Source organism: Streptomyces spinosus (assembly GCF_020400655.1).
GTDB lineage: Bacteria > Actinomycetota > Actinomycetes > Streptomycetales > Streptomycetaceae > Streptomyces > Streptomyces argyrophylli.
This window is the reverse complement of sequence record NZ_JAINRC010000014.1, coordinates 56,830-113,377: the sequence shown is the minus strand read 5'-3', so window position 1 is coordinate 113,377 and position 56,548 is coordinate 56,830. Positions and strand designations below refer to the sequence as shown.

General features: G+C 71.6%; 52 protein-coding genes and 1 riboswitch (2 of these 53 running past the window's edge). Of the genes, 20 read left to right on the top strand and 32 right to left on the bottom strand.

What is annotated here, in order from left to right:
- On the top strand, window positions 1–939 hold the end of the coding sequence (locus LG395_RS26340; RefSeq protein ID WP_225811472.1) for a 2-oxoacid:acceptor oxidoreductase subunit alpha. 990 nt of this gene lie to the left of the window's left edge; only the last 939 of its 1,929 coding nucleotides appear in the window; its start codon lies off the left edge, out of view; it ends in the stop codon at window positions 937–939.
- The gene (locus LG395_RS26335; protein ID WP_171153761.1) at window positions 932–1,993 is read left to right on the top strand and encodes a 2-oxoacid:ferredoxin oxidoreductase subunit beta; all 1,062 of its coding nucleotides are present in this window, start codon (window positions 932–934) and stop codon (window positions 1,991–1,993) included. Before LG395_RS26340 ends, LG395_RS26335 begins: the two co-directional genes overlap by 8 nt.
- A gap of 13 nt (window positions 1,994–2,006) precedes the next feature.
- Here LG395_RS26335 and LG395_RS26330 read toward each other — a convergent pair whose 3' ends face one another.
- Window positions 2,007–2,474 carry a winged helix-turn-helix transcriptional regulator gene (locus tag LG395_RS26330; protein WP_225811471.1) on the bottom strand — a complete coding sequence of 156 codons (468 nt, stop codon included), beginning with the start codon at window positions 2,472–2,474 and terminating at the stop codon, window positions 2,007–2,009.
- 91 nt (window positions 2,475–2,565) lie between these two features.
- Between LG395_RS26330 and LG395_RS26325 the strand changes: the two genes are divergently transcribed.
- The 3 genes from LG395_RS26325 (at window position 2,566) to LG395_RS26315 (ending at window position 5,101) form a co-directional block, all read left to right on the top strand.
- Window positions 2,566–3,420 (top strand): SDR family oxidoreductase, encoded by an 855-nt coding sequence (locus LG395_RS26325; RefSeq protein ID WP_225811470.1) that lies wholly within the window; start codon window positions 2,566–2,568, stop codon window positions 3,418–3,420.
- Window positions 3,421–3,543: 123 nt separating this feature from the next.
- Entirely contained in the window at window positions 3,544–4,560 is a 1,017-nt protein-coding gene (gene rarD / locus LG395_RS26320) for an EamA family transporter RarD (RefSeq protein WP_225811469.1), read from the top strand.
- Between the two features lie 73 nt (window positions 4,561–4,633).
- Window positions 4,634–5,101: a VOC family protein gene (locus LG395_RS26315; protein ID WP_171153768.1), complete on the top strand. Its 468-nt coding sequence runs from the start codon at window positions 4,634–4,636 to the stop codon at window positions 5,099–5,101.
- A 31-nt stretch (window positions 5,102–5,132) separates the two neighbouring features.
- On the opposite strand, the gene LG395_RS26310 is transcribed toward LG395_RS26315, so the two are convergent.
- On the bottom strand, window positions 5,133–6,191 hold the full coding sequence (locus tag LG395_RS26310; protein WP_225811545.1) for a tetratricopeptide repeat protein: 1,059 nt from the start codon (window positions 6,189–6,191) through the stop codon (window positions 5,133–5,135).
- Between the two features lie 195 nt (window positions 6,192–6,386).
- Between LG395_RS26310 and LG395_RS26305 the strand changes: the two genes are divergently transcribed.
- Entirely contained in the window at window positions 6,387–6,989 is a 603-nt protein-coding gene (locus LG395_RS26305) for a flavodoxin family protein (RefSeq protein ID WP_171153770.1), read from the top strand.
- A gap of 7 nt (window positions 6,990–6,996) precedes the next feature.
- On the opposite strand, the gene LG395_RS26300 is transcribed toward LG395_RS26305, so the two are convergent.
- From LG395_RS26300 to LG395_RS26285, 4 genes are all read right to left on the bottom strand, one after another.
- Entirely contained in the window at window positions 6,997–7,878 is an 882-nt protein-coding gene (locus LG395_RS26300) for an ABC transporter permease (RefSeq protein WP_171153771.1), read from the bottom strand.
- Window positions 7,865–8,839: an ABC transporter ATP-binding protein gene (locus tag LG395_RS26295; RefSeq protein WP_171153773.1), complete on the bottom strand. Its 975-nt coding sequence runs from the start codon at window positions 8,837–8,839 to the stop codon at window positions 7,865–7,867. Before LG395_RS26295 ends, LG395_RS26300 begins: the two co-directional genes overlap by 14 nt.
- A 54-nt stretch (window positions 8,840–8,893) precedes the next feature.
- Entirely contained in the window at window positions 8,894–10,105 is a 1,212-nt protein-coding gene (locus tag LG395_RS26290) for a LolA family protein (protein ID WP_225811468.1), read from the bottom strand.
- A gap of 264 nt (window positions 10,106–10,369) precedes the next feature.
- A complete protein-coding gene (locus tag LG395_RS26285; protein ID WP_171153778.1) occupies window positions 10,370–11,380 on the bottom strand; it encodes a polyprenyl synthetase family protein in 1,011 nt (336 codons plus the stop codon).
- A 543-nt stretch (window positions 11,381–11,923) separates the two neighbouring features.
- Window positions 11,924–12,105, top strand: a riboswitch (cyclic di-AMP (ydaO/yuaA leader).
- Window positions 12,106–12,110: 5 nt separating this feature from the next.
- Here LG395_RS26285 and LG395_RS26280 point away from each other — a divergent pair.
- Window positions 12,111–12,608, top strand: coding sequence for a transglycosylase SLT domain-containing protein (locus LG395_RS26280; RefSeq protein WP_171153780.1), 498 nt, complete (start codon window positions 12,111–12,113; stop codon window positions 12,606–12,608).
- A gap of 60 nt (window positions 12,609–12,668) precedes the next feature.
- Here LG395_RS26280 and LG395_RS26275 read toward each other — a convergent pair whose 3' ends face one another.
- Entirely contained in the window at window positions 12,669–13,481 is an 813-nt protein-coding gene (locus LG395_RS26275; RefSeq protein ID WP_225811467.1) for an HAD family hydrolase, read from the bottom strand.
- A gap of 232 nt (window positions 13,482–13,713) precedes the next feature.
- Between LG395_RS26275 and fahA the strand changes: the two genes are divergently transcribed.
- Both fahA and LG395_RS26265 read left to right on the top strand, forming a co-directional pair.
- Window positions 13,714–14,931 (top strand): fumarylacetoacetase, encoded by a 1,218-nt coding sequence (fahA, locus tag LG395_RS26270; protein ID WP_225811466.1) that lies wholly within the window; start codon window positions 13,714–13,716, stop codon window positions 14,929–14,931.
- Window positions 14,932–15,157: 226 nt separating this feature from the next.
- A complete protein-coding gene (locus LG395_RS26265) occupies window positions 15,158–16,096 on the top strand; it encodes a M56 family metallopeptidase (RefSeq protein ID WP_171153785.1) in 939 nt (312 codons plus the stop codon).
- Between the two features lie 51 nt (window positions 16,097–16,147).
- Here LG395_RS26265 and recQ read toward each other — a convergent pair whose 3' ends face one another.
- Complete coding sequence (gene recQ, locus LG395_RS26260) at window positions 16,148–18,193, bottom strand: DNA helicase RecQ (protein ID WP_225811465.1); 2,046 nt, start codon at window positions 18,191–18,193, stop codon at window positions 16,148–16,150.
- 209 nt (window positions 18,194–18,402) lie between these two features.
- On the opposite strand from recQ, the gene LG395_RS26255 reads away from it, so the two are divergent.
- Entirely contained in the window at window positions 18,403–19,005 is a 603-nt protein-coding gene (locus LG395_RS26255) for a Uma2 family endonuclease (protein ID WP_171153788.1), read from the top strand.
- Between the two features lie 69 nt (window positions 19,006–19,074).
- Here LG395_RS26255 and nuoN read toward each other — a convergent pair whose 3' ends face one another.
- Genes nuoN through LG395_RS26185 form a run of 14 tightly spaced genes read right to left on the bottom strand, consistent with a single transcriptional unit; the run spans window position 19,075 to window position 35,196 of the window.
- Window positions 19,075–20,724 carry an NADH-quinone oxidoreductase subunit NuoN gene (gene nuoN, locus LG395_RS26250; RefSeq protein WP_171153790.1) on the bottom strand — a complete coding sequence of 550 codons (1,650 nt, stop codon included), beginning with the start codon at window positions 20,722–20,724 and terminating at the stop codon, window positions 19,075–19,077.
- Window positions 20,721–22,292 (bottom strand): NADH-quinone oxidoreductase subunit M, encoded by a 1,572-nt coding sequence (locus tag LG395_RS26245; RefSeq protein WP_225811464.1) that lies wholly within the window; start codon window positions 22,290–22,292, stop codon window positions 20,721–20,723. The genes nuoN and LG395_RS26245 overlap by 4 nt, the downstream gene beginning before the upstream one ends.
- Before the next feature lie 5 nt (window positions 22,293–22,297).
- Window positions 22,298–24,244: an NADH-quinone oxidoreductase subunit L gene (nuoL, locus tag LG395_RS26240; protein ID WP_171153794.1), complete on the bottom strand. Its 1,947-nt coding sequence runs from the start codon at window positions 24,242–24,244 to the stop codon at window positions 22,298–22,300.
- A 15-nt stretch (window positions 24,245–24,259) separates the two neighbouring features.
- Window positions 24,260–24,559 carry an NADH-quinone oxidoreductase subunit NuoK gene (nuoK, locus tag LG395_RS26235; protein ID WP_030641022.1) on the bottom strand — a complete coding sequence of 100 codons (300 nt, stop codon included), beginning with the start codon at window positions 24,557–24,559 and terminating at the stop codon, window positions 24,260–24,262.
- Complete coding sequence (locus LG395_RS26230) at window positions 24,556–25,401, bottom strand: NADH-quinone oxidoreductase subunit J (protein ID WP_225811463.1); 846 nt, start codon at window positions 25,399–25,401, stop codon at window positions 24,556–24,558. Before LG395_RS26230 ends, nuoK begins: the two co-directional genes overlap by 4 nt.
- Window positions 25,398–26,048 carry an NADH-quinone oxidoreductase subunit NuoI gene (gene nuoI, locus LG395_RS26225; protein WP_171153798.1) on the bottom strand — a complete coding sequence of 217 codons (651 nt, stop codon included), beginning with the start codon at window positions 26,046–26,048 and terminating at the stop codon, window positions 25,398–25,400. The genes LG395_RS26230 and nuoI overlap by 4 nt, the downstream gene beginning before the upstream one ends.
- Entirely contained in the window at window positions 26,041–27,408 is a 1,368-nt protein-coding gene (gene nuoH / locus LG395_RS26220) for an NADH-quinone oxidoreductase subunit NuoH (RefSeq protein ID WP_225811462.1), read from the bottom strand. Before nuoH ends, nuoI begins: the two co-directional genes overlap by 8 nt.
- Window positions 27,405–29,933, bottom strand: coding sequence for an NADH-quinone oxidoreductase subunit G (locus LG395_RS26215; RefSeq protein ID WP_225811461.1), 2,529 nt, complete (start codon window positions 29,931–29,933; stop codon window positions 27,405–27,407). Before LG395_RS26215 ends, nuoH begins: the two co-directional genes overlap by 4 nt.
- On the bottom strand, window positions 29,930–31,276 hold the full coding sequence (gene nuoF / locus LG395_RS26210) for an NADH-quinone oxidoreductase subunit NuoF (RefSeq protein WP_263983026.1): 1,347 nt from the start codon (window positions 31,274–31,276) through the stop codon (window positions 29,930–29,932). The genes LG395_RS26215 and nuoF overlap by 4 nt, the downstream gene beginning before the upstream one ends.
- The gene (gene nuoE / locus LG395_RS26205; RefSeq protein WP_171153805.1) at window positions 31,276–32,142 is read right to left on the bottom strand and encodes an NADH-quinone oxidoreductase subunit NuoE; all 867 of its coding nucleotides are present in this window, start codon (window positions 32,140–32,142) and stop codon (window positions 31,276–31,278) included. The genes nuoF and nuoE overlap by 1 nt, the downstream gene beginning before the upstream one ends.
- Entirely contained in the window at window positions 32,139–33,479 is a 1,341-nt protein-coding gene (locus LG395_RS26200; protein WP_171153807.1) for an NADH-quinone oxidoreductase subunit D, read from the bottom strand. Before LG395_RS26200 ends, nuoE begins: the two co-directional genes overlap by 4 nt.
- The gene (locus LG395_RS26195; protein WP_372463469.1) at window positions 33,476–34,270 is read right to left on the bottom strand and encodes an NADH-quinone oxidoreductase subunit C; all 795 of its coding nucleotides are present in this window, start codon (window positions 34,268–34,270) and stop codon (window positions 33,476–33,478) included. Before LG395_RS26195 ends, LG395_RS26200 begins: the two co-directional genes overlap by 4 nt.
- A complete protein-coding gene (locus tag LG395_RS26190) occupies window positions 34,267–34,821 on the bottom strand; it encodes a NuoB/complex I 20 kDa subunit family protein (protein ID WP_007383964.1) in 555 nt (184 codons plus the stop codon). Before LG395_RS26190 ends, LG395_RS26195 begins: the two co-directional genes overlap by 4 nt.
- 15 nt (window positions 34,822–34,836) lie before the next feature.
- A complete protein-coding gene (locus LG395_RS26185) occupies window positions 34,837–35,196 on the bottom strand; it encodes an NADH-quinone oxidoreductase subunit A (RefSeq protein ID WP_003992243.1) in 360 nt (119 codons plus the stop codon).
- A gap of 742 nt (window positions 35,197–35,938) precedes the next feature.
- On the opposite strand from LG395_RS26185, the gene LG395_RS26180 reads away from it, so the two are divergent.
- Entirely contained in the window at window positions 35,939–36,775 is an 837-nt protein-coding gene (locus LG395_RS26180; RefSeq protein ID WP_225811459.1) for a C40 family peptidase, read from the top strand.
- 169 nt (window positions 36,776–36,944) lie between these two features.
- Complete coding sequence (gene def / locus LG395_RS26175; protein ID WP_225811458.1) at window positions 36,945–37,601, top strand: peptide deformylase; 657 nt, start codon at window positions 36,945–36,947, stop codon at window positions 37,599–37,601.
- Here def and LG395_RS26170 read toward each other — a convergent pair.
- The gene (locus LG395_RS26170) at window positions 37,567–38,850 is read right to left on the bottom strand and encodes a geranylgeranyl reductase family protein (protein ID WP_171153812.1); all 1,284 of its coding nucleotides are present in this window, start codon (window positions 38,848–38,850) and stop codon (window positions 37,567–37,569) included. The two genes, def and LG395_RS26170, sit on opposite strands and share 35 nt — an antisense overlap.
- A 99-nt stretch (window positions 38,851–38,949) precedes the next feature.
- Here LG395_RS26170 and LG395_RS26165 point away from each other — a divergent pair, with 99 nt between their 5' ends.
- Together LG395_RS26165 and LG395_RS26160 are read left to right on the top strand one after the other, a co-directional pair.
- A complete protein-coding gene (locus tag LG395_RS26165) occupies window positions 38,950–39,468 on the top strand; it encodes a GNAT family N-acetyltransferase (protein WP_225811457.1) in 519 nt (172 codons plus the stop codon).
- A gap of 83 nt (window positions 39,469–39,551) precedes the next feature.
- Window positions 39,552–39,896 (top strand): PASTA domain-containing protein, encoded by a 345-nt coding sequence (locus LG395_RS26160; protein WP_171153817.1) that lies wholly within the window; start codon window positions 39,552–39,554, stop codon window positions 39,894–39,896.
- Window positions 39,897–39,921: 25 nt separating this feature from the next.
- Here LG395_RS26160 and LG395_RS26155 read toward each other — a convergent pair whose 3' ends face one another.
- Genes LG395_RS26155 through LG395_RS26140 form a run of 4 tightly spaced genes read right to left on the bottom strand, consistent with a single transcriptional unit; the run spans window position 39,922 to window position 44,284 of the window.
- The gene (locus tag LG395_RS26155) at window positions 39,922–40,614 is read right to left on the bottom strand and encodes a demethylmenaquinone methyltransferase (RefSeq protein ID WP_171153819.1); all 693 of its coding nucleotides are present in this window, start codon (window positions 40,612–40,614) and stop codon (window positions 39,922–39,924) included.
- Window positions 40,611–41,729, bottom strand: coding sequence for an acyltransferase family protein (locus LG395_RS26150; protein ID WP_225811456.1), 1,119 nt, complete (start codon window positions 41,727–41,729; stop codon window positions 40,611–40,613). The genes LG395_RS26155 and LG395_RS26150 overlap by 4 nt, the downstream gene beginning before the upstream one ends.
- Window position 41,730: 1 nt before the next feature.
- Complete coding sequence (locus LG395_RS26145; protein WP_225811455.1) at window positions 41,731–43,953, bottom strand: bifunctional polysaccharide deacetylase/glycosyltransferase family 2 protein; 2,223 nt, start codon at window positions 43,951–43,953, stop codon at window positions 41,731–41,733.
- A 19-nt stretch (window positions 43,954–43,972) separates the two neighbouring features.
- Window positions 43,973–44,284 carry a hypothetical protein gene (locus LG395_RS26140; RefSeq protein ID WP_308071338.1) on the bottom strand — a complete coding sequence of 104 codons (312 nt, stop codon included), beginning with the start codon at window positions 44,282–44,284 and terminating at the stop codon, window positions 43,973–43,975.
- A gap of 230 nt (window positions 44,285–44,514) precedes the next feature.
- On the opposite strand from LG395_RS26140, the gene LG395_RS26135 reads away from it, so the two are divergent.
- A complete protein-coding gene (locus LG395_RS26135; protein ID WP_225811453.1) occupies window positions 44,515–45,516 on the top strand; it encodes a chitinase in 1,002 nt (333 codons plus the stop codon).
- Window positions 45,517–45,555: 39 nt separating this feature from the next.
- Here the strand turns inward: LG395_RS26135 and LG395_RS26130 are convergent, their stop codons facing one another.
- The 4 genes from LG395_RS26130 to LG395_RS26115 form a co-directional block, all read right to left on the bottom strand.
- Entirely contained in the window at window positions 45,556–46,161 is a 606-nt protein-coding gene (locus LG395_RS26130; protein ID WP_225811452.1) for a hypothetical protein, read from the bottom strand.
- Between the two features lie 7 nt (window positions 46,162–46,168).
- Window positions 46,169–47,368: a cyclic dehypoxanthinyl futalosine synthase gene (gene mqnC, locus LG395_RS26125; RefSeq protein ID WP_171153829.1), complete on the bottom strand. Its 1,200-nt coding sequence runs from the start codon at window positions 47,366–47,368 to the stop codon at window positions 46,169–46,171.
- Between the two features lie 72 nt (window positions 47,369–47,440).
- Window positions 47,441–48,220 carry a prepilin peptidase gene (locus tag LG395_RS26120; protein ID WP_225811539.1) on the bottom strand — a complete coding sequence of 260 codons (780 nt, stop codon included), beginning with the start codon at window positions 48,218–48,220 and terminating at the stop codon, window positions 47,441–47,443.
- A gap of 49 nt (window positions 48,221–48,269) precedes the next feature.
- Window positions 48,270–49,118 (bottom strand): menaquinone biosynthetic enzyme MqnA/MqnD family protein, encoded by an 849-nt coding sequence (locus LG395_RS26115; protein WP_171153830.1) that lies wholly within the window; start codon window positions 49,116–49,118, stop codon window positions 48,270–48,272.
- 287 nt (window positions 49,119–49,405) lie between these two features.
- On the opposite strand from LG395_RS26115, the gene LG395_RS26110 reads away from it, so the two are divergent.
- Window positions 49,406–49,609 (top strand): cold-shock protein, encoded by a 204-nt coding sequence (locus tag LG395_RS26110; protein ID WP_004984723.1) that lies wholly within the window; start codon window positions 49,406–49,408, stop codon window positions 49,607–49,609.
- Window positions 49,610–49,710: 101 nt separating this feature from the next.
- Here the strand turns inward: LG395_RS26110 and LG395_RS26105 are convergent, their stop codons facing one another.
- The gene (locus tag LG395_RS26105) at window positions 49,711–50,274 is read right to left on the bottom strand and encodes a helix-turn-helix domain-containing protein (RefSeq protein WP_225811538.1); all 564 of its coding nucleotides are present in this window, start codon (window positions 50,272–50,274) and stop codon (window positions 49,711–49,713) included.
- 69 nt (window positions 50,275–50,343) lie between these two features.
- Between LG395_RS26105 and LG395_RS26100 the strand changes: the two genes are divergently transcribed.
- From LG395_RS26100 to LG395_RS26085, 4 genes are all read left to right on the top strand, one after another.
- The gene (locus tag LG395_RS26100) at window positions 50,344–51,060 is read left to right on the top strand and encodes an AzlC family ABC transporter permease (RefSeq protein WP_225811451.1); all 717 of its coding nucleotides are present in this window, start codon (window positions 50,344–50,346) and stop codon (window positions 51,058–51,060) included.
- The gene (locus LG395_RS26095) at window positions 51,057–51,371 is read left to right on the top strand and encodes an AzlD domain-containing protein (RefSeq protein WP_225811450.1); all 315 of its coding nucleotides are present in this window, start codon (window positions 51,057–51,059) and stop codon (window positions 51,369–51,371) included. Before LG395_RS26100 ends, LG395_RS26095 begins: the two co-directional genes overlap by 4 nt.
- A gap of 135 nt (window positions 51,372–51,506) precedes the next feature.
- Window positions 51,507–51,818: a trypco2 family protein gene (locus tag LG395_RS26090; RefSeq protein ID WP_225811449.1), complete on the top strand. Its 312-nt coding sequence runs from the start codon at window positions 51,507–51,509 to the stop codon at window positions 51,816–51,818.
- Window positions 51,819–51,825: 7 nt separating this feature from the next.
- Window positions 51,826–56,548 carry the 5' portion of a trypsin-like peptidase domain-containing protein gene (locus LG395_RS26085; protein WP_225811448.1) on the top strand. The gene runs 161 nt beyond the window's last position, so the window shows 4,723 of its 4,884 coding nt (coding positions 1–4,723); it begins with the start codon at window positions 51,826–51,828; its stop codon lies off the right edge, out of view.

Below are 56,548 nucleotides of genomic sequence, written 5' to 3'. Positions count from 1 at the left end.
TCGCTGGCGGTGACCACGACGAGCGGCCCCGGTGTCGCCCTGAAGAGCGAGACGATCGGCCTCGCGGTCTCGCTGGAGCTGCCCCTGCTGGTGGTGGACATCCAGCGCGGCGGCCCGTCGACGGGTCTGCCGACCAAGACCGAGCAGGCCGACCTGCTCCAGGCGATGTACGGCCGCAACGGCGAGGCGCCGGTGCCGGTGGTCGCGCCGCGGACGCCGGCCGACTGCTTCGACGCCGCCCTGGAGGCGGCCCGGATCGCGCTGACGTACCGCACCCCGGTGATGCTGCTGTCGGACGGTTACCTGGCCAACGGCTCCGAGCCGTGGCGCATCCCCGACCTGGACGAGCTGCCCGACCTGCGGGTGCGGTTCGCCTCCGGCCCGAACCACACGCTGGAGGACGGCACCGAGGTCTTCTGGCCGTACAAGCGCGACCCGCACACCCTGGCCCGGCCGTGGGCGATCCCGGGCACCCCGGGGCTGGAGCACCGCATCGGCGGCATCGAGAAGCAGGACGGCACGGGCAACATCTCCTACGACCCGGCCAACCACGACTTCATGGTCCGCACCCGGCAGGCCAAGGTCGACGGCATCGACGTTCCCGACGTGGAGGTCGACGACCCGCACGGCGCGCGCACCCTGGTGCTCGGCTGGGGCTCGACCTACGGCCCGATCACGGCGGCGGTACGGCGGCTGCGCGCGGCCGGCGAGTCGATCGCCCAGGCCCATCTGCGCCACCTCAACCCCTTCCCGCGCAACCTCGGCACGGTTTTGAAGGGCTACGACAAGGTGGTCGTCCCCGAGATGAACCTCGGGCAGCTCGCCACCCTCATCCGGGCGAAGTACCTGGTCGACGCCCACTCCTACAACCAGGTCAACGGCATGCCGTTCAAGGCGGAACAGCTCGCCGCGGCGCTGAAGGAGGCCATCGATGACTGACGCCACCAACGGGCTGCTCCAGCTGGTCCCCAAGGCCGAGGCCAAGCAGTCGATGAAGGACTTCAAGTCGGACCAGGAGGTGCGCTGGTGCCCGGGCTGCGGTGACTACGCGATCCTCGCGGCCGTGCAGGGCTTCATGCCGGAGCTGGGTCTCGCGCGGGAGAACATCGTCTTCGTCTCCGGCATCGGCTGCTCCTCCCGCTTCCCGTACTACATGAACACCTACGGGATGCACTCCATCCACGGCCGCGCCCCCGCCATCGCGACGGGCCTGGCCTCCTCCCGCCGGGACCTGAGCGTGTGGGTCGTCACCGGTGACGGCGACGCGCTGTCCATCGGCGGCAATCACCTGATCCACGCCCTGCGCCGCAACGTCAACCTGAAGATCCTGCTGTTCAACAACCGGATCTACGGCCTGACGAAGGGCCAGTACTCGCCGACCTCCGAGGTCGGCAAGGTCACCAAGTCGACGCCGATGGGATCGCTGGACGCGCCGTTCAACCCGGTGTCGCTGGCGATCGGCGCGGAGGCGTCCTTCGTGGCGCGCACGATCGACTCGGACCGCAAGCACCTGACCGAGGTGCTGCGCGCCGCGGCCGACCACCCGGGCACGGCACTGATCGAGATCTACCAGAACTGCAACATCTTCAACGACGGCGCGTTCGACGCCCTGAAGGACAAGCAGCGGGCCGAGGAGGCGCTGATCCGGCTGGAGCACGGGCAGCCGATCCGCTTCGGGGCGGACGGCGCGTCAGGCGTGGTCCGCGACGCACGGACCGGCGATCTGAAGGTGGTGACCGTGACGCCGGAGAACGAGGCGGACGTCCTGGTGCACGACGCCCGTGCCGCGTCCCCGACCACGGCGTTCGCCCTGTCCCGGCTGGCGGACCCGGACACCCTGCACCACACCCCGATCGGGGTGTTCCGCTCGGTCGAACGTCCGGTGTACGACGTCCGGATGGCCGAGCAGCTCGACACCGCGATCGAGCGGCACGGCAAGGGTGACCTGGCCGCGCTGCTGGCGGGCGGGGACACCTGGACGGTCGTCGGCTGATCCGTCCGCCGGCTCAGGAGGCCCGGGACCGGTTCTCCCGGGCCTCTTCGTATGCGCCGCGGCTCTCGTCGTACGCCCGGCGGCTCTCGTCGTACGCCCGGCGGTTCTCGTCGTAGGCCCGGCGGGCCTCCTCCACCGCGTCCATGCGGGCGTGCGTCCACCGCGCGAGGGCCCGGACCTGCTCCGCCGCCTCGCGGCCGAGTGCGGTGAGCGAGTAGTCGACGCGGGGCGGGATCACCGGCTTGGCGTCCCGGTGGACCAGGCCGTCGCGCTCCAGGGTCTGCAGCGTCTGGGTGAGCATCTTCTCGCTGACGCCCCGGCCCCCGAGCCCGCTGACCGCACGGCGCAGCTCGCTGAACCGGTACGGCCGCTCCAGCAGCTCGATGAGGACGAGGACACCCCAGCGGCTGGTGACGTGCTCCAGGACCAGGCGGTGCGGGCACATCGCCTCGGCGTCCACCGCGTTCTTGCTTACCGGCATGCCAGTACCTTACTCCAAAGTGGGTACTTTCGCTGAGTTAGCGCCTCTCCTAGGGTGAGTGGCGTACCCACTGGAGAAGGAGCCACCCCTCATGAGCATCGTCGTCACCGGAGCCACCGGACACCTCGGCCGGCACGTCGTGGAACAGCTGCTGGAGAAGGTGCCGGCCGACCGGATCACCGCCGTCGTGCGGGACGAGGCGAAGGCCGCCGACCTCGCCGCCCGCGGGGTGAAGCTGGCCGTCGCCGACTACAACGTGCCCGAGACCTTCGACGGCCTGTTCGCCGCCGGCGACAAGGTCCTGCTGATCTCCGGCAACGAGTTCGACAAGGGCCGGGTCGGGCAGCACACGGTCGTCATCGAGGCGGCCAAGGCGGCCGGCGTGGCGCTGCTCGCCTACACCAGCGCCCCGGGCACCCTGACGGCCGCGCTGGCGGACGACCACCGGGCGACCGAGGAGGTGCTGCTCGCCTCCGGCCTGCCCTACAGCCTGCTGCGCAACGGCTGGTACCACGAGAACTACACCGAGAACCTGGCCCCGGTGCTGGAGCACGACGCGGTCGTGGCCGCCGCCGGTGAGGGCCGGGTCTCCTCGGCCGCCCGCGCCGACTACGCCGCCGCCGCGGTCGAGGTGCTGACCGGCGAGGGCCACGAGAACACGACGTACGAACTGGGCGGCGACGAGGCGTGGAGCTTCGCCGAGTACGCGGCCGAGCTGAGCCGGCAGACCGGCCGGGAGATCGTCTACAACGCGGTCCCGGTGGAGACCCTCACCGGCATCCTGACCGGCGCCGGGGTGCCCGCGCCGGTGGCCGGGATCCTGGCGGGCGTGGACGCGTCGATCGAGAAGGGGGAGCTGGTCGTCTCCTCCGGTGACCTGTCCCGGCTGATCGGCCGTCCCACGACGCCGCTCGCCGAGGCCGTCACCGCCGGGCTCAAGGGCTGACCCCGGGGCCGGCCGTCCGGCTGTCATGACCGTATGGCGATACGAGCATGACATCCGGGGCCACCCGGCGTTACCTTCGTCCTCGTGCGTCCACGCCGGACGCGCGAGCACGAAGGAGGGGACGTGGCCGCGACGTCCGAGGGTGAGCACCGCACAGGCCTGCTGAACGGCTTCGCCGCCTACGGCATGTGGGGGCTCGTACCCCTGTTCTGGCCGTTGCTCAAACCGGCCGGCGCCATGGAGATCCTCGCCCACCGCATGGTGTGGTCCCTGGTGTTCGTCGCCGTCGCGCTGCTCTTCGTGCGCCGCTGGGCCTGGGCCGGAGAGCTGCTGCGCCAGCCCCGGCGGCTCGCCCTCGTCGCCGTGGCGGCCGGTGTCATCACCGTGAACTGGGGCGTCTACATCTGGGCGGTGAACGCCGGCCACGTCGTCGAGGCCTCGCTCGGATACTTCATCAACCCGCTGGTCACCATCGCGATGGGCGTGCTCCTCCTCAAGGAGCGGCTGCGGCCCGTGCAGTGGGCGGCGGTCGGCATAGGCCTCGCCGCCGTCGTCGTGCTGACCGTCGGCTACGGCCGCCCGCCGTGGATCTCCCTCTGCCTCGCCTTCTCCTTCGCCACCTACGGCCTGGTGAAGAAGAAGGTGGACCTCGGCGGTGTCGAGTCGCTGGCCGCCGAGACCGCCATCCAGTTCCTGCCGGCGCTCGGCTATCTGCTGTGGCTGACCGCGCACGGCGGGGCCAGTTTCCTGGACGAGGGCGCCGGACACGCCACCCTGCTCGCGTCCACGGGCATCGTCACCGCCCTGCCGCTGGTCTGCTTCGGCGCGGCGGCGATCCGCGTGCCCCTGTCCACGCTGGGCCTGCTGCAGTACCTGGCCCCGATCTTCCAGTTCCTGCTCGGCGTCCTCTACTTCCACGAGGCCATGCCGGCCGAGCGGTGGGCCGGGTTCGCGCTGGTCTGGCTGGCGCTGATCCTCCTCACCGGCGATGCCCTGCGGTGGGCGAGGCGACCCGCGCGGCTCGTGGTGCCGCCGGCCCGCACGGCCGGGGCGTCGCCCTCGCCGTCGGCACGCGCATCGGCTTCCGCGCCTTCCGCGCCTTCCACGTCCGCTCCGGCCACGACCCCGGCGGACGCCTGACCCGAGGGGCCGCGGGGTCCGGAGTGGGCGGAGTGCCCCCCTCCGCCGACACGTCCGGCTATAAGTGGACGCCATGACCGCACAGGCGCCCGCCCCCCTGCACTGGAAGCTCGTCATCGACGCGGCTGACCCGCACGCACAGGCCGACTTCTGGGCTGCCGCGCTGCACTACACCCCCGAGGACAACAGCGCCCTCGTCGAACGGCTGCTGTCCCTCGGCGCGCTGGCCGGGGAGGCCACCGTCGAGTACCACGGGCGGCCCGCGTTCCGCGACCTGATCGCCGTACGGCACCCCGACGACCCGTACGACCCCGCGACCGGCACCGGGCTCGGGCGACGGCTGCTGTTCCAGCGGGTACCGGAGCCGAAGACCGTCAAGAACCGGCTCCACCTCGACGTCCACGCCGGTCCGGAACGGCGCGCGGACGAGGTGGCACGCCTTCAGGCGCTGGGCGCCCGGGTGGTGCGCGAGGTGGAGGAGCCCGCGGGCCGGTGGGTGCTGATGGCGGACCCGGAGGACAACGAGTTCTGCGTGCAGTGACCCCGGGCGCGCCGGCCGCGCGCGGGGCCGGTCACGCCCGCGCCGCCGCCTGGGCCGCGCGGTCGGTCAGGCGGACCATGCGGGCGCGGGCGGACTCCAGCGGGCCGGGGTCGTCGGCGGCGGGGCCCGGCTCGGCGGTGAGGTCCGTCCACAGGTCGATCAGGTCGCGGCCCAGCCGCAGGCCCTCCTCCGGGTCGCGCACCGCGCGCCAGGCCGTGGCCGCGCTCCGCACGTTGTCGTAGGCGGCCTCCCCGTCCCGTGCCTGGCGGCGCAGCCGGGCGACGTCCAGGGACAGCCGGAAGGCGCGGACCGGGTCACCGGCCAGGTAGGCGATGTAGGCGGACAGTTCGAGCAGGTGCAGCACCTCGGCGTGGCCCGGGCCGAACACGGCGGTGGCCTCGGCGAGCGTCCGGTCGGCCAGTTCCGCCGCGGTGTCGATCCGGCCGGCCCGCACCGCCTCGTTGATCCGGCTCATCGGCCCGGTGAGCAGCTTCGCGCCCTCGGCGGTCTCGGTCAGCGGCCCGTCGCCGAGCACCTCCTCGGCGACCGCGTCGAACCCGCGGGCCGGGGTGGCGGTGGGCTCGGGCGGTGCGTCGGCGAGGAGGCTGTCAGCCGTGGCGTCCCGGGCATCCGCGCCGGGACCCTCCGCCACCTGCGCCGGTCCGACCTGCCCGGTCGAGCCCCGAACGGCACCGGACGCCCCGGCCGCGGCCTCCCCGGCACCAGACGTCGCGGCACCAGACGTCCCCGCGCCGGCCTGCCCGGCGCCGGGCGTCCCGGCCCCGCTCGGCCGCGGGCCCACCCGGACCGCCTCCCCCGTCACCCGGCTGGAGCCGTCCGCCGAGACCTCCAGGGGGACCACGCAGCCCGCGAGGTCGTCGTGGACCGTGGCCCGTATGGGCGCGCCGACGCTGATGGCCAGGCGCTGGAGGTGGTCGAGCACGGCCTGCTGGATCTCCTGGCCCGGTGCCGCCACGATCCGCGCCCCGTCCACCGACGCGCCGCCCGCCCCGGACACCCGGACGGACACCGCCGCCGGACGGCCCACGGGCTGCGGCGCCCGCTTCTTCTCGAAGCTGAGTCCAGCCATCGGTGTTCCTCACTCCCCCGGCGTCGCGGTCCGGTCGTACGCGTCCTGCCCATCAGTGTGTCCGCTCCCGACGGTTTTCCACGTCACCGCGGCGTCACAGCATCGCACCAGCCACACCCTGGCGGAAATTGCTTGCGTGTGCATAGAATGCGCACGCACTCAACCGGCGTACGACACGACGTGCATGGGGGACCCATGAGCCGACGTTTCCTCTTCGTCCTGGGCAGCGCCCGCGAGGCGGGCAACACCGAACTGCTGGCCCGCGAGGCCGCCGCGCAGCTGCCCGGCGACACCGAACAGCGCTGGATCCGCCTCGCCGACCACCCCCTGCCCGACTTCGCGGACCTGCGGCACGACAGCGACCACGTCCGGCCGTCCCCGGACACCCCGGCCGGCCTGCTCCTGGACGCCACGCTGGCGGCGACGGACATCGTGATCGCCTCGCCGCTGTACTGGTACTCGGTCTCCAGCCTCACCAAGCGCTACCTGGACTACTGGTCGGCCTGGCTGCGCACCCCGGGCGTCGACTTCAGGGACACGATGGCCGGCCGCACCCTCTGGGGCGTCGCCGCGCTGGCGGACGACGAGCCGTCGGTCGCCGACCCGTACGCCGGCACGCTCAACAACTCGGCCGCCTACCTGCGGATGCGCTTCGGCGGGGTGCTGCTCGGCAACGGCAGCGCGCCGGGCGACGTACGCAAGGACACCGGGGCACTGGCGCGCGCGAAGACGTTCTTCGCGCAGGACGCGCCCCTCGCGCGCTTCCCGTACGAGACCGTCGGCGCCGCACCCCGGTGAGCGGACGCTAGGCGTTGATGTCCTTCGCCGTGAACCGCGCCCAGGCCGCCGCGCCGAACACGGCCGCGTACAGCCCTTGCAGACCGAGGTTCCTCACCAGGTCGTCCCAGTAGACCGGGTCGCGCATCAGGTCGGCGAACGACAGCCAGTAGTGCGAGAACAGATACGGCTGGAGCGCGTGCAGCTGGGGTATCTGGTCGACGATCTGCACGGTGATGAGCAGACCCACCGTGGTGGCCATCGCCGCGATGCCGCTGTTGGTGAGCGTCGACACGAACAGGCCGAGGGCCGCGACACCGACCAGTGACGCGGCGACGACCAGGGCGATCAGCACGGCGCGGCCGAGCCCCTCGGCGAAGCTGATCCGGGTGCCGGAGATCGTCGTCAGCTCGCCGAGCGGGAACAGCAGCGCGCCGACGAGCAGCGCCGAGACGGCGACGACCAGCGTGGCCAGCAGACAGAAGGCCAGCACCGTCGCGTACTTGGTGAGCAGCAGGCGGGTGCGGCCGGCCGGGGCGACCAGCAGATAGCGCAGGGTGCCCGCGCCGGCCTCCCCGGCGACCGCGTCGCCCGCGACGACGCCGACCGCCATCGGCAGGAAGAACGGCAGGGTCGCGGCCAGCGCGGTGAACACCAGGAACAGGCCGTTGTTGGTGATCTGCGAGATGAACGCCGGCCCCTCGCCGCCTCCGCCCGCCGGTCCGCCGCCCCGTGTCTCGATCTTCACGGCGATCCCGACCAGCACCGGCACCGCGGCCAGCACCCCGAGCAGGGCCAGCGTGCGCCAGCGGCGGACGGTGGTGACCAGCTCGCTGCGCAGCAGCCCGAGGGTCCACAGGGGGTTCGGCCGGCGCCCGGCGCCTGCCTGGACCACATCAGCCCGCGACATCGAAGCCCTCCCCGGTCAGCGCCACGAACGCGTCCTCCAGCGAGGCCCGTTCGACGGTGAGGCCCCGGACCCGGACGCCCGCCGCGACCAGGGCCGCCGTCACCTCGGCCAGATCCCGTACGGGCGGCTCGCCGGTGACCCGGTCCCCGTCGGCCAGCACGTCCCCGACGCCCAGTTCCTTCAGCACGCGTGCCGCCTCGGCCGGGTCCGGGGTGGTGACCACCAGCCGGTCGCGCGCCCCGGCGGCCAGGTCGGCGACCGCGCCCTGGGTGACGAGCCGGCCCTGTGCCATGACCGCCGCGTGCGTGCACACCTGCTCGATCTCGTCGAGGAGGTGGGAGGAGAGGAAGACGGTCGTGCCGTCGGCGGCCAACTCCCTGATCAGGGTGCGGATCTCGCGCATGCCCTGCGGGTCGAGGCCGTTGGTGGGCTCGTCCAGGACGAGCAGTCTGCGCGGCTGGAGCAGCGCGGCGGCCAGTCCCAGACGCTGTTTCATGCCGAGCGAGTACGCCTTCGCCTTCTTGCCGGCGGCGGCCGCGAGGCCGACCCGGTCCAGCGCCGCGGCGACGCGGACACGCCGGGTGCGCGGGTCGGCGGTCGGGTCGGCGGCGTCGTAGCGCAGCAGGTTGTCCCGGCCGGAGAGGAAGCCGTACAGGGCGGGGCCCTCGATCAGGGCGCCGACCTGCGGGAGGACCGTACGGGCCGCCTTCGGCATGGGCCGGCCGAGCACCCGGGCGGTGCCCGCCGTGGGCTCGATCAGACCCATCAGCATGCGGATGGTGGTGGTCTTGCCGGAGCCGTTCGGGCCGAGGAAGCCGAAGACGCTGCCCGCCGGGACGGTCAGGTCCAGACCGTCCACGGCGAGCTGTCCGCCGCGGTAGCGCTTGGTGAGGCCGCGCGTGGCGATCACGCTCGCCGTGGTGTCGCCCGGCTCCGGCTGCGTGGCGGACGGTTCGTCCATCGGCTCCCCTCGGTTCATCCGGTTCGTCTCGTCCGGCGCGGTGTGCCGGGAAGGTCACTTCCCGGCGTCGGCCGCCTTTACCAGGGCGTCCTTGGTCACCGTGCCGGCGTAGACCTTGCCGTCGTCGGTGATGAGGGCGTTGACCAGGCGGGTGGAGAAGACCGTGCCCTTGCCGAACCTCCCGGAGACCGGGTCGCCCAGCGAGCCGAGGAAGCCGCCGAGTTCACCGCCCTGGGAGCCGGTCGGCACGCCGCCCTTGGCGCCGGTGTCGAAGGTGGCGACGGAGGTCCAGCCCTTGCCCAGCACCTTCAGCCCGTCCTTGCCCTCCAGGCCCCCGGCGAAGTCCCCACCGTGCTCCGGGGTGTGCTCCCGGGCACCGGCGGCGTCCTTCTCCTCGGTGACCTTCGCGCCCTTGGGCGGCGTGAAGTCGAACGTGGAGGCGGCGGGCCGGGCGAAGGAGACCTGGGTGAAGCCCGCGTCGAGCACGGCGGCGCCGCCGCTCCTCGGGGTCAGCGTGAACTTCAGCGGCATCCCGGTCCTCGCGTCCACGGCGATGCTGATCGCGCCGACCGTGGTGCCGGACTGCTTGGGCCGGATCAGCAGCTTGTAGGCGTCGCGCCCGGCGACGTGGGCGGTGCCGTCGACGGTGACGGACGTCGTGTCGTCCACCGACTTCAGGGCCTGGTCGGCGAAGTCCTTGGGCGTGGCCGGCGGCTCGGCGTCGCGGTCCTTGCCGGAGGCGGACCCGGTGGAGTGGAAGACCTGGTTGCTCTTGCTGTCGTAGCCCCAGACGTCCTTGCCGTCGTGGATCAGGCTGTACTCGGCGCCGCTCTCCAGCAGCGACAGCTTCTGCCGGTCGGGGCCGTCGGCGGCGACGCGCAGGGTGTGCGTGCCGGAGACCAGCTCGGTGAGCTTGGCCTTCGGGTCGGCGGAGGAGCCGTCGCCGGAGCCGCCCCGGCCCGAGCCGGACATCAGGCCGTCCTCGAGACCGCCGAGGTCGGGCAGGCCGAGGTCGGTGCTGACCTTCACCGTGCCGGACAACTGCTGCACGTCCGATTTGGCGATCTTCTCGATGAGCTGCTGGGCGCTGATCCTCGGCAGGTCGGGGTCACCGGAGTCGGCGAGCGCCGGGACCAGCCCGATCGTGGCCGCCGCCACCCCCACCACCGCGACCGGTACGGCGTACCGGGCGGCCTTGCGCCGGCCGGAGCGCGGGTACTCGTCCCGCGCGGCGCCCACTGCGTCGTCGGATTCGTACGGTGCCATGTGTGCCTTACCTCCGTCGTCGGCGGCGGCTGTCCTCACGCTGGTCCGCTGGTCCGCTGGTCCACCCTGAGCCGCCATTCTCACCCGAAACGGTGAGGAGTGGTGATTTCCGTGGTGTCCATCTGACCAAATCGGCTGCGGACAAGCGTCAGACCTCGGAGCCAACTCCGTCTACACCTGCGGTATGACACCCGGCGGTGGTTCCTCCGCCCGACCCGTAGGGGTCGGGCCGGAGGCCGGGGCCCGTACGGGTGACCGGCCTGGTCAGCCGGCGCGGTGCACGACCGCGTCGCACAGCTCGATCAGCGCCGCCTTGGCATCGCACTCGCGCAGCGGGGCGAGCGCGGCCCGCGCCTCCTCCGCGTACCGCACGGTGTCCCGGCGGGCCTGCTCCAGCGCGGGGTGGGCGCGCAGCGCGGCCAGCGCCTCGGCGTGCCGGGCGTCGTCGCTGAGGTCGGAGTCCAGCAGCGCGCACAGCGCGACGTCCTCGGCCAGGCCCAGCCGGGCGGCCCGCTCGCGCAGCCGGAGCACCGGCAGGGTCGGGATGCCCTCCCGCAGGTCGGTGCCCGGGGTCTTGCCGGACTCGTGGGAGTCGGAGGCGATGTCCAGGACGTCGTCCGCGAGCTGGAAGGCGACGCCGAGCCGTTCCCCGTACTGGGTGAGGACGTCGACGACCGTCTCGTCCGCGCCGGACATCATCGCGCCGAACCGGCACGACACCGCCACCAGGGAGCCCGTCTTGCCGGCGAGCACGTCCAGATAGTGCTCGACCGGGTCTCGGCCGTCCGAGGGACCCGCGGTCTCCAGGATCTGGCCGGTGACGAGCCGTTCGAACGCGAGGGCCTGCACCCGGACCGCCTCGGGACCGAGGTCGGCGAGGATCTGGGAGGCGCGGGCGAAGAGGAAGTCGCCGGTGAGGACCGCGACGGAGTTGCCCCAGCGGGTGTTGGCGCTGTCCACGCCACGCCGTACGGCCGCCTCGTCCATGACGTCGTCGTGGTACAGCGTGGCCAGGTGGGTCAGCTCCACGACCACGGCCGAGGGCACCACGCCCGGCGCGTAGGGGTCGCCGAACTGGGCCGCGAGCATCACGAGGAGTGGCCGGAACCGCTTCCCGCCCGCCCGCACCAGGTGCTGCGCCGCCTCCGTGATGAAGGGGACCTCGCTCTTGGTGGCCTCGAGCAAGCCTTCCTCGACAGCCGCCAATCCGGCCTGGACATCGGCTTCCAGAGCCTGGTCCCGCACGCTCAGCCCGAACGGCCCGACGACGGTCACGAGGGGTCTCCTGTCTGCTGGTGTCTGCTGGCGGTTACACGGTTTGTCGATAGGTCGCTGCCATCACTCAAGTCAGCGTATCCGGTCCTCTTTCGATCACCGATAGCGCCCACCGGTCCAGCCCGGGCGATACCGGATCATGACCGGCATGGTTTTGATCACACAGTGTGAGTGGATTTTTATCCATATAAGAGTAATCCGGACACTCCGCCCTCGCCTCGGCAACGACGTCCCCCACATGCCCCTTTCCGCCATCAACTCGGCTTAAGGTGCAAATCCCCCCAATCCGCCATGTCCGATTTAAAGCTGTTTGCTATTTCGTGAGTTGGGTCACGTGCCCGGCGGGCCCGCCCGCTCGGCCCGATCCCCGTGACTCCTTGCCGTGTCGGCGAGTTGAGGATTGGCAACCGCAAAGGATCAAGCACCTCATACGGCATCGATCAAGGTCAAATCGCACGTTGTATGAATCCGGCTCTTGTTCCCGACATGTGCTCTCGCATACGTTCCGGGCCGTCGGGCGGACGCCGAATCCTGCCGCCGCCCGCATACCCATCGACGAACTCATTCGTACGGCAGGAGCGGGGGACCCAGGTAAGCCGCCGGTCCGGAACGGCACACGCCGCGCCGGGACGGCTAGGGGTGAAGCCATGCCTCCGTCAGGAGCACGGCCGGGCACCTCCCCGCCCGAACCCGACAGCTCACCTCGCAGGCGCCGGAGAGGAACGCCCCCATGTCTGCTGTCGCCCAGCCCCGCCGTACCCGGAACAGCCGCCTTGTCCGCGCGCTCACCGCCGCCGGCACCGGTGCCGCCGTTCTCGCCCTGCCCCTCATCGGCGCGGCCGACGCCTCCGCGGCCCCCAGCACCACCACGGCCGCCAGCACCCCCGCCACCACCCCCGCCGGCTACCCGAACAACCTCGACGGCTGGATCCGCGAGTCGCTGGCGATCATGGCCGAGAAGCACATCCCCGGCACCTACAACGGCATCCACCGCAACATCATCCGCGAGTCCTCCGGCAACCCGAAGGCCATCAACCTCTGGGACTCCAACGCCGCCAAGGGCATCCCGTCCAAGGGCCTGCTCCAGGTCATCGACCCGACGTTCAACGCGTACCACGTGGCCGGAACGTCCTTCGACATCTACGACCCGGTCGCCAACATCACCGCCGCCTGCAACTACGCGGCCGCACGGTACGGGTCCATCGACAACGTGTTCGGCGCGTACTGACCGGCACCGGCGGCCTGACCCGGCGCCGGCCGGCCCGACCGGGCACTGCCGGTGTCCCGGTCAGCCGGCCGGGAAGAGTCGTTCGAGGACGACGGCGACGCCGTCGTCCTCGTTCGACAGGGTGACCTCGTCGGCCACCGCCTTCAGTTCCGGGTGCGCGCCGGCCATGGCGACACCGCGCCCGGCCCAGTCGAACATCGGAATGTCGTTGGGCATGTCACCGAACGCGAGGGCCCGTTCGGCGGCGATCCCCAGCCGTTCCGCGGCCAGCGCCAGCCCGGTCGCCTTCGTCACCCCGCACGGCTGGAGCTCCACCGTGCCCGGCCCCGACATCGTGACCGACGCGAGCGAGCCCACCGCGGCGCGGGCCACGGCCGCCAACTCGTCGTCGGACAGGGTGGCGTGCCGCAGCAGCACCTTGCTGATGGGCGCGCACCACAGGTCGTCGCGCCGGGCGACCCGCACCGCGGGCAGCGTCGGGTGGGGCATCCGGTAACCGGGCTCGATGAGCGTGAGCCCGTCCACGCCGTCCTGGTCGACCGCCGCGTAGACCTCCCCCACCTCCGCCTCGATCTTGCCGAGCGCCGTCTCGGCCAGCTCCCGGTCCAGCCGTACGGACCACAACAGACGGTCGGTCGCGCCGTCGTAGACCTGGGCCCCCTGCCCGCACACCGCGAGTCCGGCACCGCCGAGGTCCGCGAGCAGCGGCCGCACCCGCGGGGCCGGGCGGCCCGTCACCACCAGGTGCCGGGCACCGGCCCGCGCCACCCGCGCGAGCGCGGCGAGGGACCGGTCCGAGACGGTGTCGTCGCCGCGCAGCAGCGTCCCGTCCAGGTCGGTGGCGATCAGTGCATATGCCGGGGTGGGTGCCATGATCAGAGAATACGGACAGCACGCCCCGCCGACTCACCTGTCGTTACCCGCACTTACGTGCCGCTGCCGCCCAACCGCTCACCCCGGACGGCGCGATGGGCAGCGCTTCGTCCAGACCTGCCGAGCCCCTGGTGAGGCACTGCCCAAGACACGCGGCTCGGCCGTAACGTGTGGCCCGACCACATGGAACGCAGTGCCATGCATGGCCCGGATGAGAGTGAGGCAGCACCCCATGCCCCCCTTCGACGTCCCCGAGGGTGACCCCTTCGGTCCGCACAACCTCCCCTACGGCGTGTTCGCGCCCTCCGGCAGCACGGAGCGGAGGATCGGCGTCCGGCTCGGGAACCACGTCCTCGACGCGGGCGCCGCGGCCGCCGCGCTCGGCTCACCCCACCAGCCGCTGCTCGCCCGGCCCACCCTCAACCCGCTGCTGGCCGCCGGCCGCGCCACCTGGTCGGACGTACGGCGCTCCGTCACGTCCTGGGTCACGGAACCGGCGCACCGCACGGTCGTCGAGCCACTGTTCCACCCCCTGTCCGAGGTGACCCTGCACCTGCCCTTCGAGGTCGCGGACTACGTCGACTTCTACGCCTCGGAGAACCACGCCCGCAACGTCGGCCGGATCTTCCGACCCGACGCCGAGGACTCCCTCACCCCGAACTGGAAGCACCTGCCGATCGGTTACCACGGCCGCTCCGGCACCGTGGTCGTCTCCGGCACGGACGTCGTACGGCCCTCCGGGCAGCGCAAGGGCCCGGCCGACCCCGCGCCCGTCTTCGGCCCCTCGGTCCGGCTGGACATCGAGGCGGAGGTCGGCTTCGTCGTGGGCGTGCCGTCGCGGCTCGGCACCCCGGTCGCGCTCGGCGACTTCCGGGAGCACGTCTTCGGGCTGTGCCTGCTCAACGACTGGTCCGCGCGCGACATCCAGGCCTGGGAGTACGTCCCCCTCGGCCCGTTCCTCGGCAAGTCCTTCGCGACCTCGGTGTCGGCGTGGATCACACCGCTGGAGGCGCTGGAGCACGCGCGCGTGCTGCCTCCGCGGCGCACCCACCCGCTGCTGCCCTACCTGGACGACTCGGCGCCCGGCACCGAGCCCGGCGGTTACGACCTGCGTATCTCGGTCGCGGTCAACGGCCACGTGGTCTCCGAACCGCCCTTCTCCACCATGTACTGGACCGCCGCCCAGCAGCTCGCCCACATGACCGTGAACGGCGCCTCGCTGCGCACGGGCGACCTGTACGGCTCCGGGACGGTGAGCGGCCCCGCCGAACGCCAGCGCGGTTCCCTGCTGGAACTGACCTGGAACGGGCGCGACCCCCTCGAACTCCCCGACGGCAAGCGGACCTTCCTGGAGGACGGTGACGTGGTCACCCTGTCGGCATGGGCCCCGGGCCCGGACGGCACTCGGGTGGGGCTGGGGGAGGTCGGCGGGCGGGTGGTTCCGGCCTGACCCCGCGGAGGGTCACCGGGCGGGCCGGACAGCTCGCCGGGCGGGCGCGGCGACGGCGGGCGCGGACCCGGGCCGGTCCCGGCGGATCGGTGCCGACACCTGACTCCGGCCGCCCGTCTTCGTCATACTGACGGGGACACGCACCACGCGCGAGCCGCCGTCGCGTGACGCGTGCCCGGCACCACCGTCACCCGCCCACTCTCCGACCAGGAACCGGAGCCCCGGCATGACTGTCTGCCTGCTCCTGCTGAGCGTCGTCGCCCTGACGGCCGCCGTACCGGCGCCGCGCGCGCTGACCCGTGCCTCCTGGCCCGAGCGGGAACCCGTGGTCGCGCTGTGGGTGTGGCAGTGCCTCGTCGCCACCGTCCTGCTGTGCTGCCTGACCGCGCTCGTCCTGGGCGCGGCGGCCGTCTTCCACACCGTCCGCGACCACGTGTTCGCGCCCGCGCCGCCCGCCGTCACCGCCGCCTACGACCTGTCCACCGCGCCGGTGTGGGCCGCCGCGCTCACCGTGCTGCTGGCCTGCGGGGCCGCCTGGACGACCGCGATGCTGGCCCGCGAACTCGTCGAGGCCCGCCGCAGCCGCGGCCAGGCCCGGGCGCACCTGCGCGAGCGCGCGCCCGAGCTGCCGGCCGGGCTGCCGGCGGCGCGCGGGCCGATGCTGGTCCTGGAGGACGAGTACCCGGACGCCTGGTGGATGCCGGGGCACCGGCCCCAACTGGTCGTCACCACAGGGGCCCTGCACCGCCTCACCGACCTTCAGCTGGACGCCGTCCTCACCCATGAGCGGGGGCACGCCCGCGCCCACCACGACTGGCTGCTGCACCTGTCCACCGCCCTCGCCACGGGCTTCCCGCGCGTGCCGCTGTTCGCGCACTTCTGCGACCAGACGCACCGCCTGGTCGAGCTGGCCGCCGACGACACGGCCTCCCGGCGCTGCGGGCACCTCACCACGGCCCTGGCCCTGATCGAACTGAACCAGCACCGGGGTGTGCTGTCCTGCGACTCCAGCCGCCGCCTGCTGGGCGAGCGCGTCGACCGTCTGCTGGAGCCGCCGCCCCGGCTGCTGCGCCGGCACCGGGCGCTGACGACGACGGTGGCCGCGCTGGTGCCGCTGCTCCCGCTGCTGATCACCTTCGCCCCGGGTCTGACGGCACTGTCCTGAGGGGCCGACGGCACTGCCGGGTGCTCCCCTGGGCCTCCCCGGGCGTCCCGCCTATGCCCAGTCGTCCGGTTCCGGCTCGTCCACCGGTTCGTCCACCGGGTCGGGCCAGTCGGCGTCCGGGCCGCCGGCGGCGGCCCGGATGTCGGCGGCGGCCCGGGTGTCGGCGGCCGGGCTGTCCGCGGCCTCCGAGGCACCCCCGTCCAGGGAGGCCAGCACCTGGATCACCCCTTCGCCGTACGTCGCCAGCTTCTTCTCGCCGACGCCGTTGACCGTGCCCAGCTCCCGCACCGAGCCGGGCCACCGGGTCACGATCTCGCGCAGGGTGGCGTCGTGGAAGATGACGTATGCCGGGACGCCCTGCTCCCGGGCCTGTTCGGCACGCCAGGCCCGCAGGGCCTCGAAGGCGGGAAGCAGCGCCTCGGGCAGCTCGGCCGCGACGGCCTTCGCCTTGCGGTCGCCCCCGGAGGAGCCGGTGGACCGTGACCGGGAGGCGGCCGGCTTCTTCGGTTCCTTGCGCAGCGGCACCTCGCGCTCCCGCCGCAGCACCGAGCCGCTCGCCTCCGTGAGCGCCAGCGTGCCGTACTCCCCCTCGACCGCGAGGAGCCCCTGGGCCAGCAGCTGCCGGATGACCCCGCGCCACTCGCCTTCCGAGAGGTCCTGGCCGATGCCGAAGACGGACAGCTGGTCGTGGTCGAACTGGATCACCTTGCCGGTGCGCTTACCGAGCAGGATGTCGACGATCTGCATCGCGCCGAACTTCTGCCCGCGCTCGCGCTGCAACCGCACCACCGTGGACAGCACCTTCTGCGCGGCGATCGTGCCGTCCCAGGTCTCGGGCGGGGTGAGGCAGGTGTCGCAGTTGCCGCAGGCCGCGGCCTCGGGGTCCTGGCCGAAGTAGGCGAGCAGCTGCCCGCGGCGGCACTGGGCGGTCTCGCACAGCGCGAGCATGGCGTCGAGGTGGGCGGCGGCCCGGCGGCGGAACGCCTCGTCGCCCTCGCCGGACTGGATCAGCTTGCGCTGCTGGATGACGTCGTTCAGGCCGTACGCCATCCACGCCGTGGACGGCAGGCCGTCGCGGCCCGCCCGGCCGGTCTCCTGGTAGTACCCCTCGATCGACTTGGGCAGGTCCAGGTGGGCGACGAAGCGTACGTCCGGCTTGTCGATGCCCATGCCGAAGGCGATGGTCGCGACCACGACCAGGCCGTCCTCGCGCAGGAAGCGGGCCTGGTGCGCCGCGCGCGTGGCCGCCTCCAGGCCCGCGTGGTAGGGCACCGCCTGGATGCCGTTCGCGGTCAGGAACTCGGCCGTGCGCTCCACCGAGTTGCGCGAGAGGCAGTACACGATGCCGGCGTCGCCCGCGTGCTCCTCGCGGAGGAAGGCGAGCAGCTGCTTCCTGGGGTCGGCCTTGGGCACGATCCGGTACTGGATGTTGGGCCGGTCGAAGCTGGCGACGAAGTGCCGGGCCGTCGGCAGGTTCAGCCGCTGGGTGATCTCCTGGTGGGTGGCGCGGGTGGCCGTGGCGGTGAGGGCGATCCGCGGGACGTCCGGCCAGCGCTCGCCGAGCAGGGAGAGGGTGAGGTAGTCCGGGCGGAAGTCGTGGCCCCACTGGGCCACGCAGTGGGCCTCGTCGATCGCGAAGACGGAGATCTTGCCGCGGGAGAGCAGATCCAGCGTGGCGTCCACGCGCAGCCGCTCCGGGGCCAGGTACAGCAGATCGAGCTCGCCGGCCAGGAACTCGGCCTCGACCATGCGCCGCTCGTCGAAGTCCTGGGTGGAGTTGACGAAGCCGGCGCGGACACCGAGGGCGCGCAGGGCGTCCACCTGGTCCTGCATGAGGGCGATCAGGGGTGAGACGACCACGCCCGTGCCCGGCCGGACCAGTGCCGGGATCTGGTAGCACAGCGACTTGCCGCCGCCGGTCGGCATCAGGACGACGGCGTCGCCGCCCGCCACCACATGCTCGATGATCTCCTGCTGCTCGCCCCGGAAGGCGTCGTATCCGAAGACCCGGTGCAGCGTGGCCAGCGCCTCGCTGTCGGTCGCTCCCGGCCCCTCGGTCACCTGTGTCATCTCGCTGATCCCGCCCGTCACGCCCATCGTCCTGTCCCCCGTCGGTCCCCCGTGTGTCGTCTCTCGACCGCTGCCTCCACCATAGGGGTCCGGACCGACAGTCCCGGAGTTGTCCACAGGGCAGCCGGAGAAGCGCACGTCAAGGACACTGTCGTTCACACGTTCGCGGGAGACTCGCCCGTTTCGGGCCGATAGTCTGAACGCACCGGCGAGACTCCGTCCCCATGGGAGCACTGATGAGCGTCGCACCGAAGGCGTCCACGCCCAGCTGGCCGACTCCGCCGAAGGGCGGATGGACCGCCGACGACCTGGACCGCCTCCCGAATCTTCCTCCGCACACGGAATTGATCGACGGGAGCCTGGTCTTCGTGAGTCCGCAGACGATGTTTCATGTACGGGCCGTCGACTTCTTCAATTGGCAGCTCCAGTCGCTGGCGCCGGAGGAATTCGAGGTCATCCGCGAGTTCACGATCGACATCGACCGGCAGAACAGGCCCGAGCCGGACGTCGTGGTGGTAAGCGCAGACGTGGTGGAGGAGCCGAGCCAGACCCGCTTTCCGGCGGAGTCCGTCGTCATGGCCATCGAGGTCGTCTCCGAGGACTCCGTCTCCCTCGACCGGGAGACCAAGCCCCTGAAGTACGCCCGTGCCAAGATCCCCCACTACTGGCGGGTCGAGAACGAGAACGGGCGGGCCGCGGTGCACGTCTTCGAGCTGGAGCCGACGACCGGCACCTACACGAGCACCGGCATCTTCCGCGAGCGCATGAAGCTGGACGTGCCTTTCCCGATGGACCTCGACCTCACCCGGATCAAGACGCGCCGCGACAGGGATCAGTGACCACGGCGACATGCCGCTGCCCGGCGCCCTGCGGTGAGGGTGCCGGGCAGCGGCGCGGTGGCGCGGGCGTCAGCGCACGAAGACTCCCGCCTGGTTCGCCAGGTCCAGGAAGTACTGCGGCGCCACACCGAGGACCAGCGTCACCGCCACGCCCAGGCCGATCGCGAGCATGGTCAGCGGTGACGGGACGGCGACGGTCGGGCCCTGCGGTCGCGGCTCGCTGAAGAACATCAGCACGATCACGCGGATGTAGAAGAACGCCGCGATGGCCGAGGAGATCACACCGATCACGACCAGCGGGGCCGCGCCGCCGTCCGCCGCCGCCTTGAACACGGCGAACTTCCCGGCGAACCCGGAGGTCAGCGGGATGCCGGCGAAGGCCAGCAGGAACACCGCGAAGACGGCCGCCACCAGCGGGGAGCGCCGGCCGAGGCCCGCCCACTTGGACAGGTGGGTCGCCTCGCCGCCCGCGTCGCGCACCAGCGTGACCACGGCGAACGCGCCGATGGTGACGAAGGAGTAGCCCGCCAGGTAGAAGAGGACGGACGACACGCCGTCCTTCGAGGTGGCGATCACACCCGCGAGGATGAAACCGGCGTGCGCGATGGACGAGTACGCCAGCAGCCGCTTGATGTCGGTCTGGGTGATGGCGACGATCGCGCCGCCCAGCATGGTGACGATCGCCACGGCCCACATCACCGGCCGCCAGTCCCAGCGCAGCCCGGGCAGGACGACGTACAGCAGGCGCAGCAGCGCGCCGAACGCGGCCACCTTCGTCGCCGCGGCCATGAAGCCGGTCACCGGGGTGGGCGCGCCCTGGTAGACGTCGGGCGTCCACATGTGGAACGGCACCGCGCCCACCTTGAACAGCAGGCCCATCAGGAGCATCGCGCCGCCGATCAGCAGCAGCGCGTCGTTGCCCATGGTGTTGGCGAGGGCCGGGTCGACGTCCGTGACCGTGCCGTCGACGACCTGGGCGATGCGCGCGTACGACATCGAGCCCGCGTAGCCGTACAGCAGCGCGATGCCGAACAGGGTGAACGCGGAGGCGAACGCGCCCAGCAGGAAGTACTTGACCGCGGCCTCCTGCGACATCAGCCGCTTGCGGCGGGCCAGCGCGCACAGCAGGTACAGCGGCAGGGAGAAGACCTCCAGGGCCACGAACAGGGTGACCAGGTCGTTCGCCGCCGGGAAGATCAGCATGCCGCCGACCGCGAACAGCAGCAGCGGGAAGACCTCCGTGGTGGTGAAGCCCGCCTTCACGGCGGCCTGCTCGCTGTCGCTGCCGGGGACGGAGGCGGCCTGCGCGGCGAAGGAGTCGACCCGGTTGCCGTGTGCCGCCGGGTCCAGGCGCCGCTCGGCGAACGTGAACAGGCCGACCAGGCCGGCCAGCAGGATCGTGCCCTGGAGGAAGAGGGCCGGGCCGTCGACCGCGATGGCGCCCATCGCCGCGATGTGCGCCTTCGTGGTGCCGAACCCGTCCGCCGCGAGCGCGACGACCGCGGCGAACGCGGCGCACAGGGCGACGACGGACACGAACACCTGCGCGTAGTAGCGGGACCGCCGCGGCACGAACGCCTCGATGAGCACCCCGACCAGCGCCGCGCCGATGACGATCAGCGTCGGCGACAATTGTCCGTATTCGATCTTCGGCGCGTCGATCTTGGAGATCGGTTCGGCCGCGGTTGTCCACAGGCTGTGGACGGCTGGTGCGCTCACTTGGCCGCCTCCACCTCGGGCTTGGGGTCCTTCTTCTGGACGTCGGACATGGTCTGCTTGACCGCCGGGTTGACGATGTCCGTCACGGGCTTCGGATAGACGCCCAGGAAGATCAGCAGCACGATCAGCGGGGCGACGACCACCAGCTCGCGCACGCGCAGGTCGGGCATCGCGGAGACCTCGGGCTTCACCGGGCCGGTCATCGTCCGCTGGTACAGCACGAGCGTGTACAGCGCGGCGAGGACGATGCCGAAGGTGGCGATGACACCGATCACCGGATAGCGCGTGAACGTGCCCACCAGGACCAGGAACTCGCTGACGAACGGCGCCAGTCCGGGCAGCGACAGGGTGGCCAGGCCGCCGATCAGGAAGGTGCCGGCGAGCACCGGGGCGACCTTCTGCACGCCTCCGTAGTCCGCGATGAGCCGGGAGCCGCGCCGGGAGATGAGGAAGCCGGCGACCAGCATCAGGGCGGCCGTGGAGATGCCGTGGTTGACCATGTAGAGCGTGGCGCCGGACTGGCCCTGGCTGGTCATCGCGAAGATGCCCATGATGATGAAGCCGAAGTGCGAGATCGACGCGTAGGCCACCAGGCGTTTGATGTCCCGCTGGCCGACGGCGAGCAGCGCGCCGTAGACGATGCTGATGAGCGCCAGGACGAGGATGACGGGCGTCGCCCACTTCGACGCCTCCGGGAACAGCTGAAGGCAAAAGCGGAGCATCGCGAAGGTGCCCACCTTGTCGACGACCGCGGTGATGAGGACGGCGACCGGTGCGGTGGACTCCTGCATGGCGTTCGGCAGCCAGGTGTGCAGCGGCCACAGCGGCGCCTTCACCGCGAAGGCGAAGAAGAAGCCGAGGAACAGCCAGCGTTCGGTGCTGGTCGCCATGTGCAGCGAGCCGTTCGCGCGGGCCTCGGCGATCTGCGTGAGCGAGAAGTTCCCGGCGACCACGTACAGGCCGATCACCGCGGCCAGCATGATCAGACCGCCGGCCAGGTTGTAGAGCAGGAACTTCACCGCCGCGTACGAACGCTGCGTGGCGGCCGCCTCCTCGCCGTGCTCGTGGGCACGGTCCCCGAAGCCGCCGATGAGGAAGTACATCGGGATGAGCATGGCTTCGAAGAAGATGTAGAAGAGGAAGACGTCGGTGGCCTCGAAGGAGATGATCACCATCGCCTCCACGGCCAGGATCAGCGCGAAGAAGCCCTGGGTGGGCCGCCAGCGCCGGCTGCCGGTCTCCAGCGGGTCGGCGTCATGCCAGCCCGCGAGGACGATGAACGGGATCAGTAGGGCGGTCAGCGCGATCAGCGCGACCGCGATGCCGTCGACGCCCAGTTCGTACCTGACCCCGAAGTCCTTGATCCAGGCGTGGGACTCGGTGAGCTGGTAGCGGGAGCCGTCCGGGTCGAAGCGGACCAGGACGGTGATCGCCAGGGCGAGCGTGGCGAGCGAGACGGTCAGCGCCAGCCATTTGGCGGCGGTGCGCCGGGCGGCCGGTACGGCGGCCGTGGCGACCGCCCCGAGGGCCGGGAGCGCCGCCGTCGCTGTCAGCAGGGGAAAGGACATCGGTATCAGACCGCCCTCATCAGCAGGGTCGCGGCGACCAGGAGCGCCGCGCCGCCGAACATCGAGACCGCGTAGGAGCGGGCGAAGCCGTTCTGGAGCCGGCGCATCCGTCCGGACAGGCCGCCGAAGCCGGCCGCGGTGCCGTTGACGACGCCGTCGACCAGGGTGTGGTCGACGTAGACCAGGGACCGCGTCAGGTGCTCGCCGCCGCGCACCAGGACCACGTGGTTGAAGTCGTCCTGGAGCAGGTCGCGGCGGGCCGCGCGAGTGAGCAGGGAGCCACGCGGGGCGACGGCCGGGACGGGCTTGCGGCCGTACTGGGCCCAGGCGATGGCGACGCCGACGACCAGGCAGACCATGGTGGCGCCGGTGACGGTCGCCGCGCTGAGCGGGGAGTGGCCCTCGCTGTGGCCCGTGACGGGCTCCAGCCAGTGCAGGAAGCGGTCGCCGATGCTGAAGAAGGCACCGCCGAAGACCGATCCGACGGCGAGGACGATCATGGGGATCGTCATGACCTTCGGGGACTCGTGCGGGTGCGGCTCGGCGTGCTCGCCCCGGGTCTCGGCGGCGGGCTCCACGCTGGGCTCGGCCGGGGACGGCGTCGGGGCCTTGCGCCACCGCTCCTCTCCGAAGAACGTCATCAGCATCACGCGCGTCATGTAGAAGGCGGTGATGGCCGCGCCCAGCAGGGCCGCGCCGCCGAGGATCCAGCCCTCGGTGCCGCCCTTGGCGAACGCCGCCTCGATGATCTTGTCCTTGGAGAAGAAGCCCGACAGGCCGGGGAAGCCGATGATGGCGAGGTAGCCGAGGCCGAAGGTGATGAACGTGACCGGCATGTACTTCCGCAGGCCGCCGTAGCGGCGCATGTCGACCTCGTCGTTCATGCCGTGCATCACGGAGCCGGCGCCGAGGAACAGCCCGGCCTTGAAGAAGCCGTGCGTCACCAGGTGCATGATCGCGAAGACGTAGCCGATGGGGCCGAGGCCCGCCGCGAGGACCATGTAGCCGATCTGCGACATGGTCGAGCCGGCCAGCGCCTTCTTGATGTCGTCCTTGGCGCAACCGACGATCGCACCGAACAGCAGCGTGACCGCGCCGACCACCGTGACGGCCAGCTGCGCGTCGGGGGCGGCGTTGAAGATCGCGCCGGACCGGACGATCAGGTAGACGCCCGCGGTCACCATCGTCGCCGCGTGGATGAGGGCGGAGACCGGGGTCGGGCCCTCCATGGCGTCCCCGAGCCAGGACTGCAGCGGCACCTGGGCGGACTTGCCGCACGCGGCGAGCAGCAGCATCAGGCCGATCGCGGTGAGCTTGCCCTCGGAGGTGTCACCGGTGTGGCTGAGGACCGGACCGAAGGCGAAGCTGCCGAAGGTGGTGAACATCAGCATGATCGCGATCGACAGGCCCATGTCGCCGACCCGGTTGACCAGGAAGGCCTTCTTCGCGGCCGTGGCGGCGCTGGGCTTGTGCTGCCAGAAGCCGATCAGCAGGTACGAGGCGAGACCGACACCCTCCCAGCCGACGTACAGCAGCAGGTAGTTGTCGGCGAGGACGAGCAGCAGCATCGCCGCGAGGAACAGGTTGAGATAGCCGAAGAAGCGGCGGCGGCGCTCGTCGTGCTCCATGTACCCGACCGAGTACAGGTGGATCAGCGAGCCGACGCCCGTGATGAGCAGGACGAACGTCATGGACAGCTGGTCCAGGCGGAAAGTGACGTCCGCCTGGAAGCCGGCCACCGGGACCCAGCTGAACAGGTGCTGCGTCAGGGTGCGGTGCTCCGCACCCTTGCCGAGGAGGCCGGCGAAGAGGACGAGGCCGAACACGAAGGACGCGGCCGACAGCAGCGTGCCGATCCAGTGGCCGACGCGGTCCAGGCGCCGGCCACCGACCAGGAGGACGGCCGCTCCGAGCAGGGGCGCCGCGATGAGCAGCGCGATCAGGTTCTCCACGATTCTTCCGACCCCTTACAGCTTCATCAGGCTGGCGTCGTCGACCGAGGCCGAGTGGCGGGCGCGGAACAGCGACACGATGATCGCCAGGCCCACCACGACCTCCGCCGCGGCGACGACCATCGTGAAGAAGGCGATGATCTGGCCGTCGAGGTTGCCGTGCATCCGGGAGAAGGTGACGAACGCGAGGTTGCAGGCGTTCAGCATCAGCTCGATGCACATGAAGACCACGATGGCGTTGCGCCGGATCAGGACGCCGGTCGCGCCGATCGTGAACAACAGGGCGGCGAGGTAGAGGTAGTTGACCGGGTTCACTTCGACGCCTCCTCGGACCGCTTGAACGTCTCCGGCTCGATCGCCCGGCGCTCCAGGCGCTCCTCCGCGCGCTGCTCCAGCGCCCGCAGCTCCCTCAGCGCCTCCGCGGACACGTCACGGATCTGCCCGCGTTCGCGCAGCGTCTTGTTGACGGTCAGCTCGGACGGGGTGCCGTCGGGCAGCAGACCCGCGATGTCCACGGCGTTGTGCCGGGCGTAGACACCCGGGGCGGGCAGCGGCGGGAGGTGCTTGCCCTCGCGGACGCGCTGTTCGGACAGCTCGCGCTGCGTCTTGGCGCGCTCGGTGCGCTCCCGGTGGGTGAGCACCATGGCGCCGACCGCGGCCGTGATGAGCAGCGCGCCGGTGATCTCGAAGGCGAAGACGTACTTGGTGAAGAGGAGGGACGCCAGCCCCTCCACGTTGCCGTTCGCGTTCGCCCGGCCGGCACCGTCGAACTCCTTCAGGGAGGCGTTGCCGATGCCGGCGAACAGCAGGACGCCGAAGCCGACCCCGCACAGAAGGGCCAGCCAGCGCTGGCCCTTGATGGTCTCCTTCAGGGAGTCCGCGGCCGTGACGCCGACGAGCATCACCACGAACAGGAACAGCATCATGATCGCGCCGGTGTAGACGACGACCTGCACGATCCCGAGGAAGTAGGCGCCGTTGGCGAGGTAGAACACCGCCAGGACGATCATCGTCCCGGCGAGGCAGAGCGCGCTGTGCACGGCCTTCCGCATGAAGACGGTGCACAGGGCGCCGATCACCGCGACCGTGCCGAGGACCCAGAACTGGAACGCCTCACCGGCGGAGGTGGTGTAGGCGGCGAGGTGCTGCGCGGTCATCGGCCGATCACCTTCTCCGAGGCCGGCTCGTCCTCGCCGAAGGTGGAGGCGGCCTCCTGCGGGACCTCGCCCTTGGAGACGGCCACCTGGCGGACCGTACCGGGCGCGGCCTGCGTCACCAGGCCGCGGTAGTAGTCCTGTTCGTCCGTCCCCGGGAAGATGGCGTGCGGCGTGTCGACCATGCCCTCCTCGAGACCGGCGAGCAGCTGCTCCTTGGTGTAGATGAGGTTGGCGCGGCTGGAGTCGGCCAGTTCGAACTCGTTCGTCATCGTCAGCGCGCGCGTGGGACACGCCTCGATGCACAGCCCGCACAGGATGCAGCGGGCGTAGTTGATCTGGTAGACGCGGCCGTACCGCTCGCCCGGCGAGTAGCGCTCCTCGTCGGTGTTGTCGGCGCCCTCCACGTAGATGGCGTCGGCGGGGCAGGCCCACGCGCACAGCTCGCAGCCGACGCACTTCTCCAGGCCGTCCGGATGGCGGTTGAGCTGGTGCCGTCCGTGGAACCGCGGAGCCGTGGTCTTCTTCTGCTCCGGGTACTGCTCGGTCAGCCGCTTCTTGAACATGGCCTTGAAGGTCACGCCGAAGCCGGCCACGGGATTCTGGAAACCGGGCTTGTTCTGCCCGGACTCCTGAGGCTCCTCAGCCATCGGACGCCTCCTTTCCATCCGAAGATCCGTCACTGACAGTGTCAGTCCCACCACTGACAATCAGCTCCCGCTCGCCCCAGCGGGGGCGGCGCCGCGGCACCGCGGGCATCTCCTGCCCGGGCAGCGGCGGCACCGGGAACCCGCCCGCCATCGGGTCGAACGCCGGCTGCCGGCCGGCGGGCTCCTCGGCCGGGCCGCCCTTGTCGCGGAACATGTCCGCGACGAAGGAGATCAGCAGCAGGGCGAGGACACCGCCGCCCACGTAGAGGGCGATGTCGGCGAAGTCGTAGTTCTCGTTGCGCAGGGCGCGGACGGTCGCGACCAGCATCAGCCAGGTCACCGAGACCGGGATGAGCACCTTCCAGCCGAGCTTCATCAGCTGGTCGTAACGCACGCGCGGGAGCGTGCCGCGCAGCCAGATGAAGAAGAACAGCAGCAGCTGCACCTTGATGACGAACCAGAGCAGCGGCCACCAGCCGTGGTTCGCGCCCTCCCAGAAGGAGCTGACCGGCCAGGGGGCGCGCCAGCCGCCGAGGAACAGGGTGGTCGAGACGGCCGAGACCGTCACCATGTTCACGTACTCGGCGAGCATGAACATCGCGAACTTGATCGACGAGTACTCGGTGTTGAAGCCGCCGACCAGGTCGCCCTCGGACTCCGGCATGTCGAACGGGGCGCGGTTGGTCTCGCCGACCATCGTGACGATGTACAGGATGAAGGAGACCGGCAGCAGCAGGATGTACCAGCGGTCGTGCTGCTGCTCCACGATCGTGGACGTCGACATCGACCCCGAGTAGAGGAACACGGAGGCGAACGCGGCGCCCATGGCGATCTCGTACGAGATCATCTGCGCGCAGGAGCGCAGACCGCCGAGGAGCGGATAGGTGGAGCCGGAGCTCCAGCCCGCCAGCACGATGCCGTAGATGCCGACCGAGGCGACCGCGAGGATGTAGAGCATCGCGATCGGCAGGTCGGTGAGCTGCATCGCGGTGCGGTGGCCGAAGACCGAGATCTCGTTCCCGGCCGGTCCGAAGGGGATCACCGCGATCGCCATGAAGGCCGGGATGGCCGCGACGATCGGCGCGAGGACGTAGACCACCTTGTCCGCGCGCTTGACGATGAGGTCTTCCTTCAGCATCAGCTTCACGCCGTCGGCGAGCGACTGGAGCATGCCCCAGGGGCCGTGCCGGTTGGGGCCGATGCGCAGCTGCATCCAGGCGACGACCTTGCGTTCCCAGACGATGGAGAACAGGACGGTCACCATCAGGAACGCGAAGCAGAAGACCGCCTTGACGACGACCAGCCACCACGGGTCGCGGCCGAACATCGAGAGGTCTTCAGCGGCGAGGTACGGGCTCATGCCTCCACCTCCTTGGGGGCCTCTCCGGCGACTGCCGCGGGGCCGATGCGGACGAGGGAGCCGGGACGTGCCCCGGTGCCGGAGGCGACCCCGGCGCCGGCGGAGTTCAGCGGGAGCCACACCACCCGGTCGGGCATCTCGGTGATCTGCAGGGGCAGTCCCACCGTGCCGGCGGGGCCGGTGACGGTCAGGACCTCGCCTTCCGCGACGCCCGCCTCGGCGGCCGTCGCGGCGGACACGCGCGCGCGTGCGGCGTGCCGGGTTCCGGCGAGCGCCTCGTCGCCCTCCTGGAGGACGCCCTGGTCGAGCAGCAGCCGGTGCCCCGCGAGCACGGCCTCGCCGGCGGCCGGGCGGGGCAGCGCGTCCGCGCTCTCCATGGGTCCGGAGGCGCGGGGGCCGTCCCAGGAACCGAGCCGGTCGATCTCCGCGCGCGCGGCCCGGAGATCCGGCAGGCCCAGCCGCCGGCGCCCGTCGGCGCCCTCGGCACCGTCCATGGCGTCGGCGAGCATGTGCAGCACCCGGGTGTCGGTCGGCGCGAGCGGGCGGGTCATCTGATCGGGCTTGAGCGCGGCCTCGAAGAGGCGTACGCGGCCTTCCCAGTTGAGGAAGGTGCCCGCCTTCTCGGCGACCGCGGCGACCGGCAGGACGACGTCGGCGTGGGCGGTGACCTCGCTGGGCCGCAGCTCCAGCGACACCAGGAAGCCGACGTTCTCCAGCGCCTCACGCGCGCGTGCCGGGTCGGGCAGGTCGGCGACCTCCACCCCGGCGACCAGGAGCGCCGAGAGTTCGCCGGTGGCGGCGGCCTCGACGATCTGGTGGGTGTCGCGGCCGTAGCGCGCCGGGAGTTCGGCGACGCCCCAGGCCGCCGCGACCTCCTCCCGCGCGCGCGGGTCGGTCGCCGGGCGGCCGCCCGGCAGCAGCGAGGGCAGCGCGCCCACCTCGACGGCGCCGCGTTCGCCGGCCCGACGCGGGATCCACACCAGTTCGGCGCCGGTCGCGGTGGCGGCGCGCAGCGCGGCGGTGAGTCCGCCCGCGACACCGGCCAGCCGCTCTCCCACGACGATGACGGCACCCTCGGCGCGCAGGGCCTCGGCGGCGAGCGTGCCGGGCTCCTCCAGGCCGACGCCGCTCGCGAGCGCGTCCAGCCACTCCGTCTCGGTGCCCGGGGCGGCCGGCAGCAGCGTGCCGCCCGCCTTCTCAAGGCCCCGGGTGGCGTGCGTGGCCAGCGAGAACACCCGCTGCTTGCGCTTGCGCCAGGCCTTGCGCAGCCGCAGGAAGACGCCGGGTGCCTCCTCCTCCGACTCGAAGCCGACCAGCAGGACGGCGGGCGCCTTCTCCAGGGAGGTGTAGGTGACACCGGTGCCGTCGAGGTCCCGGCCGTGGCCGGCCACCCGGGCGGCCAGGAAGTCGGCCTCCTCGCCGCTGTGCACGCGCGCGCGGAAGTCGATGTCGTTGGTGTCGAGCGCCACGCGCGCGAACTTGCTGTACGCGTAGGCGTCCTCGACGGTCAGCCGGCCGCCGATGAGGACGCCGGCCCGGGAGCGGGCGGCGCCCAGGCCCCGTGCCGCCGCCTCCAGCGCCTCGGGCCAGGAGGCGGGCTCCAGGACACCGTCGGCGTTGCGCACCAGCGGCGTGTCGAGGCGGTCCTTCACCTGCGCGTACCGGAACGCGAAGCGTCCCTTGTCGCAGATCCACTCCTCGTTGACCTCGGGGTCGTAGGCGGCGAGCCGCCGCATGACCTTGCCGCGCCGGTGGTCGGTGCGGGTGGCGCAGCCGCCGGAGCAGTGCTCGCACACCGACGGGGAGGAGACGAGGTCGAAGGGGCGCGAGCGGAACCGGTAGGCGGCCGAGGTGAGCGCGCCGACCGGGCAGATCTGGATGGTGTTGCCGGAGAAGTACGACTCGAACGGGTCGCCCTCGCCGGTGCCGACCTGCTGCAGCGCGCCCCGCTCGACCAGCTCGATCATGGGGTCGCCCGCGATCTGGTTGGAGAAGCGGGTGCAGCGGGCGCACAGCACGCACCGCTCGCGGTCGAGCAGCACCTGGGTGGAGATCGGCACGGGCTTCTCGTAGGTCCGCTTCTTGCCGTCGAAGCGGGACTCGGCGTTGCCGTGCGACATCGCCTGGTTCTGCAGCGGGCACTCGCCGCCCTTGTCGCAGACCGGGCAGTCCAGCGGGTGGTTGATGAGCAGCAGCTCCATCACGCCGTGCTGGGCCTTCTCGGCGACCGGCGAGGTCAGCTGGGTCTTCACGACCATGCCGTCCGTGCAGGTGATCGTGCAGGACGCCATCGGCTTGCGCTGGCCCTCGACCTCCACGATGCACTGGCGGCAGGCGCCGGCCGGGTCGAGGAGGGGGTGGTCGCAGAAGCGGGGGATCTCGATGCCGAGCTGCTCGGCGGCCCGGATGACCAGGGTGCCCTTGGGCACGCTGATCTCGATGCCGTCGATCGTCAGCGTGACGAGGTCCTCCGGCGGGACCGCCGCCTCTCCCCCACCCGCGGGAGCACTGGTGGTCACGGTCATGCGTTCACCTCCGGGCGGTCCGCCCAGGCCGTCGACTTGGCCGGGTCGAAGGGGCAGCCCCGGCCCGTGATGTGCTGCTCGTACTCCTCGCGGAAGTACTTCAGCGAGGAGAAGATCGGGGACGCGGCGCCGTCGCCGAGGGCGCAGAAGGACTTGCCGTTGATGTTGTCGGCGATGTCGGCGAGCTTGTCGAGGTCGGACATCACGCCCTTGCCTGCCTCGATGTCCCGCAGCAACTGCACCAGCCAGTACGTCCCTTCGCGGCAGGGTGTGCACTTGCCGCAGGACTCGTGGGCGTAGAACTCGGTCCAGCGGGTCACCGCCCGCACCACGCAGGTCGTCTCGTCGAAGCACTGCAGCGCCTTGGTGCCGAGCATGGAGCCGGCGGCGCCGACGCCCTCGTAGTCGAGGGGGACGTCGAGGTGCTCGTCGGTGAACATCGGTGTGGAGGAGCCGCCCGGTGTCCAGAACTTCAGGCGGTGGCCCGGCCGCATGCCGCCGCTCATGTCGAGGAGCTGGCGCAGCGTGACGCCGAGCGGGGCCTCGTACTGGCCGGGGCTCGCGACGTGGCCGCTGAGCGAGTAGAGCGTGAAGCCCGGGGACTTCTCGCTGCCCATCGACCTGAACCAGTCCTTGCCGTTTTTCAGGATGGCGGGAACCGACGCGATCGACTCGACGTTGTTCACCACAGTGGGACAGGCGTAGAGGCCTTCCACCGCAGGGAAGGGGGGACGCAGCCGCGGTTGACCACGGCGGCCTTCGAGCGAGTCGAGCAGCGCGGTCTCCTCACCGCAGATGTACGCGCCGGCGCCGGCGTGCACGGTGAGGGTCAGGTCGAGTCCGCTGCCCAGGATGTTCTCGCCGAGGTAGCCCGCCGCGTAGGCCTCGCGCACGGCCTCGTGCAACCGCCGCAGGACGGGGACGACTTCACCCCGCAGATAGATGAAGGCGTGCGACGACCTGATGGCGTAGCACGCGATCACGATGCCCTCGATGAGGCTGTGCGGGTTCGCGAAGAGGAGCGGGATGTCCTTGCAGGTGCCCGGTTCCGACTCGTCGGCGTTGACAACCAGATAGTGCGGCTTCCCATCGCCCTGGGGGATGAACTGCCACTTCATCCCGGTCGGGAATCCCGCGCCGCCGCGGCCTCGCAGCCCGGAGTCCTTGACGTACGCGATCAGGTCGTCCGGCGACATGGCGAGGGCCTTGCGGAGCCCCTCGTACCCCTCGTGCCTGCGGTAGACGTCCAGAGTCCAGGACCGGTCCTCGTCCCAGAAGGCCGACAGCACGGGTGCGAGCAGCTTCTCGGGGCTCGGGTCCTTGACCTCGGATACCACGGTCATCACTCCCCCTCCTTCGCGGTGGGCCCCGCGGGGTGGGCAGGGTCGGAGGCCGATGTGTCCTGTGGCGCGTCGTGGGAGCTGAGGTGCTCGGCCGGCGACGGCTCGTGCACCCGGTCCTGCGGTTCCTCGTGCGGACCTCCGCGCGGATGGACCACCCGCGCGGGTGCGGTCTCCCCCTTGGCCAGGCGGAGACCCACCAGCGACGCGGGTCCCGCACTGCCGCCTTCCTCGACGGCCCCGGGCCGCTCGTCGGGGAAGCCGGCCAGGATCCGCGCGGTCTCCTTGAAGGTGCACAGGCGCGCCCCGCGCGTGGGCTGGACGGGGCGTCCCGCCCGCAGGTCGTCGACGAGGTGCTTGGCGCTCGCCGGGGTCTGGTTGTCGAAGAACTCCCAGTTGACCATCACGACCGGGGCGTAGTCGCAGGCCGCGTTGCACTCGATGTGCTCCAGGGTGACCTTGCCGTCGTCGGTGGTCTCGCCGTTGCCGACGCCCAGGTGTTCCTGGAGGGTCTCGAAGATCGCGTCACCGCCCATGACCGCGCACAGCGTGTTGGTGCAGACGCCGACCTGGTAGTCACCGGAGGGCTTGCGCCGGTACATCGTGTAGAAGGTGGCGACGGCGGTGACCTCGGCCGTGGTCAGCCCCAGCATCTCCGCGCAGAACCGCATGCCGGTGCGCGTGACGTGGCCCTCCTCCGACTGCACGAGGTGGAGCAGCGGCAGCAGGGCGGAGCGGGAGTCCGGGTAGCGCGCGATCACTTCGCGCGCGTCCGCCTCCAGCCGGGCCCGGACGTCGTCCGGGTAGGCGGGCGCGGGCAGTTCGGGCATGCCCAGGCTGACGCCCCGCTCGGAAGAAGAGGTGGTCACCGGTCGACGCCTCCCATCACGGGGTCGATGGACGCGACGGCGACGATGACGTCGGCGACCTGGCCGCCCTCGCACATCGCCGCCATGGCCTGAAGGTTGGTGAAGGACGGGTCGCGGAAGTGGACCCGGTAGGGGCGGGTGCCGCCGTCGGAGACCGCGTGCACCCCGAGTTCGCCCTTGGGTGACTCCACGGCCGCGTACGCCTGTCCCGGCGGGACCCGGAAGCCCTCGGTGACCAGCTTGAAGTGGTGGATCAGGGCCTCCATGGAGGTACCCATGATCTTCTTGATGTGGTCGAGGGAGTTGCCGAGTCCGTCCGGTCCCAGGGCGAGCTGGGCGGGCCAGGCGATCTTCTTGTCGGCGACCATGACCGGGCCGGGCTGGAGCCGGTCCAGGCACTGCTCGACGATCCCGAGCGACTGGCGCATCTCCTCCAGGCGGATGAGGAAGCGGCCGTAGGCGTCGCAGGTGTCGGCGGTCGGGACGTCGAAGTCGTACGTCTCGTATCCGCAGTACGGCTGGGCCTTGCGCAGGTCGTGCGGCAGGCCGGTGGCGCGCAGGATCGGGCCGGTCGCGCCGAGGGCCATGCAGCCGGCCAGGTCGAGGTAGCCGACGTCCTGCATGCGGGCCTTGAAGATGGGGTTCCCGGTGGCGAGCTTGTCGTACTCCGGGAGGTTCTTCTTCATCTTCTTCACGAACTCGCGGATCTGGTCCACCGCGCCGGGCGGCAGGTCCTGGGCGAGTCCGCCGGGCCGGATGTACGCGTGGTTCATGCGCAGGCCGGTGACCAGCTCGTAGATGTCGAGAATCATTTCACGATCACGGAATCCGTAGATCATGATCGTGGTGGCGCCCAGCTCCATGCCGCCGGTGGCGATGCACACCAGGTGGGAGGAGAGCCGGTTCAGCTCCATCAGGAGCACCCGGATGATCTTGGCGCGCTCGGTGATCTGGTCCTCGATGCCGAGGAGCTTCTCGACGGCGAGGCAGTAGGCGGTCTCGTTGAAGAAGGACGTCAGGTAGTCCATGCGCGTCACGAACGTGGTGCCCTGCGTCCACGTGCGGTACTCGAGGTTCTTCTCGATGCCGGTGTGGAGGTAGCCGATGCCGCAGCGGGCCTCGGTGACCGTCTCGCCCTCGATCTCCAGGATCAGGCGGAGCACCCCGTGGGTGGACGGGTGCTGGGGACCCATGTTGACGACGATGCGCTCGTCGTCGGCGCGGGCCGCGGACTGGACGACCTCGTCCCAGTCGCCACCGGTGACCGTGTAGACGGTGCCCTCGGTGGTCTCGCGTGCGGACGCGGCCGACGCGGCGGATGCTGACTGCGTGCTCACGAGTACGACCTCCGCTGGTCCGGAGCCGGGATCTGGGCGCCCTTGTACTCGACGGGGATGCCGCCGAGGGGGTAGTCCTTGCGCTGCGGGTGGCCCTGCCAGTCGTCCGGCATCATGATCCGCGTCAGGGCCGGGTGACCTTCGAAGACGATGCCGAAGAAGTCGTAGGTCTCGCGCTCGTGCCAGTCGTTCGTCGGGTAGACGGAGACCAGCGACGGGATGCGCGGGTCACCGTCGGGCGCGCTGACTTCGAGGCGGATCAGCCGGTTGTGGGTGATCGAGCGCAGGTGGTAGACGGCGTGCAGCTCGCGGCCCTTGTCGTTCGGGTAGTGGACGCCGCTGACGCCGGTGCACAGCTCGAAACGCAGGGCCGGGTCGTCGCGCAGGGTGCGGGCGACGCGGACCAGGTGCTCGCGTTCGATGTGGAAGGTCAGCTCGCCGCGGTCGACGACCGTCTTCTCGATGGCGTTCCCCGGCAGGAGTCCCTGTTCCTCCAGGGCGCCCTCCAGCTCGTCGGCGACCTCGTCGAACCAGCCGCCGTAGGGGCGGGTGGCCGGTCCCGGGAGCCGGACCGAGCGGACCAGGCCCCCGTAGCCGGAGGTGTCGCCGCCGTTCTCGGCGCCGAACATGCCGCGCTGCACGCGGATCTCCTCGCCTCCCTGGCCGCGCTGGCCGGGGAGGTTGGAGGCGGAGAGGTCCTTCTCGGGGTTCACCCCGTTCGCGGAGCCGTTCACCCCGTTCGCGGGACCGTTCGCCCCGTGGTTCCCCTGGGTGCCGTTCGCGTCGCTCACCGCAGCAGCCCCTTCATCTCGATCGTGGGCAGGGCCTTGAGCGCCGCCTCCTCCGCCTCGCGGGCCGCCTCCTCGGCGTTCACGCCGAGCTTGGAGGACTGGATCTTCTGGTGGAGCTTGAGGATCGCGTCCATCAGCATCTCGGGGCGGGGCGGGCAGCCCGGCAGGTAGATGTCGACCGGGACGATGTGGTCGACGCCCTGGACGATCGCGTAGTTGTTGAACATGCCGCCGGAGGAGGCGCAGACGCCCATGGAGATCACCCACTTGGGGTTGGGCATCTGGTCGTAGACCTGCCTCAGGACGGGCGCCATCTTCTGGCTGACCCGGCCGGCGACGATCATCAGGTCCGCCTGGCGCGGTGAGCCGCGGAAGACCTCCATGCCGAAGCGGGCCAGGTCGTAGCGGCCCGCGCCCGTGGTCATCATCTCGATGGCACAGCAGGCGAGGCCGAAGGTGGCCGGGAAGACGGACGCCTTGCGCACCCAGCCCGCGGCCTGCTCGACGGTGGTCAGCAGGAAGCCGCTCGGCAGCTTTTCTTCGAGTCCCATGTCGTTAAAGGCCCCTCAGTCCCATTCCAGGCCGCCGCGCCGCCATACGTACGCGTACGCGACGAAGACGGTGAGCACGAAGAGCAGCATCTCCACGAGCCCGAAGATCCCCAGGGCGTCGAAGGTGACGGCCCAGGGGTAGAGGAAGACGATCTCGATGTCGAAGACGATGAAGAGCATCGCCGTCAGGTAGTACTTGATGGGGAAGCGCCCGCCGCCGGCCGGCGTGGGGGTCGGCTCGATGCCGCACTCGTAGGCTTCGAGTTTCGCGCGGTTGTACCGCTTCGGACCGATCAGCGTGGCCATGACCACGGAGAAGATCGCAAAGCCTGCCCCGAGGGCTCCCAGTACGAGGATGGGCGCATACGCGTTCACCGCTCCTCGCTCCTCTCAGTCGGCACTGACTGCTGGCGGTTGCACTGGGCTCACATCCGCCTCACCGGTCTCACGAACCCCGCTCGCCCCGGCGAAGATCGCGAACATGTGAAGCAGGTCACAAGCCCAACTGCCTCGCATCTTATGCCTGCCGCTCTGTGATCTGCGACACGGGGTATTGCACAAGCTTTGTGATCTCCACCACCTGACGAAGGATCATGAAGTCGGATGATGAGTGATCTTCATACGCGAAGCGTTCAGTTGATCACCAGAAGTGACAATCTCGCACGTCATCGCAGGCCGGAGGGTGCGTCTCCATATCAAGAGAGTTCCGATGCATGCAAATTGGCGGTGGACGGGATGGCCTGATAGTGGGGCTCGTTCACACCTCGGAGGGAAGCCGGGGCGGGATGTGGACGGGGTCGGGGTGCGTGCACGCGTTCACGAGCCGAGCGGGCGTCGGACGCCGCCGTTCCGGTAATCGTTCCGTGACGTCCGCCACATTCATGAGAGGCGTCTGAGAACCGGGCTTGGCCAACGAACCCAACCAGTGGTAAGCGGTGGGCAATTCGGACTTAATGATCAAAGACCGTGATCAAGGGCTTGATCACGGGCGTCCACAATGTCCGTTACGGCGTCAATAAAGAGCGACACGCCCGGGTTTCCAGGTCTCGATTGAACAACTGTGGCGCAGCACACGTTTCTTGAAGATATGAAGGAGCCCCTGGTACCGGTTGTTCCCATGTCCCACACCGCTCACATACGCAGCCACCGGAAACCCCGCCGCAGCGCGTCGACCCTCGCGATGCGGGCCGGAGTTGCCGGTGGCGTCCTCGGCACCCTGGCAGTCGCCGGGGCGTCCGGCTCGGCGAACGCTGCCGAGCCGGTGACGCAGACCCTCGAACTGCCCACCCTGACGGCCGACCTGGCCGCTCAGGCGGCCCAGTCCGCGGACGCCACCGAGCAGGCCGCGGCGAACTACCAGCTGCAGGCCGAGCGTGACGCGGCTGCCGCAAAGGCCGCGAAGCAGGCCAAGGCGGACCTCGCCGACGCCAAGAAGAAGGCGGCGGAGGCCAAGAAGAAGGCCCAGGAGGCCGCCCGCAAGGAGGCCGCCGCCCGCGCCTCCCGCACCGCGGAGCGGACCACGCTCTCCACCACGGCGGACGCCGGCTCCACCACCGTGTCCACCAGCACCAGCACCAGCACCGGCACCTCCACGGCCACCGGTTCGGCCGCGGCCGTCATCAGCTTCGTCAAGGCGCAGGTCGGCAAGGCGTACGTCTCCGGCGCCACCGGCCCCTCCGCCTACGACTGCTCCGGCCTGGTGCAGACGGCCTTCAAGCAGGTCGGCATCAGCCTGCCGCGCGTCTCCCAGGACCAGTCGACGGCCGGCACCCAGGTCTCGCTGAGCAACCTCCAGCCGGGCGACATCCTGTACTGGGGCGGCGCGGGCTCCGCGTACCACGTCGCGGTGTACGTCGGCGACGGCATGTTCGTGGGCGCGCAGAACCCCTCCACCGGTGTCGTGGAGCGCCCGCTGTCGTACGACCCGCCCACCGGCGCCGTGCGGGTGCTCTGAGCGCACCCCGCACCTCTCGCACGCGTAGGGCCGCTGCCTCCCGGAGGCAGCGGCCCTTGCGGCGTACCCGGAGCGCCGTGCGCCGCCCCTGACGCGCCTCGCCCGCCCCTGACATGCTCTGCTCGGGCCGCCGTCCGGTGGTCCGCCGCCGAGCGAAGGGATCCACGCGATGCCACGCGTGTTCGTACAGGGAAGTCCCGCCGGCCACTACCCGCGCCATGCCCCCGAGGCCGCGCGGGGCGCGGTGCGCCGCGTCACCGAGGTCGGCGAGGAGGTGCTGCACAAGCCGTGCCGGGACGTCACGGAGTTCGGGCCCGACCTCGCCGCGCTCGTCGACGACATGTTCCGCACCATGTACGTCGCCGAGGGCGCGGGGCTGGCGGCGAATCAGGTCGGCGTGGGTCTGCGCCTGTTCGTGTACGACTGCCCCGATGACGACGGAGTCCGACATGTCGGGCACATCGTCAATCCGGTGCTGGAAACGCCCACGACCGGGCGACGGCTGCTGGAGGAGGGCGAGGGGTGCCTGTCGGTGCCGGGTGCCGTGATGGCCGTACCGCGGCCGGACCGGGCCGTCGTGCGGGGGCAGGACAGGGACGGCGAGCCCGTCGTCGTCGAGGGCACCGGGTATTTCGCGCGGTGCCTGGCCCACGAGACCGACCACACCGACGGGTACGTCTATCTGGACCGGCTCGCGAAACGGGACAAGAAGGACGCGCTGCGGCAGATGGCGGACCGGCGGGACGCGGTGTACGCGCGCCGGGCCGCCAACGCCGCGGCTCAGCGCCTGGTCACGCCTTCGGGGCCACCTTGCTCAGGCCGTTGATGATGCGGTCCATCGCGTCCCCGCCCGTGGGGTCGGTGAGGTTCGCCAGCAGCTTCAGGGTGAACTTCATCAGCAGCGGGTGGGTCAGACCGCGCTGGGCGGCGATCTGCATGACCTTCGGGTTGCCGATGAGCTTCACGAAGGCGCGGCCGAGCGTGTAGTAGCCGCCGTAGGTGTCCTTGAGGACGCGCGGGTAGCGCTGGAGGGCGATCTCGCGCTGGGCGGGCGTCGCGCGCGCGTGGGCCTGCACGATGACGTCGGCGGCGATCTGGCCGGACTCCATGGCGTAGGCGATGCCCTCGCCGTTGAAGGGGTTCACCAGGCCGCCGGCGTCACCGACGAGCAGCAGCCCGCGCGTGTAGTGCGGCTGGCGGTTGAAGGCCATGGGCAGGGCGGCGCCGCGGATCGGGCCGGTCATGTTCTCCGGGGTGTAGCCCCAGTCCTCCGGCATGGAGGCGCACCACGCCTTGAGGATCTCGCGCCAGTCCAGCTCCTTGAAGGAGGCGGAGGTGTTGAGCACGCCGAGGCCCACGTTCGACGTGCCGTCGCCCATGCCGAAGATCCAGCCGTAGCCGGGCAGCAGGCGGTCCTGGGGGCCGCGGCGGTCCCACAGTTCCAGCCAGGACTCCAGGTAGTCGTCGTCGTGGCGGGGCGAGGTGAAGTAGGTGCGCACGGCCACGCCCATCGGGCGGTCCTCGCGGCGGTGCAGGCCCATCGCCAGGGAGAGGCGGGTGGAGTTGCCGTCGGCGGCGACGACGAGCGGCGCGTGGAAGGTGACCTCGCGCTTCTCCTCGCCGAGCTTGGCGGTGACGCCGGTGATGCGGCCGGTGCGGTCGTCGAGGACCGGGCCGCTGACGTTGCAGCGCTCGTACAGCCGGGCGCCGGCCTTCTGGGCGTTGCGGGCGAGCTGCTCGTCGAAGTCGTCGCGCTTGCGGACCAGGCCGTAGTTCGGGTAGGCGGCGAGGTCGGGCCAGTCGAGCTGGAGGCGGGAGCCGCCGCCGATGATGCGCAGGCCCTTGTTGCGCAGCCAGCCGGCCTCCTCGGAGATGTCGATGCCCATGGCGACGAGCTGTTTGACCGCGCGCGGGGTGAGGCCGTCGCCGCACACCTTCTCGCGGGGGAACTCGGTCTTCTCCAGGAGCAGGACGTCGAGACCGGCCTTGGCGAGGTGGTACGCGGTCGTGGAGCCGGCTGGCCCCGCGCCCACGACGATCACATCGGCGGTGTGGTCGGAGAGGGGCTCGGTCACGGCGGGATCTCCCCAAGGTTTCGAAATCTGAGTGCCGACCGGCACTGGACATGGGCAGTCTATTCAGCGGACTTGATCGACTGGCTGAAGGGCTGCCCTGTGAAGCGACCTCTCCCCGCGGTACGGCTGCGCGTCCCCACGCACGAGGACGCGGTCGCCTGGCACCGGGTCTTCGCCCACCCGGAGGTCATGGAGTTCCACGGCGGCAGACCGGCGGAGCTGTCGGTGTACGAGGAACTGACCGCGCGCCAGCGGCGGCACGACGCGGAGCACGGCTTCTGCCTGTGGACCCTGCTGGACGAGTCCGGCGAGGTCATCGGCTTCACCGGCGCGCAGCCGTGGCGGCCGGACTGGGGCCCGGTCGGTGAGATCGAGATCGGCTGGCGGCTCGGGCGTGCGCACTGGGGCAAGGGGTACGCCACCGCGGCGGCGCGGGAGACGCTGCGGCGGGTGCGGGAGGCCGGGGTGCCGGAGGTGGTGGCGATGGTCCGGCAGGGCAACGAGCGGTCGATCGCGGTGACCCGCCGGCTCGGCATGGAGCGGGCGGAGACCTACACGCACCCCACGCTGGACGAGCCGGCCCTGTGTTTCCGGCTCCACCTCGGTGACGCAGAGTAGCAATCTGTTACAGAAAGACACCGGCGCCTTCCGGGCGGGCCGGAGCGAGAGTTACCCTGCCAGTACCGCTGGGGGTGACATCTGTGCGTATAACACCCAAAACACCCGAAGCGCGCGTCCCTCGTCTGGTCGGTCTCATGGCCGTGGACGCGCGCGAGACGGCCAGGGCACGGGGCCTGCTGCTCAACGCGCCGGACCGCCCGGACTTCCACCGCACCGTGGTCGACTACGTCGTACGCCAGTACCCGCAGCCCGGTGCCGAGGTGCCGCCGGACTCGATGGTGTACGTGTGGTTCGACTTCGGTGAGGGCGAGGGCGGCGGAGGCGTGCGCGAACCGCGCGTTCCGCGACCACCGACGGGCGGACTGCAACGGGAGCTGGAGCAGCCGGGCGACCCGTACGCGGTGGCCGGGTTCGGCTCCTCCTGAGACTCCCGGCCTCCTCAAAAGCCCGCTACTCCTTGAAGCCCCGGTGCAGCGCGACCACCCCGCCCGTGAGGTCGCGCCACGCCACCTTGGACCAGCCCGCCTCGCGCAGCCGTTCGGCGAGCGCGGGCTGGTCGGGCCAGGCCCGGATGGACTCGGCGAGGTAGACGTACGCGTCCGGGCTGGAGGAGACCGCGCGCGCGACCGACGGCAGCGCCCGCATCAGGTACTCGGTGTAGACGGTGCGGAACGGCGCCCACGTCGGGTGGGAGAACTCGCAGATCACCACGCGTCCGCCGGGCCGGGTGACCCGGTGCATCTCGCGCAGCGCCGCGTCCGTGTCCTGGACGTTGCGCAGCCCGAAGGAGATCGTCACCGCGTCGAAGGTGTCGTCCTTGAAGGGCAGCCTCGTCGCGTCGCCCGCCGTGAACGGCAGCCAGGTGTGCTTCTTCTTGCCGACCTGGAGCATGCCGAGGGAGAAGTCGCAGGGGACGACGTACGCGCCGGTCCGTGCGAAGGGCAGCGAGGAGGTGGCCGTGCCGGCGGCGAGGTCCAGGACCTTCTGCGCGGGGCGCGCGTCGACCGCCTTCGCCACCTCCTTGCGCCAGCGCCGGTCCTGGCCGAGCGACAGGACGTCGTTCGTCAGGTCGTACCGTTCCGCCACGTCGTCGAACATCGAGGCGACTTCGTGCGGCTGCTTGTTCAGGGAAGCGCGGGTCACCCGCCCATTCTTGCAGCCCGCCCTCCCGGCAGGAGCGTCGGCTTCGCGCGGGCCGCCACGTCCTCCACCCACCCGCACGCCAGCACGAAGAAGGCGATCAGCACCCAGCCGACACCGAACAGGAACCACTGGCTGTCCAGCGGCAGGTACGTCTCGAAGGCCGGTACGTCCCAGAGCCGGTCGATCAGCGGGACGGCCAGCACCAGCGCGATCTCGTGCCACAGGTAGACCGTCACCGCGCGGGCGTTGAACACGGTGACCGCGCGGTCCAGGCGCCGGAACCGGGTCAGCCCGGCGAGGTCGATCCGGAAGCGCGCCTTCGCCCACATCAGCGGCGTCACGAAGCCGGCCGACCAGAAGGCCTGCGCGAGGGGGTTCTCGTCCAGGTCGTACGTCCCGAACTCGGCCTGGTGCCCGAAGGCGTACCAGGCGCCGTAACCGAGCGCCGCGAGCGACAGGACGGCCACCAGGACCGGCCCGGCCCGCCGGAGCACGCCGTCGCGGTGGGCGAAGCCGAGCAGCCAGCAGAAGAGGTACGTCGACAGGTCCCACAGGGCGCTGCCCAGCCGGCCGTCCGGGCCGGACCACACGAAGGCGAGCACCAGGACCGGCGCGAGGGACAGCAGCAGGACCGGGACCGGGGCGAGCCGGAAGACCCGCAGCAGCAGCGGGGAGAGCAGCACGAACCAGAGGTAGGTGCGCAGGTACCAGAGGATCTCCCAGGCCTGCTCGCCCCACGCGTCGCCCGGCGGGTCGCCGAGCGGGACGACCCAGTAGACGATCTGCCGGCCCGGCATCCAGCCGTGGACGAGCATCGCGAGGACCACGAAGAAGCCCCAGAACCAGAACGGGGGCAGCAGCCGTCTGAGCCTGCTCCTGAGGACCTTCGGGGCCGGGCGCTGCAGGGACTTGGCCATCAGGGTCCCGGCCAGCGCGAACATGACGCCCATGGAGGGGAACACCAGGCCGCACCAGGCCCACCCGAAGGTGTGGTACGTCACCACCCGGATCAGCGCCAGGGCCCTGAGCGTGTCGAAGTAGCGGTCGCGCCCGGCGGGCCCGGGCCGGGAGGGCCGGGTGACGGGCACGGCCGCGGTCCTGCTGTGCGCTCCCATCTCAGCCCGCCCCCGCCGGCGTCCCGACCTCGCCCGTGCGCTTCAGCTTCTGCCAGCGCAGACGGCCGCCGGTGAGCGCGGTGACGCAGGAGTGGATGAGGACGAGGTACATAATCTGCCGGTAGGCCAGTTGCTGCAGGGGCATCATCAGCAGGTAGCGGTACTTCTCGCGGTCGAGGCGGAAGGCGTAGGCCGCGCACAGGAGCTGGACGCCGAGGACCGCCAGCCAGGCCAGCAGGGCCGCCCGGAAGTCGACGAAGATCATCGAGTAGACGGTGAAGACGTCGATGAGCGGGGCGAACAGCGGCGTGACGACCTGGAAGATCACCACCAGGGGCATGCCGACACGGCCGAAGCGGCCCGAGGGCCCCCGGTCCGTCAGGCACCCGCGGTGCTTCCACAGGGCCTGCATCGTGCCGTACGACCAGCGGTAGCGCTGGGACCAGAGCTGCCTGAGCGAGCCGGGTGCCTCCGTCCAGGCCCGGGCGTGCTCCTGGTAGACGACCCGCCAGCCCGCGCGGTGCATCGCGATGGTGATGTCGGTGTCCTCGGCGAGGGTGTCCTCGCTCATGCCGCCGGCCGCCAGCACGGCGTCCCGGCGGAAGGCACCGATCGCGCCCGGGATGGTGGGCATGCAGCGCAGCAGGTCGTACATGCGCCGGTCGAGGTTGAAGCCCATCACGTACTCGATGTGCTGCCAGGCCCCGATCACGGTGGTGCGGTTGCCGACCTTGGCGTTGCCGGCGACCGCGCCGACGGACGGGTCGGCGAACGGCTGCACCAGCTCACGCACGGTGTCCGGTTCGAAGACCGTGTCGCCGTCCATCATGACGACGATGCCGTAGGACGCGTTGCGCACGCCGTTGTTCAGCGCGGCCGGTTTGCCGGCGTTCTCCTGGCGGATCACCCGGACGTTCGTCATGCCGAGCGACCCGGCCGCGTCGCGCGCGATCCGCGAGGTGCCGTCGGTCGAGCCGTCGTCCACCACGATGATCTCGATCGGGTGGGTGCTGCGCGCGAGCGACCGGAGGGTGTTGGCGATGCACTCCTTCTCGTTGTACGCCGGGACGATCACGCTCACCGGCCCGGTGACCGCGGGGCCCCAGCCGAACCGGCGTCTGTTGCGCTGCCGGTGGTGGCGGCGGGCGAGGAGCAGCATCATCCCGAAGCGGGCCAGCACGGCAGCCCCGACGATCGCCAGCCCGACCGACAGCGTGGGTACGGTCCACTCGGCGACGGCCACGGCCGCGATGAGAGCCTTGCCCTCGTAGAGGGTCGGTCCGGTCGCCCGGTGGTGGGCGGCCTGGAGGCTCGGGCCGGCCGTCGTGCCGGCGCCCGCCGTCCGCCGGTGCGCCATGACGCCGCTGATGGTGGTGAAGGTGTAGCCCTTCGCCTTCATCTTCTCGATGTACTCAGGCAGCGCCGCGATCGTCTGCGAGCGCTCGCCGCCCGCGTCGTGGAAGAGCACCGAGGCACCCTGGGTGCCCTTCGGGGTGGCCCACTTCACGATGTCGGAGACGCCCGGCCGCTTCCAGTCGTCGCTGTCGGTGTCGACGAAGACGCTGGTGTAGCCGTCCTTGCCGAGCCTTTCGTAGACGGGCCAGCTGTAGTTGTCGATGGCGTCCGTCTCGGAGGAGTACGGCGCCCGGAACAGGGTCGTGGTGATGCCGGCCGCGCCGGCGAGGGCGAGCTGCGTCTGCTCCATCTCGCGGTCGACGCGGGACGCGGACTGGTACGACAGGTCGACGTGCGTGAAGGTGTGCACGCCGACCTCGTTGCCCTGTTCGACCATCGTCCGCACGATGCCCGGGTAGCGCGTCACCATCGAGCCGACCAGGAAGAACGTGCCCGGGACGTCGTACTTGCGCAGGATTTCGAGGACCTGGGGCGTCCAGGTCGGGTTCGGGCCGTCGTCGAAGGTGAGGGCGATGGTCTTGGCGGGGACGGAGACCGTGGTGGCCTGGCCGCCCCGGAAGGTGAGGATCGGGCCGCCGTCGAGGATCGTGTCCGGGACCTCGCTGGAGTCGGCCCCGCTGCGCACGCGCTGGTCGCCGCCGACCTCGGCGCGCAGGTATCCGTCGAGCAGCATCGCGCAGGTCAGCGCGAGCAGGAGCAGGAGGGCGAGGATGACGCGGGGCCGTTGCAGCGCCGCGGCCCTGCCTGCCGCGCGCTCGATGCGGGTGGGCGCGCGCCTGCGGCCCCGGGAGGACGTCAAAGTGGTCATGACTGCCGCTGCGCTCCGCTCAGTTGGCGCCCGCGGACGCGGAGGCGGACCGGGTCGTGGACGCGGGGGGTGAGGCCGTCGGCCGGACGGTGTCCGGCAGCTCCGCCCGGCGGCCGATGCCGCCCTCGGGCCGCATCCCGCCGGGCGCCCGGCCGCCTTCGGCGCTTGCGCCGAAGGGCAGCAGGGACGACGGGTTGAGCGAGGTGCCCCAGCCCATGAACGCGGCGGCGAGCACGCCCGCGTAGGCGAGGCAGACGGCGCCGAGGAACAGGCCGAGGCGGCGCAGTGCCTTCGACCGGCGTCCGGTGGTGTCCACGAACACGGGTCCCACGGGGGATCCGTTGCCATGTTCGCGGCGACGACCGCGCCCGGCGGCGGGAGTTTCGATGGCGGGTTCGGATTGCATTCCCCGGATATTAGAGAGGCTTTGTGTGGCCTTTTCTCTGGAATTCTTGTGAGCCGCCCGAAATCCTTGTGAGCCGCCCATGGAGGCGCCGTCAACCTGTCGGCGAGCTGAGAGAACGGACGAAATGCACACCCCGGTGTGAGAGATTTCCTCCCATGAGGAGTCCACTGAGGCCGATGGCCGGGGCCGGCTGCGCGGCCGTGCTCGCGGTGACGGGTTGTTCCGCCGGGGCCGCGAGCGCACCGCACGCCGCCGTCTCCGGCACCGCCCCCGTGACCAGCACCGTCTACGCCCCCTACGTCAGCGCCACCGAGGTCGCGGCCACCGAGGCCGCCGGGTCCCCGGCGACGTACAACCTCGCCTTCGTGATCTCCGGGGGCAGTGGCTGTACGCCAAAGTGGAACGGCACCGAGGCGATCACCGATTCCGCCGTGACGTCCCGGACATCCTCGCTGAGGAAAACGGGAGCCGACGTCCGTGTTTCGTTCGGCGGCGCCTCCGGAAAGGAGTTGGCCGCCGCCTGCGACAGCGTTTCGGAACTCGCCGCCGCGTACGGAGAGGCGCTGGACGCGGCCGGTTCCAGTGCGGCCGACTTCGACATCGAGGGGGACGAACTGACGAACTCCGCCTCGATCGCCCTGCGTTCGCGGGCGATAGCGCGGTTGCAGGAGGAACGACCGGACCTGAGGGTCTCCTTCACCCTCCCGGTGATGCCCTCGGGACTCGACGCGGACGGTCTGGCGCTGCTGGAGTCCGCGAACACGTACGACGTTCAGGTCTCCACGGTCAATCTCATGACCATGAACTACGGCGAGTCGTACGACGGGGACATGGGGGACTACGCCGTGACCTCCGCGACGGCGGCCCACGCCCAGCTGGAGAAGGTGTTCGGGCTGTCGGACGCGGATGCCTGGCGGGGCATGGCGCTGACCTCCATGATCGGCGTCAACGACGTGGCCGGGGAGACGTTCACGCTGTCCGACGCCGACCAGGTGCGGACGTTCGCGGAGCGGAAGAGGCTCGCCTGGGTGTCGATGTGGTCGGCGTTCCGGGACCGGCAGTGCGCGAAGGGGCGGTCCGGGCAGGACGACGCGGCCACGGACTGCAGCGGGGTGAGCCAGACGCCGGGCGCCTTCGCACGCCGCTTCTCCGGCTGAGGGGGCCGCCTCTCCGGCCGAGCGGACCGCTGCGGCGGCTCAGCGGCGGCGGAACACCAGCCGTCCCGCCACCACCGTCGCCACGCACGTCCCCGCGCCCCGCTCGGCCAGCTCGTCCTCGTCGCGCACGTCGAAGACGGCGAAGCGGGCGGCGGAGCCCTGGCGGCGTTCGGTCGCCGGCATGGCGGGCCGGGCGGAGCCGAACGGGTCCAGGGAGGGCGCATCGCCGGGGGTGCCCAGCCGTCCCACGACCCCGAGCCCGCTGCGCCGTACGGCGTCGCGCACCGCGCGGCTGCCGAAGGGCTCGCAGGCAACGGCGACCGTGCCGTACGTCAGCATGCGCTGGATGCCCCGCCGGGCACTCGCGCCCCAGCGGGCGTCGTCCAGGGTGAGCAAGCCGAGCGCGTCCCCGGTCAGCGGCTCGGTGCCGAGCTCGTCGGCCTCGCGAGGGTCCGGGTGGTACGTCCGCTCCAGCAGCTCGTTGCCGTAGGGGTTGACGAACCCGGGCGTGACGATGCCGGGCCAGGCGCGCACGCGCACGCGTGGCTGCGCGGCGGCCAGCTCCTCCAGGGGACCGACCGCCTCGATCCACTCCCCCTTGACGAGGAAGGCGTGCCCCCTGGAGTCCGCGTGAATCGTCAGCACGGCGGCCCTAGTTCGGCGCGAGCAGCTTCAGCTCGGGGTGGGCGGTGCCGCCCTCGATGGCCGTGGAGGAGATGTGGGAGACCACGCGGTCGTCCACGGGGTCGTTCGCCGGGTCGTCGTGCACGACCAGGTGCTCGTACGTCGTCGCGCGCTGCGCCGGGACGCGGTCCGCCTTGCGGATCAGGTCGATGATCTCCAGGCGGTTGGAGCGGTGCTTGGCGCCGGCCGAGGAGACCACGTTCTCCTCCAGCATGATCGAGCCGAGGTCGTCCGCGCCGTAGTGCAGGGACAGCTGGCCGACCTCCTTGCCGGTGGTGAGCCACGAGCCCTGGATGTGCTGGACGTTGTCCAGGAAGAGGCGGGCGATGGCGATCATCCGCAGGTACTCGAAGAGGGTGGCCTGGGTGCGGCCCTTCAGGTGGTTGTTCTCGGGCTGGTAGGTGTACGGGATGAACGCGCGGAAGCCGCCCGTGCGGTCCTGTACGTCCCGGATCATCCGCAGGTGCTCGATGCGTTCGGCGTTGGTCTCGCCGGTGCCCATCAGCATGGTGGAGGTGGACTCGACGCCCAGCCGGTGCGCGGTCTCCATGATCTCCAGCCAGCGCTCGCCGCTCTCCTTGAGGGGCGCGATGGCCTTGCGGGGGCGCTCGGGCAGCAGTTCCGCGCCCGCGCCGGCGAAGGAGTCCAGGCCGGCCTCGTGGATACGGGTGATGGCCTCTTCCACCGAGACCCCGCTGATCCGGGCCATGTGCTCGACCTCGGACGCGCCCAGGGAGTGGATGACGAGCTGCGGGAAGGCCTCCTTGATGGCCCGGAAGTGCTTCTCGTAGTACTCGACGCCGTAGTCCGGGTGGTGGCCGCCCTGGAACATGATCTGGGTGCCGCCGAGCTCCACGGTCTCGGCGCAGCGGCGCAGGATGTCGTCCAGGTCCCGCGTCCAGCCCTTGTCCTTGTCCTTGGGGGCCGCGTAGAAGGCGCAGAACTTGCACGCCGTGACACACACGTTCGTGTAGTTGATGTTCCGCTCGATGATGTACGTGGCGATGTGCTCGATGCCCGCGTACTTGCGGCGGCGCACCGCGTCGGCGGCGGCGCCCAGGGCGTGCAGGGGGGCGTCACGGTAGAGGACGAGGGCCTCTTCCGGGGTGATCCGCCCACCGGCAGCGGCACGGTCGAGGACAGACGTGAGGTCGGCCTTCTCGGTCACCAGGGCGTCCCTTTCGTCAAGGGTTGTGGACGGACTGAGTCAGCCTACGCCAGCCCTTTCGGCCGCCCGCGCTCAGGCCGCGTACGCGCCGATCAGCACCCCGGCGAGGGCGCCGGCGAGGAGGAACGGGCCGAACGGCACGGCCGTCTTCCGGCTCGCCCGCCGGGCCAGGACGAGCGCGCCGCCGTAGAGCGCGCCGAGCAGGAAGCCGGCGAAGGTGCCGAGCAGCACGGTGGGCCAGCCGTACCAGCCGAGCACGGCGCCCGCGCCCACGGCCAGCTTCACGTCACCGAAGCCCATGCCGCCCGGGTTGACGCGGTACAGCAGGTAGTAGCCGGCGCCCAGCGCGAGGGCGCCGTAGAGGGCGGTGCGCCAGTGGCCGGCGTGTTCGGGGAGCAGGGCGGCGAGGCCGAGCAGGGCGAGGGCGGTGGCGGCGAGCGGGAGGGTCAGCGGATCGGGCAGCCGCCGCACCCGGAGGTCGACGGCGGCGAGGAGCACGCCGGCGGGCGCGAGCAGCAGCCACACCGCCAGCTCCGGCCGGGTGCCGGTGGCGGCGGCGAGGGCGGCGCAGACGACGGCGGTGGCGGTGGCGAGGAGCGGCGCGGAGGGGGCGTACGGCTGGTGCGCGGTGACGGGCACGCGCCCCTCGGCTCCCCCGCGTTCGCCCACGCGCGCGCACTCACCGCACCGGACCCCGCCCAGCCAGCCGCGGACCCGATGGCGGCCGCCGGGGCAGCGGTCGCGCCACGGCTCGCCGGACGGTACGGCGAAGCGGTAGGCCGCGCGGGGCAGCAGCGCCCCCGCCAGCGCGCCCCACAGCAGGGCGCCGAGCACCAGCACCCCCGTGGTCACCCCGCCCACGCTTCCCCCCTCGGCCGGCTCGTCTCCGGGTTCCTACCCGTCAGGGCTGGAGCAGATCCACCTTCACGTCGGCCGGGAAGCCGGTCGTCGGGCCGACCCGGCGGGCGAACTCGGCGACGGCCTCCAGCTGCGGTGCACCGAAGCTGAAGTCGAGGGTGGTGAAGTACTGCTCCAGGGTGGCCTCGTCGAACGCCTCCCAGCGGGCAGCCTGTTCGGCGACCTTGTGGACCTCGTCCAGGGAGAGGTTGCGGGAGGCGAGGAAGGCCTCGTGGACCTTGCGGGTGATGAACGGCTCGCGTTCCAGGTAGTCCCGGCGGGCCGCCCACACCGCGAAGACGAACGGCAGGCCGGTCCACTCCTTCCACAGCGCGCCGAGGTCGTGGACCTGGAGGCCGAAGCGGGGGCCGTCGAGGAGGTTGGCGCGCAGGGCGGCGTCGCCGATGAGGACGGCGGCGTCCGCCTCCTGCATCATCAGGCTGAGGTCGGGCGGGCAGGTGTAGTAGTCGGGCTGGACGCCGTACCGCTCGGCGAGCAGCAGCTGGGCGAGCCGGACCGAGGTGCGCGAGGTCGAGCCGAGGGCGACCCGGGCGCCGTCGAGCCGGTCCAGCGGGACCTGCGAGACGATCACGCAGGACATCACGGGGCCGTCGCAGCCGACGGCGATGTCGGGGAAGGCGACGAGGTCGTCGGCGTTGCGCAGGAACTCGACCAGGGTGACGGGGCCGATGTCGAGGTCACCGCGCACGAGCCGCTCGCTGAGCTTCTCCGGGGTGTCCTTGGTGAGCTCGAAGTCGAGGAGCGTGCCGGTTCTCGCGAGCCCCCAGTAGAGGGGCAGGCAGTTCAGGAACTGGATGTGGCCGACGCGCGGCCGGGTGCGAGAATTGTCCACATCGCGAGACTAGACCCCGTGGGGCACGGCGCCGGGACCGACCCCACCCCCGAACGGCCCAGCGGACGTTCAAACATCCGGGTGACGTGATCTTGATCCCTATTGCTTTCGGCTGCCCGGATGCTAGGCTTGCCGCAAGTTGCAGTTTGGTTTCCCTTGCAGTACAGAGCCTGCGGAGCATGTAACCGCAGGCTCTCGTCGTTTTCAGAAGTATGCAGTTGTGCAGCACCGTTTCACACTTGCAGGTTCTGGAGCAGGGCAACCCTTTGTGAGCCCAAGGAGGGCTTATGGCTACCGGAACCGTTAAGTGGTTCAACGCCGAAAAGGGCTTTGGCTTCATTGCCCAGGAGGGCGGCGGCCCCGACGTCTTCGTTCACTACTCCGCGATCAACGCCACGGGTTTCCGTTCCCTCGAAGAGAACCAGCAGGTGAGCTTCGACGTGACGCAGGGCCCGAAGGGCCCGCAGGCGGAGAACGTCACCCCCGTCTGATCACTGCCTGATCGCAGAACCTGAGTGCAGTACCCAAGGAGCCCCGCGCCACCGGCGACGGGGCTCCTGCCTTTCCCCGTTCATTTCGTATTCACGAACGCTCACATGTGCTGCATGATCAGCACGAACTTGGTCCCGGCCGCGAGCGCCTCGTACGCGTGGGGCACGTCTCCCCGGTACGACATGTAGTCCCCGGGGCCGAGTTCCACCGCCTCGCCGCGCGGACCGGCTTTCACGGCCCCGTCACTGACCACGATGTGCTCGACGGTCCCCGGAATGTGGGGCTCTGAATCCCGTACGGTCCCGGGCTCCAGCCACACGTAGTAAATGTCCCGGCGCGCCCCCGGCGGGCTCGCCGACAGCAGCGCGGCCACGTAGCTGGACCGCTCCGAGCCGACCGTGGGCCCCTCGCCGGCCCGGACCACCTGGACGCTGGGCACCGGTGACTCCACCAGCGCACTGAACGGCACACCGAGCGCCACCGCGAGCGCCCAGATGGTCTCCATGCTCGGGTTCCCGCTCGCGGCCTCCAGCTGGGACAGCGTGGACTTGGCGATTCCGGCCCGCTTGGCCAGCTCGGACAGGGACAGGCCGGCACGGCCGCGCTCCCGCTTCAGGGACGCGGCGATCCACTCCAGCGGAAGCCGGGCGGGCACCTCGGTCATGTGCGTTCGCTCCATCGGTACGATCGTTCGCCTTGACGGACAGGGCGCTCGCTGTCCATCGTAGAGAACATGCGTTCGCGACACCGAACAACGCCGCCCGACACGGACCGTTCCCGCACGGACCGTTCCCTCCTGCGCGACAGCTCGCTCGTCTGGCTGGCCAGCGGCATCGTCGGCGTCTCCTTCGGCGCCGTCTCCGTCGCCGGCGGGCTGCCGCTGTGGGTTCCGGTACTGATGTCGCTGGTGGTCTACGCAGGCTCGGCCCAGTTCAGCGCGGTGGGCGTGCTGCTCGCCGGGGGCGGCCCGGTGGCCGCCGTGACCACCGGACTGCTGCTCAACACCCGGACCGCGGCCTTCAGCCTCGCCGTGGCCGAGATCATCGGCACCAACCGCGCGACCCGCTTCCTGGGCGCCCATCTGGTCACCGACGAAACGGTCGCCTTCGCCCTCGCCCAGTCCGACCCGGTACGGCAGCGGCGGGCGTTCTGGATCTCCGGGCTCGGCCTGTTCGCCGTGTGGAACATCGGCGTGCTGGCCGGCGGGCTCGCGGGCGGCGCCCTCGGCGACACCGCCCGCTACGGCCTGGACGCCGCGTTCCCCGCCGTCCTCGTCGCCTTGGTGCTGCCCGCCCTCCGCAGGGACGCGACGGTACGGCGGTGCGCCCTGCTCGGCGCCGCCCTGGCCCTGGCGGCCACGCCCGCCGTCCCGGCCGGGGTCCCGGTCCTGCTGGCCCTGACGGGGCTGTTCCTGCACCGCCGCCCGACCGACCGGGGAGCCGCCGCATGAACGCCACGCTCGCCGTGATCCTCGCCCTGGCCGTCGGCACGTACGCCTTCCGGCTGGTCGGCCCGGTCCTGCACGGCCGGGTCACCGTCCCGCCCCGCGTCCAGGAACTGGCCTCCGCCGGCGCGGTGGTCCTCCTGGTCGCCCTGCTGGCCACGGGCGCCCTGACCGAGTCCGGCGGCTTCGCCGGCTGGGCCCGCCCCACCGGCGTCCTGGTCGGCGCCGTCCTGGCCTGGCGCCGGGCGCCGTTCGCCGTGGTGGTGCTGGGGGCGGCTGTGACTACGGCGGTGTTGCGGGGGGTGGGGGTGGGGTAGGTCATGGCGTGACGGGCGGCGGGTCACCGTCGGGCGGCCGGCGCGACGGCGCTTTGGTGCCGACGCCGACTTTGGTCGCGTCAAGGGCTGTTGGCATGCGGCCACAGCCGGGCGGGTGCGTGCGGAGGTGCGGTGGTGATCGAACTGTCCGAGATGATCGCCCAGTTGCGTGCCGAGTTGGTCACGGCGATGGCGGAGGGCGAGGGCGAGGACCTGCGGTTCGCGCTCGGGCCGGTGGAGCTGGAGCTGTCCGTGGGCGTGCAGCGGGACGCGGCGGCGAGCGGCAAGGTGAGGTTCTGGGTGGCCGAGCTGGGCGCCGACGGCAGGGTCGGACGTCAGGACACGCAGACCGTCCGGCTGACGCTGGAACCACGGCGAACCGCGGAGGCCGGCGAACCGCCGTCGGAGGTGCTGATCGGCGGTCTGAGCGAAGCCGGGGAAGTCTGAGAAGCCGATGGCCCAGCTGCGGGCGGAGCGTGTCGCCGAGGTCGTCGCCGCGCGCCCGGACGGCACACGGCTGCGGGGATCCGGCTACCTCGTCGCGACCGGCGTCGTCCTCACCGCCGCCCATGTCCTGCGGGGCGCCGAAACGGTCGTCGTCCGCTTCAATCCGGACCGGGACGACGAGTGGAGCGCCCCGGCGCGGCCTGGCTGGTTCGGTCCCGGCCGGACGGACGCGGCCCTGCTGGAGCTCGAACCCGGACCGCACGGTGCGCCGCCGGAGGCCGAACCGGTGCCGTTCGGCGCGCCGGAGGACGACGACGCGGTCCTGACGTGCACCACCGCCGGCTTCCCGCTGTTCAAGATGCGGCAGCGCCCCGACGGGTCGCAGGCTCGCGACCTCTGTCACGCCCAGGGCCGTGTACCAGTGCTGTCCAACCGCCGCACCGCCACGCTGGAGTTCCGGGTTCCGCCACCCGGGCCGGGGACGGACGCCTCGCCCTGGCAAGGCATGTCGGGTGCGGCCGTGTGGGCCGAGGGCCACGTCATCGGCATCGTCGTCGAGCACCATCGCGCGGAGGGGCCCGGCACCCTGACGGTCAGCCGGGCCGACGGGTGGGCGGGAACGCCCGGGGAACCCGACGGAGGCCTGCTGAGGCGGGCCGGGCTCGACCTCCCCCCACGACGGTTCGGGCCCCCGTACGCCGACGTCCGGGTCGCCGACGGATACCGGTCCCAGGCGAACTCCATCGCCCCCGTGGAACTGCTGGACCGTGAGGCCGAGCTGGCAGAGGTAGTGCGGTTCTGCGCGGGACCGGGCGGCTACCAGTGGTGGCAGGCGGCGCCCTGGCACGGCAAGACGGCGTTCGCCGCCTGGTTGGCAGCGCGTCCGCCCGCCGGAGTGGCGGTGGCCGCGTTCTTCGTCTCGCGACGGGACGCCGGCCAGTGCGACAGCGATGCCTTCGCGCGGGCGATGACCGACCAGCTCGCCGTCCTCGCAGGCGAGAAACCGGTCCGGGGAACCGCGCCCGGCACCCTCGTCCGGGAGTGGCACCGGCTGCTGGAAGCCGCCGCCCGGCGGCACCGCGACCGAGGACGGCTGCTGGTGATCGTGGACGGCCTGGACGAGGACTTCTCCCGGGTCGCGTCCCCGCCCAGACCCAGCATTGCGTCACTGCTGCCGCGCCGGCTCCCCCAGGGGGTGTCGGTCCTGGTCACCAGCCGCCCACGGCCGGGACCCCCCGCCGATCTGCCGGGCGACCACCCGCTGCGGGACTGTGTACCGCGTCCGCTCTCCCCCTCGCCGCACGCCACCCGGCTGCGGTATGACGCGGAGCACGAACTCGGAGAACTGCTCGCCGGGGACACGACCGAGCGGCAGGTCGTCGGGCTGCTCACCGCCGCGGGCGAGGGCCTGAGCCGTGACGAGCTGTGCGCGCTGACCGGCATGCCGGCCCGCCGGCTCGACGAGCTGACCGGCGGACCCCTCGCCCGCAGCCTGGCCGAACGCACGGTCCCCGTCTTCCTCGGCGACACCCCGCGCCCGCGGACCGTGCTCGTCCTCGCGCACGACACCCTGCTCACCACCGCGACGCGACTGCTCGGCGACGAACTGCCCGAGCTGCGTGAGCGCATGCACCGCTGGGCCGACACCCACCGCGAACGCGGCTGGCCACCGAAGACCCCTTACTTCCTGCTCAGTGGGTACGGCCGCCTGGTCCTGGCGTCGGCCGGACCGCGCCGGATCGCGCGGGTCCTCGCCGACCCGGTACGACACGACCGGATGGCGTCCCGGCTGCTCGGGGACGGCCCCGCGCTGGCCGAGCTGAGCGCCGCCCGCACCCAGGTCGCGCAGGACCGCGGCGAGGACGGACCGGGAGCCGCTGTCCTGCTGGCCGCGGCACATGACCGGTTGCTGGGGCGCAGCGCGCACGACGACGGTGCGTCGGCCCTGCTGCGGGCCCAGCTCGGGCACACCGACCGGGCGGTCGCGCTCGCCGAGGCGATGCCGGACGGCGAGGCGAAGTGCCGCACACTGACCGCACTGGCCGACCGCCTCGCCACGGCCGAGCCACGGCGCGCCCGGAGCCTGGCGGAGCAGGCGGTGGCGCTCGTGCACGACGCGCCGCCCTCGGCCCCTCGGTCGGGGCCCGCTCTGATCGCCGTACAAGCGGGCGGGGTGCTGATGCGGCTCGGCAGCCCGGAGGGCGGACGCACCCTGCACTGGGCTCTCGCCCTGGTGGCCGCCGACGGCGCGGACGGCCGGGAGCCGCCCGACGGCGACACGGACGCCTCATGGTGGCAGGAGGTGTTCACGTCGGCGGCCGAGTCCTTCGGGGCGGCCGGCGACCTGGCGGGCGTGTCGGCCGTCCTGTCGGCGTGCGGGCAACCGGCCGGGCCGGCACCGGTCCTCATGCACGCCCTCACCGCCTTCGCACGACGGGGGCACCGTGCCCCGGTCCCGCGCACAGCGCCGTACACCCCGGACTGGCGAGACGCCGTACGCGCCGCCTGGCCCGCAGCGCTGGCGGCGGCGGGCGCGGGCGAGGACGCCTGGCGGGCGGTGGACGACGTGCCGCCCGCGCACCGGGACCGAGCGCTCGCCGCGCTCGGCGAGGCCTTCTTGGAGGCCGACGACCTCGCCGGGGCCCTGCGGGCCGCGCGCACGGTGACCCGCCCCGGGGCCCGGCGGCGCGCACTGCTCGACCTCGTGCCTCGGGCCTCCGGCGCGCGCGAGGGACTGCGCCTTCTCGAAGAGGCCTGCCCGCACGGCATCGACACCGCCGCACCAGCGGAGCACTGGCCGTGCGGCGGAGCGTGCGCGGCCCTGCGCGTACGGGCGCTGGGCACACTCGAACGCTGGGACGAGGCACTCGCCGTCTCCGCGCTGCCGCACCCCGCCCGGTTCCGCGGAGAGGTACGCCGTCAGACGCTGACCGCCCTGGTCATGCACGGTCGTTGGCAGCAGGCGCGCGACCTGCTGGCGCGCTACCGGGCGGAGGACGAGCCGGAACACTGGATCCGCGCCGCGGTCTCCCTGGTGTACTGCGGGTCCGCCACCGGCGTGCCCGAGGCACCCGAGCTTGCCGTGGAACTGCTGGCCGCTCTCCCGGAACCCCTGCCTCCTGCGGAGCGGTCCCGGCTCCAGTCGGTGGCGCTCGGCGTGCTCGCCGAATCCGGGCGCTGGCAGGACCTCGCCAGGTACGGGGGGTTCCTCGCCCACATGCTCCCGGGCAGCCCGACCCTGACCGACATCGCCGACGCCGCCGCCGCGTCACTGGCCCGGCACCCCGAGCGCAGGGCCGAGGTCTTGGACGCGCTCGGCACCGTGATGGGCCCGGACGCATCGCGCTTGCTCCTCGCCCCGGCCTGCGCCCGGCGGGGCCAGTGGCGTACGGCGGTGTCGTTGACCAGGCAGGTCGTTGAACCGTGGACACGGCGGCGGGCGCTCACCGACGTGGCCGCGGCCCTTCACGAACACGAGCCCCAGCGGGCCGTCGCCCTCGCGGACGAGGCCGAGTCCATCACTCCGGTCGCCCGCCCCGACCGGTACGCGACCTCAGCCGAACGGCAACGGATCCTGCTCGGCTACGCCGAAGCACTGGCAGCCGTCCGTCCCGCTCTGACGATCCGGGCGGCCCGCGCCGCCCGCACACTGCGGGCCACGGAGGATCTGCGGGGGCGCTGGGCCGTGGCCTTGGCCCGCGCGAGCGACACCACCGGTGCCGTCGGGGCACTCGGCGAACTCACGGACCGGTCCTGGCGACGGCGGATCTGGACCGCGCTGGTCGCCGCCGCGCTCACGGCGGGCCGACCGGACGAAGCCCGGCGCCTGGTCACCGACCTGCTCGCCTCGCACGACGTCGCCGCGGTCCCCGAGTGCCTCGCGCTCATCGCGGCGGCCGGCGTTCTCGATCCACAGGTGGCCGACGCGGTGCGGCAGGAAGCCGTCCGCTGGGCCGCCGACAGGATCATGTGGCCGAGCGGCACGGTGGAATGTCTGACGGCCGTACTGGAGCACTGCCCGACCGAGGACCCTGCGACGGTGTCCCTTGCCGTTCCCGCCCTGGCCGACGCGCTGAACTCCGTCGCGGCACCCGGCACCGTGCTCCCGCTGGCCGCGAGGGCCGCCCTGGCGCTGGAACCCGTCGATCCGCGAGCCGCCGCCCGTTTCGCCGACCGGGCTCTGGTGGAGGCATCCGCTCTCGATCCCACGCGGGCAGGCGTGGCCCCGGCAACGGCCGTCGCCGGGGCCACCGCCGTACTGGGCCGGCTCGGCGCGCTGCCGGCGGTGCCGTCGCAAGGCGAGGCCCGAGACCTGCCACCGGACGTCCGCTTGGTACTGCTCGCCGGGATCGCCGCCGGGACGGTTCCCCTCGCCCCTGACCGGGCGGCGGCCCAGGCGGAGGAGGCGGCCGGACTGCTCCGCGACTACGGGGGCCACCTGGCCGCCCACCCCACGCTGGCGGGCTGGGGGACCGGCCTGGCGGAGCCCGTCCGCGATTGCCTGACCGTGACCGCGAGGGCGCTCGCCGCGCTGGAGGAGCGCGCCGCCGCAGAGGCTCTGCTACACGACGTGCGCAGCCCGTGGCAGCGCGGCCTCGTTCGCGTACACCTGGCCCGCTCCCTGGCGGCCGAGGCCGAGCGGCCAGGCGCCGACTCCGCCCTACGCGACGCCGCCGACTGGGCGCTGCGCGGGGCGCTGGCCGGTGACCACTGGTACGAGGCACTCACCC

What these genes read in the sequence shown, in the direction of transcription:
- nuoH (WP_225811462.1), bottom strand. Translation starts at nt 27,408, where the DNA reads ATGAGCCCGTACCTCGCCGCTGAAGACCTCTCGATGTTCGGCCGCGAC.
- LG395_RS26275 (WP_225811467.1), bottom strand. Translation starts at nt 13,481, where the DNA reads ATGGCACCCACCCCGGCATATGCACTGATCGCCACCGACCTGGACGGG.
- nuoI (WP_171153798.1), bottom strand. Translation starts at nt 26,048, where the DNA reads ATGGCTGAGGAGCCTCAGGAGTCCGGGCAGAACAAGCCCGGTTTCCAG.
- LG395_RS26280 (WP_171153780.1), top strand. Translation starts at nt 12,111, where the DNA reads ATGTCTGCTGTCGCCCAGCCCCGCCGTACCCGGAACAGCCGCCTTGTC.
- LG395_RS26105 (WP_225811538.1), bottom strand. Translation starts at nt 50,274, where the DNA reads ATGACCGAGGTGCCCGCCCGGCTTCCGCTGGAGTGGATCGCCGCGTCC.
- LG395_RS26190 (WP_007383964.1), bottom strand. Translation starts at nt 34,821, where the DNA reads ATGGGACTCGAAGAAAAGCTGCCGAGCGGCTTCCTGCTGACCACCGTC.
- LG395_RS26145 (WP_225811455.1), bottom strand. Translation starts at nt 43,953, where the DNA reads ATGACCACTTTGACGTCCTCCCGGGGCCGCAGGCGCGCGCCCACCCGC.
- fahA (WP_225811466.1), top strand. Translation starts at nt 13,714, where the DNA reads ATGCCCCCCTTCGACGTCCCCGAGGGTGACCCCTTCGGTCCGCACAAC.
- LG395_RS26335 (WP_171153761.1), top strand. Translation starts at nt 932, where the DNA reads ATGACTGACGCCACCAACGGGCTGCTCCAGCTGGTCCCCAAGGCCGAG.
- LG395_RS26290 (WP_225811468.1), bottom strand. Translation starts at nt 10,105, where the DNA reads ATGGCACCGTACGAATCCGACGACGCAGTGGGCGCCGCGCGGGACGAG.
- LG395_RS26315 (WP_171153768.1), top strand. Translation starts at nt 4,634, where the DNA reads ATGACCGCACAGGCGCCCGCCCCCCTGCACTGGAAGCTCGTCATCGAC.
- LG395_RS26300 (WP_171153771.1), bottom strand. Translation starts at nt 7,878, where the DNA reads ATGTCGCGGGCTGATGTGGTCCAGGCAGGCGCCGGGCGCCGGCCGAAC.
- recQ (WP_225811465.1), bottom strand. Translation starts at nt 18,193, where the DNA reads ATGGGCGTGACGGGCGGGATCAGCGAGATGACACAGGTGACCGAGGGG.
- LG395_RS26310 (WP_225811545.1), bottom strand. Translation starts at nt 6,191, where the DNA reads ATGGCTGGACTCAGCTTCGAGAAGAAGCGGGCGCCGCAGCCCGTGGGC.
- LG395_RS26330 (WP_225811471.1), bottom strand. Translation starts at nt 2,474, where the DNA reads ATGCCGGTAAGCAAGAACGCGGTGGACGCCGAGGCGATGTGCCCGCAC.
- LG395_RS26135 (WP_225811453.1), top strand. Translation starts at nt 44,515, where the DNA reads ATGAGGAGTCCACTGAGGCCGATGGCCGGGGCCGGCTGCGCGGCCGTG.
- LG395_RS26305 (WP_171153770.1), top strand. Translation starts at nt 6,387, where the DNA reads ATGAGCCGACGTTTCCTCTTCGTCCTGGGCAGCGCCCGCGAGGCGGGC.
- LG395_RS26265 (WP_171153785.1), top strand. Translation starts at nt 15,158, where the DNA reads ATGACTGTCTGCCTGCTCCTGCTGAGCGTCGTCGCCCTGACGGCCGCC.
- LG395_RS26295 (WP_171153773.1), bottom strand. Translation starts at nt 8,839, where the DNA reads ATGGACGAACCGTCCGCCACGCAGCCGGAGCCGGGCGACACCACGGCG.
- LG395_RS26095 (WP_225811450.1), top strand. Translation starts at nt 51,057, where the DNA reads ATGAACGCCACGCTCGCCGTGATCCTCGCCCTGGCCGTCGGCACGTAC.
- LG395_RS26230 (WP_225811463.1), bottom strand. Translation starts at nt 25,401, where the DNA reads ATGACCGCGCAGCACCTCGCCGCCTACACCACCTCCGCCGGTGAGGCG.
- LG395_RS26100 (WP_225811451.1), top strand. Translation starts at nt 50,344, where the DNA reads ATGCGTTCGCGACACCGAACAACGCCGCCCGACACGGACCGTTCCCGC.
- LG395_RS26180 (WP_225811459.1), top strand. Translation starts at nt 35,939, where the DNA reads ATGTCCCACACCGCTCACATACGCAGCCACCGGAAACCCCGCCGCAGC.
- LG395_RS26110 (WP_004984723.1), top strand. Translation starts at nt 49,406, where the DNA reads ATGGCTACCGGAACCGTTAAGTGGTTCAACGCCGAAAAGGGCTTTGGC.
- LG395_RS26245 (WP_225811464.1), bottom strand. Translation starts at nt 22,292, where the DNA reads ATGTCCTTTCCCCTGCTGACAGCGACGGCGGCGCTCCCGGCCCTCGGG.
- def (WP_225811458.1), top strand. Translation starts at nt 36,945, where the DNA reads ATGCCACGCGTGTTCGTACAGGGAAGTCCCGCCGGCCACTACCCGCGC.
- nuoF (WP_263983026.1), bottom strand. Translation starts at nt 31,276, where the DNA reads ATGACCGTGGTATCCGAGGTCAAGGACCCGAGCCCCGAGAAGCTGCTC.
- LG395_RS26255 (WP_171153788.1), top strand. Translation starts at nt 18,403, where the DNA reads ATGAGCGTCGCACCGAAGGCGTCCACGCCCAGCTGGCCGACTCCGCCG.
- LG395_RS26325 (WP_225811470.1), top strand. Translation starts at nt 2,566, where the DNA reads ATGAGCATCGTCGTCACCGGAGCCACCGGACACCTCGGCCGGCACGTC.
- LG395_RS26215 (WP_225811461.1), bottom strand. Translation starts at nt 29,933, where the DNA reads ATGACCGTGACCACCAGTGCTCCCGCGGGTGGGGGAGAGGCGGCGGTC.
- LG395_RS26150 (WP_225811456.1), bottom strand. Translation starts at nt 41,729, where the DNA reads ATGGGAGCGCACAGCAGGACCGCGGCCGTGCCCGTCACCCGGCCCTCC.